Annotated in this window: 52 protein-coding genes (2 of these 52 only partly in view); 16 read left to right on the top strand and 36 right to left on the bottom strand. The window is 76.6% G+C overall.

Translation table 11 applies throughout. The annotated features are described in order from the left end of the window. On the bottom strand, positions 1 to 178 hold the 5' portion of the coding sequence (locus MUU72_RS05560) for a MarR family transcriptional regulator (protein ID WP_308403782.1). It extends 140 nt beyond the left edge of the window; the window shows 178 of its 318 coding nt (coding positions 1–178); the start codon lies at positions 176 to 178; its stop codon lies off the left edge, out of view. 29 nt (positions 179 to 207) lie between these two features. Here MUU72_RS05560 and MUU72_RS05565 point away from each other — a divergent pair, with 29 nt between their 5' ends. Continuing rightward, the gene (locus MUU72_RS05565) at positions 208 to 507 is read left to right on the top strand and encodes a hypothetical protein (RefSeq protein ID WP_248011980.1); all 300 of its coding nucleotides are present in this window, start codon (positions 208 to 210) and stop codon (positions 505 to 507) included. An 82-nt stretch (positions 508 to 589) separates the two neighbouring features. On the opposite strand, the gene MUU72_RS05570 is transcribed toward MUU72_RS05565, so the two are convergent. From MUU72_RS05570 to MUU72_RS05590, 5 genes are all read right to left on the bottom strand, one after another. Beyond that, positions 590 to 1,108, bottom strand: a complete 519-nt coding sequence (locus tag MUU72_RS05570) for a DUF3291 domain-containing protein (protein WP_248011981.1) — start codon at positions 1,106 to 1,108, stop codon at positions 590 to 592. Positions 1,109 to 1,140: 32 nt separating this feature from the next. After that, positions 1,141 to 1,779 (bottom strand): helix-turn-helix transcriptional regulator, encoded by a 639-nt coding sequence (locus MUU72_RS05575; protein ID WP_248011982.1) that lies wholly within the window; start codon positions 1,777 to 1,779, stop codon positions 1,141 to 1,143. A gap of 192 nt (positions 1,780 to 1,971) precedes the next feature. Next, positions 1,972 to 2,616: a glyoxalase gene (locus MUU72_RS05580; RefSeq protein WP_248011983.1), complete on the bottom strand. Its 645-nt coding sequence runs from the start codon at positions 2,614 to 2,616 to the stop codon at positions 1,972 to 1,974. Between the two features lie 103 nt (positions 2,617 to 2,719). Beyond that, complete coding sequence (locus tag MUU72_RS05585) at positions 2,720 to 3,262, bottom strand: helix-turn-helix transcriptional regulator (RefSeq protein WP_248011984.1); 543 nt, start codon at positions 3,260 to 3,262, stop codon at positions 2,720 to 2,722. A gap of 111 nt (positions 3,263 to 3,373) precedes the next feature. Beyond that, positions 3,374 to 3,784 carry a VOC family protein gene (locus tag MUU72_RS05590; RefSeq protein WP_248011985.1) on the bottom strand — a complete coding sequence of 137 codons (411 nt, stop codon included), beginning with the start codon at positions 3,782 to 3,784 and terminating at the stop codon, positions 3,374 to 3,376. Between the two features lie 296 nt (positions 3,785 to 4,080). On the opposite strand from MUU72_RS05590, the gene MUU72_RS05595 reads away from it, so the two are divergent. The 3 genes from MUU72_RS05595 to MUU72_RS05605 all read left to right on the top strand — a co-directional run bounded on the left by MUU72_RS05595 (position 4,081) and on the right by MUU72_RS05605 (position 6,977). Next, positions 4,081 to 4,341 (top strand): hypothetical protein, encoded by a 261-nt coding sequence (locus tag MUU72_RS05595; protein WP_248011986.1) that lies wholly within the window; start codon positions 4,081 to 4,083, stop codon positions 4,339 to 4,341. 210 nt (positions 4,342 to 4,551) lie between these two features. Then, on the top strand, positions 4,552 to 6,138 hold the full coding sequence (locus MUU72_RS05600; RefSeq protein WP_372503002.1) for an amidase family protein: 1,587 nt from the start codon (positions 4,552 to 4,554) through the stop codon (positions 6,136 to 6,138). After that, a complete protein-coding gene (locus tag MUU72_RS05605) occupies positions 6,135 to 6,977 on the top strand; it encodes a sugar nucleotide-binding protein (RefSeq protein WP_248011988.1) in 843 nt (280 codons plus the stop codon). Before MUU72_RS05600 ends, MUU72_RS05605 begins: the two co-directional genes overlap by 4 nt. Positions 6,978 to 7,001: 24 nt before the next feature. Here MUU72_RS05605 and MUU72_RS05610 read toward each other — a convergent pair whose 3' ends face one another. Beyond that, the gene (locus tag MUU72_RS05610) at positions 7,002 to 8,267 is read right to left on the bottom strand and encodes an MFS transporter (protein WP_248011989.1); all 1,266 of its coding nucleotides are present in this window, start codon (positions 8,265 to 8,267) and stop codon (positions 7,002 to 7,004) included. 106 nt (positions 8,268 to 8,373) lie between these two features. Between MUU72_RS05610 and MUU72_RS05615 the strand changes: the two genes are divergently transcribed. From MUU72_RS05615 to MUU72_RS05625, 3 genes are all read left to right on the top strand, one after another. Next, positions 8,374 to 8,751, top strand: a complete 378-nt coding sequence (locus MUU72_RS05615; RefSeq protein ID WP_248011990.1) for an ArsR/SmtB family transcription factor — start codon at positions 8,374 to 8,376, stop codon at positions 8,749 to 8,751. Between the two features lie 123 nt (positions 8,752 to 8,874). Beyond that, the gene (locus tag MUU72_RS05620) at positions 8,875 to 10,854 is read left to right on the top strand and encodes a serine/threonine-protein kinase (RefSeq protein WP_248011991.1); all 1,980 of its coding nucleotides are present in this window, start codon (positions 8,875 to 8,877) and stop codon (positions 10,852 to 10,854) included. Between the two features lie 148 nt (positions 10,855 to 11,002). Next, positions 11,003 to 12,064, top strand: a complete 1,062-nt coding sequence (locus MUU72_RS05625) for a PucR family transcriptional regulator (protein WP_248011992.1) — start codon at positions 11,003 to 11,005, stop codon at positions 12,062 to 12,064. 37 nt (positions 12,065 to 12,101) lie between these two features. Here MUU72_RS05625 and MUU72_RS05630 read toward each other — a convergent pair whose 3' ends face one another. The 5 genes from MUU72_RS05630 to MUU72_RS05650 form a co-directional block, all read right to left on the bottom strand. Beyond that, entirely contained in the window at positions 12,102 to 12,275 is a 174-nt protein-coding gene (locus tag MUU72_RS05630; RefSeq protein ID WP_248011993.1) for a hypothetical protein, read from the bottom strand. 45 nt (positions 12,276 to 12,320) lie between these two features. After that, positions 12,321 to 13,259, bottom strand: a complete 939-nt coding sequence (locus tag MUU72_RS05635; RefSeq protein ID WP_248011994.1) for a CPBP family glutamic-type intramembrane protease — start codon at positions 13,257 to 13,259, stop codon at positions 12,321 to 12,323. A gap of 196 nt (positions 13,260 to 13,455) precedes the next feature. Next, complete coding sequence (locus MUU72_RS05640; RefSeq protein ID WP_248011995.1) at positions 13,456 to 15,300, bottom strand: phospholipase C; 1,845 nt, start codon at positions 15,298 to 15,300, stop codon at positions 13,456 to 13,458. 218 nt (positions 15,301 to 15,518) lie between these two features. Next, entirely contained in the window at positions 15,519 to 16,736 is a 1,218-nt protein-coding gene (gene efeB / locus MUU72_RS05645; protein ID WP_248012074.1) for an iron uptake transporter deferrochelatase/peroxidase subunit, read from the bottom strand. A gap of 92 nt (positions 16,737 to 16,828) precedes the next feature. Next, entirely contained in the window at positions 16,829 to 18,034 is a 1,206-nt protein-coding gene (locus MUU72_RS05650) for an EfeM/EfeO family lipoprotein (protein WP_248011996.1), read from the bottom strand. 318 nt (positions 18,035 to 18,352) lie between these two features. On the opposite strand from MUU72_RS05650, the gene MUU72_RS05655 reads away from it, so the two are divergent. Next, the gene (locus MUU72_RS05655) at positions 18,353 to 19,210 is read left to right on the top strand and encodes a COG4705 family protein (RefSeq protein ID WP_248011997.1); all 858 of its coding nucleotides are present in this window, start codon (positions 18,353 to 18,355) and stop codon (positions 19,208 to 19,210) included. A gap of 22 nt (positions 19,211 to 19,232) precedes the next feature. Here the strand turns inward: MUU72_RS05655 and MUU72_RS05660 are convergent, their stop codons facing one another. From MUU72_RS05660 to MUU72_RS05685, 6 genes are all read right to left on the bottom strand, one after another. Further along, positions 19,233 to 20,000 (bottom strand): class I SAM-dependent methyltransferase, encoded by a 768-nt coding sequence (locus MUU72_RS05660; RefSeq protein WP_248011998.1) that lies wholly within the window; start codon positions 19,998 to 20,000, stop codon positions 19,233 to 19,235. A gap of 131 nt (positions 20,001 to 20,131) precedes the next feature. Further along, entirely contained in the window at positions 20,132 to 21,349 is a 1,218-nt protein-coding gene (locus tag MUU72_RS05665) for an aminotransferase class V-fold PLP-dependent enzyme (protein WP_248011999.1), read from the bottom strand. Positions 21,350 to 21,354: 5 nt separating this feature from the next. After that, positions 21,355 to 22,701, bottom strand: a complete 1,347-nt coding sequence (locus MUU72_RS05670) for a pyridoxal-phosphate dependent enzyme (protein ID WP_248012000.1) — start codon at positions 22,699 to 22,701, stop codon at positions 21,355 to 21,357. Further along, entirely contained in the window at positions 22,698 to 24,176 is a 1,479-nt protein-coding gene (locus MUU72_RS05675) for a Y4yA family PLP-dependent enzyme (RefSeq protein WP_248012001.1), read from the bottom strand. Before MUU72_RS05675 ends, MUU72_RS05670 begins: the two co-directional genes overlap by 4 nt. A 125-nt stretch (positions 24,177 to 24,301) precedes the next feature. Continuing rightward, the gene (locus tag MUU72_RS05680) at positions 24,302 to 25,465 is read right to left on the bottom strand and encodes an alpha-hydroxy-acid oxidizing protein (protein ID WP_248012075.1); all 1,164 of its coding nucleotides are present in this window, start codon (positions 25,463 to 25,465) and stop codon (positions 24,302 to 24,304) included. 147 nt (positions 25,466 to 25,612) lie between these two features. Further along, positions 25,613 to 26,710, bottom strand: coding sequence for a hypothetical protein (locus tag MUU72_RS05685; protein WP_248012002.1), 1,098 nt, complete (start codon positions 26,708 to 26,710; stop codon positions 25,613 to 25,615). A gap of 287 nt (positions 26,711 to 26,997) precedes the next feature. Here MUU72_RS05685 and MUU72_RS05690 point away from each other — a divergent pair, with 287 nt between their 5' ends. The 3 genes from MUU72_RS05690 (at position 26,998) to MUU72_RS05700 (ending at position 30,336) form a co-directional block, all read left to right on the top strand. Continuing rightward, a complete protein-coding gene (locus MUU72_RS05690; RefSeq protein WP_248012003.1) occupies positions 26,998 to 28,293 on the top strand; it encodes a VWA domain-containing protein in 1,296 nt (431 codons plus the stop codon). After that, the gene (locus MUU72_RS05695; protein ID WP_248012004.1) at positions 28,293 to 29,153 is read left to right on the top strand and encodes a hypothetical protein; all 861 of its coding nucleotides are present in this window, start codon (positions 28,293 to 28,295) and stop codon (positions 29,151 to 29,153) included. Before MUU72_RS05690 ends, MUU72_RS05695 begins: the two co-directional genes overlap by 1 nt. A 70-nt stretch (positions 29,154 to 29,223) precedes the next feature. Beyond that, positions 29,224 to 30,336: a PP2C family protein-serine/threonine phosphatase gene (locus MUU72_RS05700; protein WP_248012005.1), complete on the top strand. Its 1,113-nt coding sequence runs from the start codon at positions 29,224 to 29,226 to the stop codon at positions 30,334 to 30,336. Here MUU72_RS05700 and MUU72_RS05705 read toward each other — a convergent pair. Beyond that, entirely contained in the window at positions 30,305 to 31,870 is a 1,566-nt protein-coding gene (locus MUU72_RS05705; protein WP_248012006.1) for a glycosyltransferase family protein, read from the bottom strand. The two genes, MUU72_RS05700 and MUU72_RS05705, sit on opposite strands and share 32 nt — an antisense overlap. Before the next feature lie 191 nt (positions 31,871 to 32,061). Between MUU72_RS05705 and MUU72_RS05710 the strand changes: the two genes are divergently transcribed. Continuing rightward, positions 32,062 to 32,427, top strand: a complete 366-nt coding sequence (locus tag MUU72_RS05710; protein WP_248012007.1) for an ArsR/SmtB family transcription factor — start codon at positions 32,062 to 32,064, stop codon at positions 32,425 to 32,427. After that, positions 32,420 to 35,134, top strand: a complete 2,715-nt coding sequence (gene mgtA / locus MUU72_RS05715) for a magnesium-translocating P-type ATPase (protein WP_372503000.1) — start codon at positions 32,420 to 32,422, stop codon at positions 35,132 to 35,134. The genes MUU72_RS05710 and mgtA overlap by 8 nt, the downstream gene beginning before the upstream one ends. 51 nt (positions 35,135 to 35,185) lie before the next feature. On the opposite strand, the gene MUU72_RS05720 is transcribed toward mgtA, so the two are convergent. Together MUU72_RS05720 and MUU72_RS05725 are read right to left on the bottom strand one after the other, a co-directional pair. Continuing rightward, a complete protein-coding gene (locus tag MUU72_RS05720) occupies positions 35,186 to 36,568 on the bottom strand; it encodes a hypothetical protein (protein ID WP_248012008.1) in 1,383 nt (460 codons plus the stop codon). Between the two features lie 115 nt (positions 36,569 to 36,683). Continuing rightward, positions 36,684 to 38,201, bottom strand: coding sequence for an LCP family protein (locus tag MUU72_RS05725; RefSeq protein WP_372503001.1), 1,518 nt, complete (start codon positions 38,199 to 38,201; stop codon positions 36,684 to 36,686). Positions 38,202 to 38,356: 155 nt separating this feature from the next. Here MUU72_RS05725 and tatA point away from each other — a divergent pair, with 155 nt between their 5' ends. Then, positions 38,357 to 38,716, top strand: a complete 360-nt coding sequence (gene tatA / locus MUU72_RS05730; protein ID WP_248012009.1) for a Sec-independent protein translocase subunit TatA — start codon at positions 38,357 to 38,359, stop codon at positions 38,714 to 38,716. Between the two features lie 33 nt (positions 38,717 to 38,749). On the opposite strand, the gene MUU72_RS05735 is transcribed toward tatA, so the two are convergent. Continuing rightward, positions 38,750 to 39,040 (bottom strand): hypothetical protein, encoded by a 291-nt coding sequence (locus MUU72_RS05735; RefSeq protein WP_248012010.1) that lies wholly within the window; start codon positions 39,038 to 39,040, stop codon positions 38,750 to 38,752. Between the two features lie 157 nt (positions 39,041 to 39,197). On the opposite strand from MUU72_RS05735, the gene MUU72_RS35205 reads away from it, so the two are divergent. Beyond that, entirely contained in the window at positions 39,198 to 40,367 is a 1,170-nt protein-coding gene (locus MUU72_RS35205; protein ID WP_282503687.1) for a hypothetical protein, read from the top strand. A 103-nt stretch (positions 40,368 to 40,470) separates the two neighbouring features. On the opposite strand, the gene MUU72_RS05745 is transcribed toward MUU72_RS35205, so the two are convergent. Then, positions 40,471 to 41,046 carry a TerD family protein gene (locus tag MUU72_RS05745; protein ID WP_248012011.1) on the bottom strand — a complete coding sequence of 192 codons (576 nt, stop codon included), beginning with the start codon at positions 41,044 to 41,046 and terminating at the stop codon, positions 40,471 to 40,473. A 156-nt stretch (positions 41,047 to 41,202) separates the two neighbouring features. After that, complete coding sequence (locus tag MUU72_RS05750) at positions 41,203 to 41,469, bottom strand: GlsB/YeaQ/YmgE family stress response membrane protein (RefSeq protein WP_248012012.1); 267 nt, start codon at positions 41,467 to 41,469, stop codon at positions 41,203 to 41,205. Positions 41,470 to 41,602: 133 nt separating this feature from the next. Here MUU72_RS05750 and MUU72_RS05755 point away from each other — a divergent pair, with 133 nt between their 5' ends. Next, a complete protein-coding gene (locus tag MUU72_RS05755; protein ID WP_248012013.1) occupies positions 41,603 to 42,661 on the top strand; it encodes a zinc-dependent alcohol dehydrogenase family protein in 1,059 nt (352 codons plus the stop codon). On the opposite strand, the gene MUU72_RS05760 is transcribed toward MUU72_RS05755, so the two are convergent. The 12 genes from MUU72_RS05760 to MUU72_RS05815 form a co-directional block, all read right to left on the bottom strand. Next, positions 42,648 to 43,022 (bottom strand): MmcQ/YjbR family DNA-binding protein, encoded by a 375-nt coding sequence (locus MUU72_RS05760; RefSeq protein WP_248012014.1) that lies wholly within the window; start codon positions 43,020 to 43,022, stop codon positions 42,648 to 42,650. The genes MUU72_RS05755 and MUU72_RS05760 overlap by 14 nt on opposite strands. Before the next feature lie 73 nt (positions 43,023 to 43,095). Further along, positions 43,096 to 44,556, bottom strand: coding sequence for an SDR family NAD(P)-dependent oxidoreductase (locus tag MUU72_RS05765; RefSeq protein ID WP_248012015.1), 1,461 nt, complete (start codon positions 44,554 to 44,556; stop codon positions 43,096 to 43,098). Positions 44,557 to 44,641: 85 nt separating this feature from the next. Beyond that, positions 44,642 to 46,210: an AMP-binding protein gene (locus MUU72_RS05770; RefSeq protein WP_248012016.1), complete on the bottom strand. Its 1,569-nt coding sequence runs from the start codon at positions 46,208 to 46,210 to the stop codon at positions 44,642 to 44,644. Positions 46,211 to 46,250: 40 nt separating this feature from the next. After that, positions 46,251 to 46,880 carry a 4'-phosphopantetheinyl transferase family protein gene (locus tag MUU72_RS35575; RefSeq protein WP_248012017.1) on the bottom strand — a complete coding sequence of 210 codons (630 nt, stop codon included), beginning with the start codon at positions 46,878 to 46,880 and terminating at the stop codon, positions 46,251 to 46,253. Further along, complete coding sequence (locus tag MUU72_RS05780) at positions 46,877 to 48,010, bottom strand: acyl-CoA dehydrogenase family protein (RefSeq protein WP_248012018.1); 1,134 nt, start codon at positions 48,008 to 48,010, stop codon at positions 46,877 to 46,879. The genes MUU72_RS35575 and MUU72_RS05780 overlap by 4 nt, the downstream gene beginning before the upstream one ends. After that, positions 48,003 to 49,163 (bottom strand): acyl-CoA dehydrogenase family protein, encoded by a 1,161-nt coding sequence (locus tag MUU72_RS05785; RefSeq protein WP_248012019.1) that lies wholly within the window; start codon positions 49,161 to 49,163, stop codon positions 48,003 to 48,005. The genes MUU72_RS05780 and MUU72_RS05785 overlap by 8 nt, the downstream gene beginning before the upstream one ends. Further along, the gene (locus tag MUU72_RS05790) at positions 49,160 to 49,414 is read right to left on the bottom strand and encodes an acyl carrier protein (protein WP_248012020.1); all 255 of its coding nucleotides are present in this window, start codon (positions 49,412 to 49,414) and stop codon (positions 49,160 to 49,162) included. Before MUU72_RS05790 ends, MUU72_RS05785 begins: the two co-directional genes overlap by 4 nt. A gap of 33 nt (positions 49,415 to 49,447) precedes the next feature. After that, complete coding sequence (locus tag MUU72_RS05795; protein WP_248012021.1) at positions 49,448 to 50,581, bottom strand: acyl carrier protein; 1,134 nt, start codon at positions 50,579 to 50,581, stop codon at positions 49,448 to 49,450. 18 nt (positions 50,582 to 50,599) lie between these two features. Next, entirely contained in the window at positions 50,600 to 51,316 is a 717-nt protein-coding gene (locus MUU72_RS05800) for a maleylpyruvate isomerase family mycothiol-dependent enzyme (RefSeq protein ID WP_248012022.1), read from the bottom strand. A 47-nt stretch (positions 51,317 to 51,363) separates the two neighbouring features. Next, positions 51,364 to 52,626: a pyridoxal phosphate-dependent aminotransferase gene (locus tag MUU72_RS05805; RefSeq protein WP_248012023.1), complete on the bottom strand. Its 1,263-nt coding sequence runs from the start codon at positions 52,624 to 52,626 to the stop codon at positions 51,364 to 51,366. Beyond that, positions 52,623 to 53,957: a KamA family radical SAM protein gene (locus tag MUU72_RS05810; protein WP_248012024.1), complete on the bottom strand. Its 1,335-nt coding sequence runs from the start codon at positions 53,955 to 53,957 to the stop codon at positions 52,623 to 52,625. The genes MUU72_RS05805 and MUU72_RS05810 overlap by 4 nt, the downstream gene beginning before the upstream one ends. Further along, on the bottom strand, positions 53,954 to 54,863 hold the 3' portion of the coding sequence (locus MUU72_RS05815) for a carbamoyltransferase C-terminal domain-containing protein (RefSeq protein ID WP_248012025.1). The gene runs 770 nt beyond the window's last position; the window shows 910 of its 1,680 coding nt (coding positions 771–1,680); the start codon falls outside the window, past its right edge — the gene reads right to left on this strand; it ends in the stop codon at positions 53,954 to 53,956. Before MUU72_RS05815 ends, MUU72_RS05810 begins: the two co-directional genes overlap by 4 nt.

The raw sequence follows: 54,863 nt of genomic DNA on the forward strand, positions 1-54,863 counted from the left end.
CGGTGCGCGCGGTCAGCTCACCGGAGGTCATGGCTTCGGTGAGGTGGAGGATGGTGAGCGCGTACAGGTCGGTGGCGCCGAGTTCGCACGCCTCATGGCCACGACCGGGATGCCGCCATCTCCGCGATCCGCGCCCCGAGCGGGTGGCGACCGCGTTCCCCGTCTTCGACTGCGAGATCGGCGATCAGGACCCGGAGGTACGGGTCGATGCCCGGATCCACGGGCGCGTCGCCGATCCACGGGCGCGTCGCCCTGTCCTCCAGCGACTGGGACCGGGCGCCGCAGCCCGTGACCGACCTCCGCTTCGACATCCAGCCGTCGCCCTACCGGCGCACGCAGACGTTCACGGTCTACCGGCCGGCCGACCTCCGGAAGCTCATGGACGCCCTGGCCCAGGCGTCCCCGCAGAGCTGGCTGGAGGTGCGGTCCCACCGGGGCGCCCTGCTGCGCCTGGAGCCCGGCTCCCGCGTGCCTTTCGCCGAGGTGCTGTCGTTCCTGGGCGGCTGACCCGCCCGACCGGCCGGGCCGACGCCCGTACCCCTGCCCCTGCCCCTGCCCGGCTTGGCGCCCGGCGGCGCCGCGAGCGTGCTCAGAGCTGCGCGGCCGGGGCTGCCGACGAGGCCGGGGCCGCGGTCGGGGCGGGAATGACGGACGGGGCCGGGGCCGGGTAGGGGTCGCGGAAGGTGAAGGCGAGCGGGCTCGGCCCGTTGTGCCGCACCATCGCGACGCGCTCCATCGCCTCCGCGAGGCTCGGGCGGTGCCCGGCCGGCACCCACCACATGGCCTGGTGCGCTTCGGCCATGCGGTGGAACCACTCGCGGCGGCGAGTCAGGACGCGCAGGTGATCGGTGTGGTAGGTGAAGTTCCGCAGGGCCTCGACCGACTCCCAGACCGAACAGTTGACGAGGAGCAGGTCGTCCTGCTCGTCAGGGCGGACCCCGGTCGCGTCCTCCCCCTCCTCGTCGACCATGCGCCACACGAATCCGGGGCTGCGCTCGGCGAGTGCGTTGATCTCCGGGAGTTGGGCGACGAACGCGGCCAACTCGGGGCCGTCCAGCGGGCCGACCATGCGGCCGACGTTGACCTGCGCGAGATGAAAGCCAGTCATGCGCCCAGCATGGCCTGGCACTCCTTCTATCGTCAATGGTTTTTGTTTTTAGAGAGGGCCACGCAGCACCCGTCGGGGCACGGGTCCATGCGCGGTGACCACGCGTCGGGGGCCAGGCCCTCCAGCAGTGCGAGGTTCATCCCGCAGACCAGGGCCGGGAAGTCCGCGACCAGGGCATGGAAGGGGCAGTTGCGGAGCCGCAGTGTGTCGCCGTCCCGGAAGGGCTGGTAGCCGCGGGCCCGCAGCGCCTCGATCAGGTCGCCGGCGGCCGCCTCCCGGTCCGCCGCGCCCGCGGCCTTCGCCGCGGCCTGCAACTCCCGGTCCAGACCGGCGTTCTCCACCACCTCGGCGAGCAGCCGGCCGGCCGCGTCGTAGGACCGCGGTGGGACGGACACGGCGTGCTCGCCCTCGGCACGCCGGTACACCTTCGACGGCCGCCCCGCGCCGGGGCCGGTACGCCCCGACAGCCGCCGGAAGGACACGTCCAGCAGCCCGGCCTCCACCAGTTTGTCCAGGTGGAAGGCGGCCAGCGAGCGGGAGATCCCCACCGCTTCGGCGGCCGCGTCGCGCCCCACGTCCTCCGGGGCCGCGGCGACGTGCCGGTAGAGCGAACGGCGCACGGGATCGCCCAGCACACCCAGCACCGCGAATGCGGAGTCTTCGGTATCCATGCGGGGATTCTATGACCAATGGGCGTGCGTGATACAGGGCCGGCCGCGCGGCATGCGACCGCGGTGAGCTGGGCGGCCGGATGCGCCCGGGCGGCCGGATACGCCCGGGCGATCGGATGTGCCCGGACGGCCGGATGTGCCCGGACGGCCGGATGTGCCCGGGCGGGCGGAGTGGCTGGCGTTCGGGGCCGGTCAGGCGGCGGCCGCGGGGGGCGGCGCGGGGCTGCGCGCCTCGGTGGTCTCCCAGGCGAATCCGTCCGGGTCGGTGAAGGGGGCGGCCGGGGTCCCCAGGACGATGCGGTGCGAGCCGGTGCCGTCGGCGGGGACGCCGAGGTCCTTGGCCAGGCCGCGGCGCCGGTACAGCGCCAGCTTGACGGGGCTCGACCCGTCGGCGGCGAACTCGGCGTACTTGCCGCCGAAGCTCTTCGCCACGGTCAGCCCCCGGTCCGCGGAGAACCGCTTGGCGGCCTTCACGTCCGCCACGCCGAGCAGCAGGACGAGGTCGTCGAGCCGCCGGGTGGCCGGGCCGGTGTCCTTCTTCGCCGAGGTCGCGATCTTCCAGAGCGTCCCGTCCGGTGCCTGGACGACGCCGCCGTAGCCCCAGAGGGACTTGGCGGCGGGCCGCAGCACCGCGGCCCCGGCGGCCACGGCCGCGCCGACGAAGCTGTCGACGGTGGCCGGCCCGGACACCGTGAGCGCCAGGGTGAAGCCCCGGAAGCCGGTGGTCGGGGCATCGGAGGCCCGCAGGCGGACGTGCCCGTCCACGCCGAAGGCGGTGGTGAAGCGGCGGGCGGCCTGCGGGTCGTCCACCTCAAGGGTGACGGATATCAGGGACACGGGGGGGGCACCTCGGATGCGTTGGGGGTGGGTGTGGGTGTGCGGGGGCGGGCGGGGGTGTCGGCGTCGATGTGGCGTGCCGTGGGCGGCACGCCAGGGGGCGTCACGCCAGGGGGCGTTCACCGGCCGGGGCTTCCCGGTTCCGGACCGGTCGTGTCACCTGCTTCGCCACGCACGCCGGCATCCCCGCCACCCGGAGCGCGGCGCCCGCGTCGGCGGCCGGACCCGCGGCGCCACCGGCCGGATCGCGGGCCGTCTCCGCGTCCTCCGCCGCCTCCGCCGCCAGGCGGCGGAACGCCCCGGGCGGCATGCCGACCAATTCGGTGAAGCGGGTGGTGAACGTGCCCAGCGAGGCGCAACCGACCGCGAAGCAGACCTCGGTGACGCTCAGGTCGCCGCGCCGCAGCAACGCCGCCGCGCGCTCGATCCGCCGCGTCATCAGATACGCGTACGGCGACTCCCCGTAGGCCGCCCGGAACTGCCGGCTGAGGTGCCCGGCGGACATGTTCACGCCGCGGGCCAGCGCCTCCACGTTCAGCGGCTGGTCGTATTCCCGGTCGATCCGGTCGCGGACGCGGCGCAGCCTCGCCAGGTCGCTCAGGCGCTGCGCCTGGACGCGGGCGCTCCGCCACTCGGGCCGGCACATGAGAGCAGTCCCCCCTTCTTTCCTTGTCGTGCGTCGTCGTCCTCGGCCGCCGGGCCGGGACCGGCGGGCAGCCGCGGTCGGTCCGCGACCGGGCCGGGGTCCCTCAGCGGGTCAGCGGAGCTCCTGGATGCGGACGAGGTTGCCCGCGGGGTCGCGGAAGGCGCAATCCCGGATGCCGTACGGCTGCTCGGTCGGCTCCTGGACGACCTCGGTGTCGCCGGTCTGCACCTTCTCGAACGTGGCGTCGAGGTCCCGGGTGGCCAGCAGGATCCAGCCGTAGGTGCCCTTGGCCATCATCTCTGTGATGGTGCGGCGCTCGTCCTCGGTGACTCCCGGGTCGGCGGCCGGCGGCGCGAGGAGGAGGGAGGTGTCGGGCTGGCCGGGCGGGCCGACGGTGATCCAGCGCATCGTGCCCTGCCCGACGTCGCTGCGTACCTCGAAGCCGAGGACATCGCGGTAGAAGGCGAGGGACGCGTCCGGGTCGTCGTGCGGGAGAACGGTCGTGTGAATGGTGAGGTCCATGACGAGCAGGCTAGAGCGGCCCGGTGGCTCGTGCTTCTCGATTCCTGATCGATGTGCCGGTGCCGGGACGCGGCCTCGCGCCGTCGTCGTCCGGCGCATGCGCCGGGCGTGGTCCGGTGCGGTGGCGCCGGCGTCCCTGCTGGTGTACGGGGGAGCGCGCGGGCGGGCGCCGCGGGCCCGCCCGGTGGCCGTGCGGTGGGCCTCCCGCCGGCCCGGCCTCGCGCAGATGTGCGAAGGCCGTGGGGCCGGTGGATACTCGGCGGGAGTGCGCCGTGCCGCGGCCGTGGACGGCGGGCATGCGTGCGGAGCGGGCAGCCGCCACGGCCCCGGTGGGCGTGCCGTCAGGGCCCCTGCGCCTGGAGGTCGGGCATGGACTCCCCCTGCGCGCGGCGGCCGTCGCCGCCGTCGGCATTCTCCTCTCCCCCGCCGCCCCGGCCCCGGCCGCCGGTCCGGGCGCGGCCGGGCCACCGGCGCGCTGCCGGTCCTCCGCGCTGGTGCTCTCCTGGGCGCCCGGCGGGACGGCCCGGCCCGGCGGGGCACCGGGTGCCGCGATCTGACGGCGCGTGACCGGACGGCCCACCGGGCCGGTCACGCGCCGTCGGCCGGCGCCCTGGCCCGCGGGGCGGGCGGCGACCGCCCGGCCCGCGGCGGCTGCCCGGCCGACCAGCCGCCCCGCAGCCCGGGGAGCGCGGCGGGAAAGCGTCTTGTGCGGGGGCGGCGGGTGTAGTCCGCTGGCCCGTATGAGGAGCGCGACGGTCACGCGGGTCATCCGGAAGCGGGGAGCGGCCGCGCTGGTGGCCGCCCTGGTGGCGGGTTCCCTGTGCGCCGGCGGGCCCCGGCCGCGCGCGCAGGCGGCCGAGCGCGGCGAGGGGGGTGCGGTCCCGGCCATCGGGCTGCCCGCGCGCCTGGGCCTCGCTCTCGACACCGTGACGATCCCGGAGCTCCAGGCGCGGATGGCGGACGGTTCGCTGACCTCGTCGGCCCTGACCTCCGTCTACCTGCGGCGGATCGCGGCCGTCGACCCCCTCGTCCACGCGGTGCTGCGCACCGACCCGACGGCCCTGCGTCAGGCGGCCGCCAGCGACGCCCGGCACCGCCGCGGCGCCGCCCGCGGCCCGCTCGACGGCATCCCGGTGCTGCTCAAGGACAACGTGGACACCCGCGGGCTGTCCTCGACGGCCGGCTCGCTGGCGCTGGCCGGCAGCCCGCCGGAGACCGACGCGGCCCTCGTGACCCGGCTGCGCGCGGCCGGGGCGGTGGTCCTGGGCAAGACCAACCTCTCCGAGTGGGCCAACTTCCGTGCGGACAAGCCGACTTCGGGGTGGTCGGCGGTGGGCGGGCAGACCCGCAATCCGTACGTGCTGGACCGCAACCCGTGCGGTTCCTCGTCCGGTTCGGCCGCCGCGCTCGCCGCATCCCTGGCGCAGGTGGCGATCGGCACCGAGACCGACGGTTCCGTGGTGTGCCCGGCCGGGATGAACGGGGTGGTCGGCCTCAAGCCCAGCCTGGGCCTGGTCAGCGGGGCCGGGGTGGTGCCGATCTCCGCCGAGCAGGACACCGCCGGGCCCATGGCCCGCACCGTGGTCGACACCGCGCTCACCCTGGCCGTGCTCAGCGGCACCGCCCCCTCCCCCGCCGGCCCGGGCGGCCTGCGCGGCAAGCGGATCGGCCTGTGGCGGCTGCCCTCGCTCGGGCCGCGGGTGGACGCCCTGATGAGCCGTACGGCGGCGGCGCTGCGCACCGCGGGCGCCGAGGTCGTCGAAGTGGTCCCGCCGTATCAGGACCGCATCGCGGAGCTGGAATACCCGGCGCTGCTCAGCGAGTTCCACCGGGACCTCGACCGCTACCTCGCGACCCGCTCCGGGCCGCGGGACCTCGCCGGGCTGATCGCCTTCAACCGCGCCCACCCGGCGGAGCGGACCTGTTTCGCCGGGCAGGAGCTCTTCGAGAAGGCGCTCGCGGCGCCGCCCACCACCGATCCGCGCTACCGGGCCGGGCGCGCCGAGCTGACGGAGCTGGCCCGCCGCTCGATCGACGAGACCCTGGCCGCGCACCGGCTGGACGCGCTCGCCGCGCCCACCAACCCGCCCGCCTGGCCGACCGACTGCGCGCGCGGCGACAACGACATCATCCCGTCCTCCACCCCCGCGGCGGTGGCCGGCTACCCGTCGCTGTCGGTGCCCGCCGGGGCGCTGGACGAGCTGCCGGTGGGCCTGCTGCTGACGGCCGGCGACCGGCAGGACGCCCGCCTGCTGGCGCTGGGGGCCGCGGTGGAGCGCACGCTGCACGCCTGGCGGGCGCCGCGCTACCTCCCGACGCTCCCGGTGCCGCCCGCCGAGGGCGCCGGGTCATGACGGTCCTGGTCATCGGCGGCAGCGGCTATCTGGGGGCCGAGCTGGTGCGCCGGGCCGCCGCGGCGGGGCACGGGACGGTCGCGACCTTCGCCACCCGGCCCGGCACCGCCCCGGCCGCGGCCTGGCACCACCTCGACGTCCGGGACCCGGCGCGGATCACCGGGCTGCTCTGCGAGGTGGCACCCTCGGTCGTCCTCAACGCGGCTGCCGCCGGGGCGGATCGGGCGGTCATCGCGGAGGGCGCGGTGCGGGTCGCGCAGGCCGCCGCCCGGCAGGGCTGCCGCCTGGTGCACGTCTCCAGCGACGCGGTGTTCGCCGGCGGCCGGCCGCACTACGACGAGAGCTGCCTGCCCGACCCGGTCACGCCGTACGGGGCGGCGAAGGCCGCGGCCGAGGCCGGCGTGCGGCTGGTCGCTCCGGACGCGGTGGTGGCCCGCACCTCGCTGATCATCGGGGACGGCCGGTCGGTGCACGAGCGCCTGGTGCACGAGCTGGCGGCGGGCCGGCGCGAAGGCGCCCTCTTCACCGACGAGGTGCGCTGCCCGGTGCACGTCGCGGACCTGGCCGGCGCACTGCTCGAACTGGCGCTGTCGCAGGAGCGCGGCACCTGGCACCTGGCGGGCGCGGACGCCCTCAGCCGCTATGACCTGGGGGTGCTGGTGGCCCGCCGCGACGGGTTCGACCCCGCCCTGCTGCCGTCCGGCAGGCGGGCCGACTCCCGGCTCCCGGGCGCGCTCGACGTCCGCCTGGACAGCGGCGCGGCCCGGGCCCGGCTGCGCGCCCCGCTGCGCGGCGCCCGGGAGTTCCTGGCCGCCGGGCCGCCGCGGCCGCTCACCTGACCCGCGGGGCCGGGCGGGCCGGGGTCACCCGGCGTCCGGGGTGCGGCGGCGGGCGGCGACCACCAGGCCGCCGGCCACGGCGAGGACCATGAGGACGGTGCCGAAGACGGTCGCGCCGGTGGGCAGCCCCACCGCGTCGCTGAGGTAGCCGGCCGACACCGGCAGCAGGCCGGCCGGCACGTAACCGCCCACGTTGAGCGCGGCGTTGGCCTCGGCCAGCCGCCGCGGCGGCACGGCGGAGTTGAGCAGCGAGAGCCCGCCGAGCTGCCCCATGCCCTGCCCGGCGCCGGCCAGCAGTGCCGCGGCGAGGAGGAGGCCGACCGACGCGGTGCGGACGGCGCCGATGAGCGCGGCCATGGCGAGGGTGACGCAGGCGGCCCCGGCGAGCAGGACGGTGCGCCGGGGCAGCCGCTGCACCGCGAACTGGACACCGGTGGCGGCCAGGAACATCACGAAGGCCATGGCGCCGGCGACGGTCCGGCTGGTGGTGCCGAGCAGTCCGGCCAGCAGCGAGGGGCCGAGCGAGAGCACGAAGGACGTGGCGGTGATGCCGGGCGCGAACACCGCGATGCCCTGGGCGAGTTGCGTCCCGCTGCCGCGCGGGACGCCGGGTACCCGCATCCAGGGGCCGCGGACCGGGGCGGCCGGGCGCCGCAGCGGCATCCGCAGGACCGCGAGCACGGCGGTGACCAGCAGGACCATCTCGACGGCGAAGACGGCGACGGTCGGCGCGGGCAGCGTCTCGGAGAGCACGCCGGCCAGCAGCGGGCCCAGCCCGGCGCCGAAGACCATGGCGCAGGAGGCGAGCAGCGAGCCGAGCCGCTTGCGCTCGGGTCCGGCGACGTCGGCCACGGCGGCCATACCGGCGGAGACGACGGCCCCCACGGCGATGCCGGTGAAGAGCCGGGCCACGATCAGCGCGGCCACGGTGCCGGCGCCGGCGAAGACCAGGCAGGCCGCCAGGGCCAGGCCGAGGGCGGGCAGCAGGACCGGTTTGCGGCCGACCCGGTCGGAGACCACACCGGAGACGAGCAGGGACCCGAGCAGTCCGGCGATGTAGCAGGCGAAGACCACGGTCAGCGTGCCCTTGGAGAAGCCGATGTCGCGCTGCCACAGCACGTACAGCGGGGTCGCCGCGTTGGACAGGATGAACACCGCGGTCACCGGCCAGGCGGCCAGCCACACCCACCGGGTCGGCGCCGCCGGAGGGCGCGCGCCGGCCCGCTCCCCCGCCGCACTCCCGGCCCGGCCCCCCGCCGTCCGCACCGGCACCGTTGCACTCCCCGACATGACTGCTCCCTCCAGCTGCTCCAGTACGACTCGATTCGAACTTAGCATGCAGTACGATTGGAGTCGTACAAACAATGCGGGGACATCAGCTGAGGGAGAGTCGCTCATGCCATCGGCGAAGCGTGCGGTGCCGGCCGTCCGAGTGCTTCCGGAACCGCCCGATCTGCCCGCACCGCTGCCCGAGCCGGCGGCGGCGGACCTGCGGCTGGAAACGGTGTTCGGCGCGCTGAGCGACCCGCTGCGGCTGTTCATCGTGCGCCGGCTGCTGCTGGAGTCCGAGGAGTTCGACCACCCCTGCGGCTGGTTCGGTCTGGACCGCCCCAAGTCCTCCCTCACGCACCACTTCAAGGCCCTGCGCGAGGCCGGCCTGATCCGCCAGCGCCAGTACGGCCTGGAGCGCCGCAGCCACGTCCGCGTCGCCGACCTCGACGCCCGCTTCCCCGGTCTGCTCGACCTCGTCACGGCGTGGACGCCGCCGGCCTGAGGCCGGTGCGGGCGGGGCCGGGGCGGCCCGGCGGGCGCGGCGGGTCGCGCGGGGCACCGGCCCCGGCCCGATCCGCGTACGCCATACTGCGGTTGACGACCGCGGGGACGGGTGGGGGTAGGAGTGCGACCGCTGGGCAAGGGCGATCCGCAGCAGATCGGGCCGTTCCGGATCATCGGGCTGCTCGGCGGCGGCGGTATGGGGCGGGTCTACCTCGGCCGCGCCGCGGACGGGCAGTCGGTGGCGGTGAAGACCGCCCGCGCCGAACTCGCCGACGACCCCGGCTTCCGCAAGCGGTTCGCCCGCGAGGTGGCCGCCGCGCAGCGGGTGGGCGGGCCGTTCGTCGCGCCGGTGGTCGCCGCCGCGCCGCACGACGACGTGCCCTGGATGGCCACCGCCTACGTACCGGGCCTCCCGCTGTCCACCGCCGTGGCGGACGCCGGACCGCTGCCCGGGCCCACCGTGCGGCTGCTGGCGGCCGGCCTGCTCCAGGCGCTGGCGGCGGTGCACGCGCACGGCCTGGTGCACCGCGACCTCAAGCCGTCGAACATCCTGCTCACCGCCGACGGCCCGCGCGTCATCGACTTCGGCATCGCGCACTCCGCCGCGGACACCGCGCTGACGGTGACCGGCACGACCATGGGCACACCGGGCTTCATGGCCCCCGAGCAGCTCACCGTGAGCGGCCCGGGGATCACCGGCGCGGCGGACGTCTTCGCGCTCGGCGGGGTGCTCGTCTTCGCGGCGACCGGCAGCGGCCCGTACGGGAGCGCCGAACCGCAGGTCCTGATGTACCGCACGGTCCACGAGCAGCCCCGGCTGGACGGACTCCCGGCCGGGCTGCGGGAGGTGGCGGCGGACTGCCTGGCCAAGGAGCCGGCCGGGCGCCCGGACCTGCCCTCGCTCATGGCCCGGGTCGGGCCGCCCGGCCCGTACGGCGGCGACTGGCTGCCGGACCGGCTCACCGTGGAGCTGGAACGGCTCTCCGCGCGCCTCGGCGACCCCCGGGCCCCGGGCGCCGCCTTCCCCCCGACGCCCCACCAGCCCCAGGGGCCGCCCCCGCCGCACGGCATCCCGACGCCCTCGGGCTCGTACGGCACCCCGCAGTTCCCGGCGCCGTATCCGCCGGCCGCGCCGACGCCCCCGCCCGCGGCGCCCGCCGCCGGGCCCAGCCGGCGCCGGCTGCTCGCCGCGCTGTCCGTCGCGGGGGTGGCCGCCGGCGGCGGGGCGCTGGCCTGGACGCTGCGGTCGACCGGCGGGGCGGCGGGCCCGGACCCGGCCGCGGGGCGGCGGCCCGGCGGCGCGGCCACCGGCGCACCGGCCGCCCAACTGCCGCAGGCGCTGCGGGACGCCGGGGTGCTCACCATCGGTTCCGACCTGACGTACGCGCCGATGGAGTCCCTCAGCGGCGACCGGCCCACGGGGTTCGACATCGACCTCGGCGAGGCCCTCGGGCGGGTGCTGGGCCTGCGCGTCACCTTCCGCAACGCCGCGTTCGACACCCTGCTCACCGGCCTGAACGCGGGCCGCTTCCAGCTGGTGATGTCGGCGCTGACCGACACCAAGGAGCGCCAGGAAGGGCGCGGTGACGGGGCGGTGACCGGTGCCGGGGTCGATCTGGTCGACTACTTCCGGTCCGGGCTCTCGCTCGTCGTCCGCAAGGGCAACCCGTCGGGCATCCAGGGGCCGGGGGACCTGCCGGGCATGACCGTCGCCGTGCAGCGCGGCACGGCGGCCCACGACTACCTCCAGCAGCTGAACCGCCAGCCCACCGCGAAGGTGAGGCCGCTGGCGTTCGCCTCGTCGGCGGAGGTCTACGCCGCGGTCGCCGCGGACCGGGCCGCGGTCTGCCTGGACGAGTACCCGGTCGCCGCGCACGCCGCGGCGACCCGTCCGGGCGGGGACGGCCTGGTGCTGACCGGCAAGCAGATCGATCCGGTGCCGTTCGGCATCGCGGTCGCCAGGAAGCAGCCCGCCCTGCGCGACGCCGTACGCGACGCCCTCGACCAGCTGATCGCGAGCGGCGACTACCGCACGCTCCTCCGGCGGTGGAACGTCGAGGACGGCGCGGTGGAACGCGCGGTGGTCAACGGCGGCGGGTGACCCGCCGGCACCGCCGCCGCCCTCCGGTAGCACGCCCGTCGGGGCCCGTCCTGATGTGCCGTACGCCCGGTGTGTTAGGAAAGCGTCAAGAAGACGTCAAAAGGGCACGTCGGACGGCGGGTCGGAACACACCGGGGGTGAGGGACGGGTGACGGGGCGGGAGCTGCCCGAGGAGTTCGTGGCGGGGTACGCCGGTGCGCTGGCGGAGGTCGCGCGGACCGGGCGGCGGCTGGACCGCGGTGAGCTGGAGGCGCGGCGCACCGCCGGGGAACGGGCCGCCGAGGCCGGGTACAGCCTGCGGGCGCTGGTCAACGCGCACCTCGCGGTGACCAGGGCGGCCTGGCCGCGCAGCGCCTCGGCACCGGCGGACAGTGTGCTGGCGGTGCTCGCCCAGGCCGTGGATGCGCTGGCCGGCGGGTACGAGCGGGCGCAGCACCTCGCGGTGCGCAAGGAGGAGGCGGCCCGCCGGGAGTTCATCGACGACCTGCTCTACGGGGGCAGCGATCTGGGGCGGCTGGCGGAGCGGGCGGAGCGGTTCGGGCTGCGGCTCTCGCACGCCCACGCGGTCGCGGTGGCCGAGGGCCCCGAGGCGTACGCGGAGGCCGATCCGGTGGCCCGGCGGGTGCAGGAGGCGCTGGTGGCCCGGTTCGGGGACCGGCAGTCGCTGCTCACCACGAAGGAGGGCCGGCTGATCTGCATCGCCCCGGGGGGCCCGGCGGAGGTGCTGGACCACTTCGCGCGCCAGGCGCACCGGGCGACCGGCGGGGGCCGGGTCGCGGTGGGCCGGACGCACAGCGGTGCCGGCGGCATCGTCCAGTCGTACGAGGAGGCGCTCAACGCACTGGAGCTGGCCGGGCGGATGGGGCTGGGCGACCCCGTGCTGCACGCCGCGGACCTGCTGGTCTACCCGGTGCTGACCCGGGACCGGCAGGCGATGGCCGACCTGGTGCGCAGCACGCTGGGGCCGCTCCGGGAGGCGCGGGGCGGCGCCGGGCCGCTGCTGGAGACCCTGTCGGTGTACTTCGACGCGGGCTGCACCGCCGCCGAGGCGGCCCGGCGGCTGTCGCTGAGCGTGCGGGCGCTGACGTACCGGCTGGCGCGGGTGCGGCAGCTGACCGGGGTCGACCCGGCCGATCCGCTGCACCGGTACACCCTGCACACGGCCGTGATCGGGGCCCGGCTGCTGGACTGGCCGGCCCGGGAGCTGTGACGGGCGCCGGGCCCGGCGCAACGGGCGGCGGGCGGGGTCAGCGCCGGGCGGCGCGTCCGGCGGCCGCGGCGGCGGCCTCGTGCCCCGCCCGGATGTCGCCGGCCGGCAGGGTCTCGGTGCCCGCCATCGCCCGGGCCCGGGTGTGCGCCGGCCGCGCCGGGCATCCGCAGCACACCGCGACCACCAGCGCCGCGAGCCCCGGCCGGCTCACCCTGCCACCACTCCTCGCGTCCGTCCCGGCCCCGGCCGCGCGGCCCTACCCGGCGCCCCCGGTGGGCGGGCACGCGCGGTGCGCGGCCGCCCGGCGGAGAGCGGTGAAGACCGCGGCGGTCGCCGCCAGCCAGACCAGTTCGAGCACCGCGGCGTGGGCCGGGGCGAGCACCGCCGACCAGCCGGCGTCGCGGGCCACGCCTTCGAAGACCACGCGGTTGACGCTCAGGAAGCCGAGGTGGGTGCCGATCGCGGTCCACAGCGGGGCGGTGCCGGGGACGGTGCGGGCGGCGACCAGGGTCAGGCCGAAGGCGGTGAGCAGGACGAGGTAGCCGACCGGGTCCTGGCCCGCCGGGGTGAGGCCGGCCGGCGGCGGCCCGCCCAGCAGCGGGGCCAGGGCGGCCTGGACGACCGCGGCGGCGGGCGGTACGAGCAGGAAGACCAGCGTCGTGCCGAGGGCCGCGGGCACCCCGCCGCACCGGGCGCGCAGGGTGGTCCAGGTGTGGCCGCGCAGGGTGGTCTCCTCCGGCAGGGCCTCCAGCAGCAGGGCGACCGGGGCGTTGCGGAGCAGGAAGCCGAGCAGGGCCGGCGGGTCGGGCGCGGCCCAGTGGACCCAGCCGGCCGCGGTGCCCGCCCCGAGGACCAGCGCGGCGCAGCCCGCCGTGGTGCCCAGTCCGCGCAGCAGGCCGGGCAGCGCCCCCTCCCAGGGGAGGAGGCCCAGGGCGGGCGCGGGGCGCGTGGTCCGGCGCAGGGCCAGCACGGCGGGGACCGCGAGCAGGGTCACCAGGGCGGCGGGCAGCAGGTCGGCGAGGTAGCCGCCGGCGCCGAGGAGGCGGGCGAGGGCGGGGCCCGCGGCGTTGCCGGTGCCCAGGGCCGCGGCCATGAGCACGCCGCCGGACAGGGCACGGGCGCCGGTCCGCCACACGGGGCCGGGGGCCCGGGAGGTGCGGTTCGGGTGGTCGGGGCGGTACGTCGTGGTGGTCACGGCCGTACGTGTTGCCGGTGGCGGCCCGGGCGATGCGGCGGTACCCCGGACGCCGGGCGAAACCGTCCCCGGGGAGGAGGCGCCCTCGGCGGAACGGCGGACGGCGCGGGGTACGGGCGTACGCGCCGCGGTGTAGGCGGGGTGGCGTAACCGGGCCGGGGCCCGGGGCGGTTACGTGCCGCCCCGGGCCGCCGGATCAGCTGGTGCGCTGCGCCTTGCGGCGCCGCAGGGCGAAGGCGGTGCCGGTGGCACCGGCCGCGACCGCCGCCGCGGCGATGCCCGCCGGCAGGACCGGGAAGCCGGACGATCCGCCGACGGCCGCGGTGGTCTGCATCGCGGGGCCCTGGAGGATGCTGGTGCGGACCGGCGCGACCGGGCGGATCGGGCCGACCGACTTCACCGAGCCGTCGGGGTTGAGCAGTACCTGCTTGTTGTTGGGGTGCCGGAAGTCGAACATCGCGGTCAGCGAGCCGGCCCGGGCGTCGAAGGAGGAGTCGCCGATCCGCCCGGTGTGCCAGTTGTCCTCGATGAACTTGGTGACCGAGGTCTGCTCGGTGGCGGTGTGGTCGATGTGGTTGGTCCGGCTGTACGGGGAGATGACCAGCAGCGGCTGGCGGGTGCCGGGGCCGCAGCGGTCCTGGTAGCCGCCGGCGGCCGGCGGTCCCGACTGGCAGGCCGGGCTGTCGGTGGACTTGCCGTTGGAGCCGGTGGAGCTGTCCTTGGAGCCGTTGCGCGGCGGGGCGTAGACGTGGTCGTACCAGCCGTCGGAGTCGTCGTAGGCGACGATCACGGCGGTGTCCTTCCACTGCGGTGCCTGCTGGATGCGGTTGATCCGGTCGACGAGGAAGTGCTGCTCGTCGATCGGGTCGGAGTAGCCGGCGTGGCCGTCCTGGTAGGCGGGGGCCTTGAGGAAGCTGACGGCCGGCAGCTTGCCGGCGCGCAGGGCGGCGTCGAAGTCGGTCAGGTCGTAGTTGTGGTTGGCCGGGCCGGCGTGGCCGATCTCGTCGACGCTCCGGGGCGGCAGGTGGTGCGGGTTGGCGGTGGACTTGTAGTACTGGAACGGGGCGTGGTGCGGGCTGTAGTCGACGACGGCCGCGCCGCCGACGTTGGTGTGGGTGGTGCCGCTGCACTTGGCGTAGTGGCCCGGCTTGCCGTCCCAGGGGGTGCTGGGACGGAAGCCGCCCTGGAACCATCCCCAGCTGACGCCGCGGGCGTTGAGCAGGTCGCCGATGGTGCGGCCGCGCATCGCGGCGAGCGGGCTCTTGCCCGTGTGGTCCTTGCCGGAGCAGTCGTCGTAGGCCGGGTCCGGGTCGTTGATCATCGTGCCGACGCCCCGGGCGTCCGGGGACTGGACGGCGTAGCTGTCCGGTGTGGCGGTCTGCCGCGGGTTCTCGGTGCCGGAGGCCGGGTCGGTGGAGATCACGCCGTGGGTGTTGCCGGAGACGAGGTTGAGGGCGCCGGGGGTGGAGGGGCCGTAGGCCGAGCCGAAGGAGCGGTCGTTGAGGGCGTAGTGCTGGGCGTAGTTCCACAGGCCGGTGACGGTGTTGCCGTCGTAGTAGTCCATCACCAGGCCGGGCTCGCCGAAGAGGCCGCCGGAGCACTTGCCGGAGTCGGTGTTCTGGACGAACTTGTCGGCCTTGCCGCCGTCGTAGGCGTACTGCTCGGGACCGTACTCGTGGTTCTGGTCGCAGGTCATGGCCTGCTGGGGGGTGAGCCGCTTGGGGAGGTACTGGTTGGGGTTGCGCGTCAGCAGTCCGGCGGTGCGGAGGTTGTCGATGTCGCGCGGGGTCCGCGGGGACGGGGTGAAGCGCGTCCCGTCGGTGTTCGCGGCCTTGGGGTAGGTGGCGAAGTAGTGGTCGAACGAGATGTTCTCGTCGAAGATGACGACCACGTGCTTGATCGGGGTGGCGGTTGCGGCGGGCCCGGGGTGCGGGCCGCCGGCGGCCAGGGCGGGCGCGGCGCCGCCCAGTGCGGTGAGCGCCAGGGCGCCGGTGGCGGCGCCCAGGGCCCTGAGCGCTCGGGTGGTTCCCCTTGTGGCCATCTTGGTCCTCATCCTCCGGGCGGTTCGCGGGTGTTCCGTACGGCCGGATGCTCTGCCGGACGGGCGGCGGCGGGGCAGAGCCATGATGGCGCCTGGGTGAACACCGGGTCAGGTGTCCCAGGGCAAAGCTTGACTCTCTGTTGACCGTTGGGCCGCGGTGGCGGACGCCTCCGTTCTACGCGAGCGGGGGGCGGCCCGCCACGCGGTGGCCGGCCCGGCTACTGCGCCAGGAGCGCCCGGCCGTACCAGTCGGTCTCGTCCCGTACTCCGGGCAGGGCGAAGAAGTAGCCGCCGCCGAAGGGGGTGACGTAGTCGGTCAGCGGCTCGCCGGCCAGCCGGCGCTGCACGGTCTCGAACTGGCGGGCCAGGTCCTGCTGGTAGCAGCAGAACAGCAGGCCCATGTCGAGGTTGCCGTTGCTGTCCGTGCCGCGGTCGTAGTTGTAGGCGCGGCGCAGCAGGCGCTGGCCGGCGGTGCCGGGGGTGCGCGGGTCGGCCTTGCGGATGTGGCTGTCCAGGGGGATGACGTCGCCCTTGGGGTCGCCGGGGTAGTCGGGGGTGTCGAACTCGTCGTCGCCGTCGAGCGGGGCGCCGGACTCCCGGGCGCGGCCGACCATCCGCTCCTGCTCGGTGAGCGAGACCCGGTCCCAGAACTCCACCAGCATCCGGATCAGCCGGACGGCCTGGTAGCTGCCGCCGACCGCCCAGTCCGGCTCGCCCGTGCCCGTGCCGACCCACACCAGGTCCCGCATCGCGCGGGCCGATCCGGGGTCGGGGTTGCCGGTGCCGTCCTTGAAGCCGAAGAGGTTGCGGGGGGTGCCGGTGGGGCGGGGCGGGCTGGCGAAGCCGTCCAGCCGCCAGCGGACCTGGAGGCCGCCGCGGGTGTGCCGGGTGAGGTCGCGCAGCGCGTGCAGCACGGTGTCGGTGTCGTCGGCGCACAGCTGGAGACTGAGGTCGCCGTGGCACCAAGCGGGCTGGAGGTCGTCGTCGGGGAAGGCGGGCATCGCGGTCAGCCGGCGCGGTGCGCGGGCGCACAGGCCGAACCGGTCGTCGAACAGCGAGGCGCCGACGCCGACGGTGACGGCCAGGGCGCCGCCCGGCAGCCGCGCCCCGAGGATCCCGGAGTCGGCGGGCGGGCCGGTGATGCCGAGCGGCTCCGGCACCCCGCCGCCGGTCAGGAAGCGGGCCCGTGCGGTGAGCGTGCGCAGCAGTTCGGCCAGGTCCCGGCGGCTCTCGGCGGTGACGTCGAAGGCGGTGAACGCGGTGACCCGGCGGGGCGGGGTGAGGATCGCGGCCTGGTGCGGTCCGTGGAACGGGACGGGGGCCGCCGCGGTGCCGGGCAGCGCCGGCTGCGGCCCCGGGCCGGCGTACGGGGGCCGGGCGGGCGCGGCGGCGCCGCCGGCCGCGAGCCCGGCGCCGGCCAGCGCCGCCCCGCGCAGGAACCCCCGCCGGGCGACCCCGGAACGCCGGTCGCCGGCCGTCCCGCCGCCGCTCCCCCCGCTCCCGCCGGTCCGCTCGCGCCTGCCGTCGTTCACACCGTCCTCCGCGGATCGCACAGGGTGGCCACCGAGGCCAGCCGCTCCACCAGATCGCCCACCGCCGCGTTGGCCCGCTCCCGGTCGGCGCGGCGCAGGGTACCGAGCGGGGGCCACCGGCCGTCGTGCCGGAAGCCGTCGAGCAGGTGCGCGGTCCGGTCCAGCGCCCCGTCCAGGTCCGAAAGTCCGGGGTAGCGGGTGGTCAGCAGGGGGCGCAGGCGGGCGAGGACGGCGCGGGTGCCGTCGAGGTTGGCGCGGGCGGTGGCGAGGTTGCTGCCGCTGCCGTAGTCGGTGCGGCCGGTCAGCTCGGCCTGCGCGGTGTTCTCCAGGATCTCGTGCGCCCGCAGGCCGAGCGCCGCCGGGTCCATCCGGGCCTGCGCCCACCCGTCCCGCAGGGCGCGCACCGCGTCGGCGAGCGCGGTGGCCGGGCCGCGCAGGCCGGCGGCCGGCTCACCGTGCCACAGGCCGTACTCGACGCGGTGGAAGCCGGTGAACGCCGGATCGTGCACACCGCCGGCCAGACCGGCCGTGGTCCCGTTGATCGTGCGGTCGGCGTCCCCGAACGCCCCGTAGGCGGCGCCCAGTCGCTCGTAGCCGAGGTGGGCGGAGAGCCAGGCGGTGCGGGCGGCGGGCAGGTCGCCGGCGGCGACCGCGGCGCGCAGCACGGCGGTGCGGCGGACGAGGTCGGCCAGGCCGCCGGCCACCCACGTCTGGTAGTCCAGCGCCGGGCCGATCAGGTCGTGCTGGGTGACCGGTGCGGCGGCCGGGCCGCCGGGGCCGCCGCCGGCGACCCGGACCACCGGCCCGGTGACCGCGTTGGCGTCGTCCGGCAGGCAGGTGAAGGCGTACGCGCCCGGGCCGAGGCGGACCCGCAGCGACCGGGTGGTGCCGGGGCCGATGCCCTCGACCTCGCCGTGGACCGGTCCGCCGTGGGCGCCCCGGAGGTAGACCTCGGCGCCGCGGCTGGAGCTGTTGCGCAGGTCGAAGACCTGGAGGCCGGGGCGGGGGTGGTCCCAGCCGCGGCCGCAGTCGCCCGGGGAGACCTCGACGGTGGTGTGCGGGAGGCCGTCCGCGGGGGCCGGGGCGGCCGGCCGGGCGCCGGCGGTCAGCGTCACCGCGGTGACCGCGCCGGCGACCAGCACCGCGCCGGCGGGCCCCCAGACGCGCGGCGACCGCAGGCGCCGCAGGCCGGGTCGTGGCACGGGGCCTCCTGGAGCGGGCGGGAACGGGCGGTGTCGCGGAGCGGACGGACCGGCCGGCGGTCCGTCCCGCCGCACATGCTAGGCAGAGCGGGCGCCGCCGAACATCCTTCCGGCGCCCCGGACACCAAGAGTTTCCCGTGCTGTCACCGGCCGGACGGCCGGCGCGGTCTCCGGCGGTGCGGTTTCCCGTAGCGCGGTTTCCGGTAGCCCGGATTCCGGGGCGCGGCGAGTGAACCTCCGACCCTCCGCTACCGTCTACAGCCCTGTAGACATTCGCTGGTCGCGAGCGGGCGCCACGGTGCGCCGAAAGGGCGGAACATGACGATCGGACAGCCGGACAGCACGGTGGCGGCGGCGCCGCGGCCGCGCGGAGCATACTCCGGCGGCGCACCGGGCCGGAGCAAGGTCCCCGAGGTCACGGCGCTGTTCTGGGTGGTGAAGATCCTCACCACCGGGATGGGCGAGACCGCCTCGGACTACCTGGGCCGCACCCTGGGGCCGATACCCGCCGGCGCCCTGGGCTTCACCGGCTTCGCCGTGCTGCTGCTGGCGCAGTTCCGGTCGGCCCGCTACCGCGCCGGGGTCTACTGGTCCGCGATCGTCATGGTGAGCGTCTTCGGCACGATGGCCGCCGACGTCGTCCACGTCATCGCCGGCATTCCCTACGCGGTCTCCGCGGCGGCCTTCGCGGTGGCGCTCGCCGTCCTCCTGGCCGCGTGGTACGCCTGCGAGGGTACGCTCGCCATCCACAGCGTGCGCACCCGGCGCCGGGAGGCGTTCTACTGGGCCACCGTGCTGACCACCTTCGCCCTGGGCACCGCGGTCGGCGACCTGACCGCGGGCACCCTGCACCTGGGCTACCTGCCCTCCGGGCTGCTCTTCGGCGCACTGATTCTGGTGCCCGCCCTGGCCGGCCGGTTCGCCGGGCTGAACGCGGTCGCCGCGTTCTGGGCCGCCTACGTCCTGACCCGTCCGCTCGGGGCGTCGTTCGCCGACTGGATGGGGGTGTCCGCCGCCCGCGGCGGCCTGGACTGCGGCACGGGCCCGGTCACCCTCGCCCTCACCGTGCCCCTCGTCCTGCTGATCGGCTACCTGGCGGTGACCGGCCGGGACGCGCCCGCGGACGCCCCGGGCACCGCCCCCGGGGAGCCGGTGCCGGCCGCCGCCGCCCGCTGAACGACCGGTCCGGCGCCGCCGGTTACCGGATCCCCACCAGCACGCAGCTGTCGCCGAACTGCCACACCGGGACGACATGGGTGAAACCGGCCGCGCGCAGCAGGGCGGTGTGGTCGGCCACCGACAGGCCGTTGTCCGCGCCGTCGCGGGCGGCCGGGGCGGACAGCCGGCGGTGGCGCTCGGCGAGCGGCTCGGCCAGCTCCGGCTCCCGGGCCACCGCCGCCCACCAGGACGCCCAGTCCTCGTGGGCGCCGTCCCGCAGCCGCCGCGCGCGGCAGCGCCCGACGTGCGCGGCGAGCGCGGCCGGGACGGTCCCGCACTGCGGGAGGTGGTCGCCGTTGACCAGCGCGCCGCCGGGCCGCAGCAGGGCGGCGAGTTCGGCGTAGGTGCGGCGCAGCACCGGCACCGGGAGGTAGTGCAGGGCGGTGGTGGAGACCGCGGCGTCCAGCGGCCGGTCCAGGGCCAGCGCACCGGTCCAGCCGTCCGCGCCGATCACCGCGTCGACGTAGCGGGCGGCCGACGCGTGGTGGGTGCGGGCGAGTTCGAGCAGCAGCGGGTCCATGTCCACCGCGACGACCTCGGCGTGCGGCAGCCGTCCGGCGAGCCGGGCGGCGAGCGAGCCCGGACCGCAGCCGAGGTCGGTCACCAGCGGCCGCGCCTGACCGCGCGTCACGTACTCGACGACATCGGCGATCACCGTGAAGCGCTCCTCGCGGTCGATGGCGTAGCGCCGCTGCTGGCGTTCCCAGCGCTCCACCCACGTCTCCGCGATCGCCATGCTCAGCCCCATCTGGTCGCGCCACCCCTGCCGTGTCCCGTGTGCCGTTCGGTCGGCCACGAGGCTACAGGTGGAAACGGTTTCCATTAGCCATAGGGTCTCCGGTTCACTCCGGAGGGGCACTCCCCGGCCCGGAACGCCCCTCACGCCAGCGACGTGAGCACCGCCAGCAACCGGTCGATCTCCTCCGGGGTGTTGTAGACGTGCAGGCTGACCCGCACCGAGCTGGTCCGCTCCCCCGCCCCGGCCTGGCAGTGCCCGTCCGTGCGCACCATGAAGCCGTGGCTGAAGAGGATGAACCCCAGATCGCTCGCGCCGATGCCGCGGTGCCGGAAGGTGACGATGCCGCAGCGCTGCTGGACCGGCGCATCGGCGGCCAGACTCCGCTGGCAGCCGAGGACTTCGTAGGCGTCCAGGCGGCGCAGCCCGTCGGAGAGGCGGGCGGCCAGGGCGACCGTCCAGCGCGCTATCCGGTCGGTGCCGGCCGCCTCCAGCCAGTCCAGGGCGGCCGCCAGGCTCGCGATACCGGTGGTGTTGGGGCTGCCCCGCCAGCCGCCCGGCACCAGCTCCGGGCCGCGGGCCTGGCGGGCCCACACGGCCCCCGAGCCGGGCAGCGCCAGCGCCTTGTGGCCGGAGAACGCCAGGAAGTCCACGTCGAGTTCGGCCACCGAGACCGGCAGGTGGCCGACGCTCTGCGCGGCGTCCAGGCAGATCGGCACGTCCGGCCCGACCGCCCGGCGGATCAGGTGGACGTTCATGTTGCCGCCGTAGACGTGGTGGACGTGGGTGGCGGCCACGAAGCGGGTGCGGGGGCCGGCGAGCCGGGCCAGCGCCGCCGGGTCGTAGTCCCCGGACGAGGTCTGGTACGGCAGCTCCCGCACCCCGATCCGCACGCCCTGCCGCGCCAGCAGCCGCTGCGCCTCCAGCCAGGGCGCGAGGTTGGCCTCGTGGTCGGCGAACGGCACGACGATCTCGTCGCCGTCGGCGAGGACCTCCGGCAGCCAGTCCCGGGCGACCAGGCGCAGCCCCTCGGTGGTGCCGCCGGTGAAGTGGACGGCCGACCGCTCCGGGGCCGGGTCGCCGAGGAAGGACTTGATCCGCTCGCGGACACCGGCGACCAGGTCCGTGGAGGCGTTGGCCCACGGGTACGAGCCGCGGCCGGCGTTGGCGTGGGCGGTGGTCAGCTGGTGCTGCACGGCCGCCAGGACGGCCTGCGGCTTCTGCGCGGTGGCCGCGCTGTCCAGGTACACCAGCCGGGGGTTGTCGGTGATGATCGGGAACTGGGCGCGCAGCGCGCGCTGCCAGGGGCCCAGTTCGGCCAGGGCCGCGGCGCCCCGGTCGCGGGCGGTGGTCGGGGCCATCGCGGTCAGTCCCTGACCAGCGGCGCGCCGGCGTCCCGCCAGGCGATGACGCCCCCGCTGAGGCTGCGCACGTCCGGGTGGCCCATCCTGGTCAGCAGCGCGGCGTAGCGGGCGGACTGCTCGCCGACAGGGCAGACCAGCAGCACCGGCTGACGGGTGCTGAACGGCAGCCCGCCCCGCACCAGTTCGTCGAAGAGCTCGTCCACGATGTTGATCGCTCCCTCGATGTGCAGTGCGGCGTAGGCGAACGGGCTGCGCAGGTCGACGACGAGCGGCCGGTCCCGCTCGATCCACTGCCGCGCCTCCGGTGTCCCGACGGCCGGGGCCGCGGCGATCTCCGATTCGGTCAGGTCGGCCAGGGTGTTCTTGCGCGGCGGCTGCCGGAAGAGGTCCGGGCGGCGCCGCTTGGTGTAGCTGAGGTAGCTCTCGATCCGGTCGCAGACGATGAAGACCGCGGACTGCCGGATCACCTCCTCACCGCTTTCCTGACGTGCCGTCAACTCAGCGTCGATGTCCCGGAGATGGCGCACTGTGCCGTGGTACGCGGCGCCGCCGGTGGGGCCGGCGAGGATGCCGCAGCGGCGGGCCAGGGCCAGCATGCCCTCGATGGCCTCGTCGGAGCTGACCGCCTCGACGGTGTCGTAGGTCGCCGGGTCGAAGAGGCCGACCTCGTGGACCTCGTCCCAGGTGCGGATGCCCGGGATGAAGTCGGACTTGGCGGCGACCAGTCCGACGACCCGCACCCGCGGGTCGTGCTCGCGCAGCACCCGGGCCACCCCGGTGGACGAGCCGGCGGTGCCCACGCAGGCGATGAACCAGTCCGGGGCGCACCCGTCCAGGTCCTTGACGATCTCCGGGCCGGTGCCGGCGGTGTGCGCCTCGGTGTTGCGGGGGTTGAAGTACTGGTCGGTGTGGAGGTAGTTGCTGCCGGGGCCGGAGAGTTCCCGGTGGAAGAGGGTGAGCGGGTCCTCGGTGTTGGAGGGGTCCAGGCACTCGCTCTGTCCGGGCAGCTCCTCGATGTCCGCGCCCAGCAGCAGGAGCAGGTCCTTGATCTCCGGGATCCGCATCCGGTTGGTGACGCTCTTGAACGGCAGCCCGTGCATCCCCGCGATCACCGCGAGGGCCTTGGCGGTGTTGCCGCTGGACAGCTCCACGACCTGGCTGCCGTGCGCCACGGCGGCGGGCAGGCCGGGCCGGGCCATGTTCCAGGCGGCCCGGTCCTTCACCGACCCGAAGGGGTTGAGCAGTTCCAGCTTGGCGTACAGGTCGATGTGGCGCAGACCGTGCACGGCCGGATCGATCCGCACCAGCGGGGTGTTCCCGATGGCCTCGGTGATGCTGTCGTACCTCATGGCTCTCCCCCTGGACGTGTGATCGGCCAGTACTGCTCGTCGAGGCACCAGTGCCAGGAGCCCTCCTCCTGCCAGGCGGCGACCGTGCGCGCGACGGGCTGCCGCTGCGCGCGGCTGGTCTGGAAATCCATGCAGTACCCGGCGGTGTTGGCGAAGGCCAGCAGGTCACCGGGGCGGGGCAGCCGGGGCAGGGAGACCATCCGGCGGGTGATCAGATCGGCCTCCAGGCAGAGGCTGCCCGCCAGGTAGACGCCCGCGGCCGGGCCGTCGCCGGGGGCGGCCCGGACGCCGTCCCGGCCGATCAGCACCGGGTCCACCAGCACCCCGTGCTCCTCCAGCCCGGCGTCGTCGGCCTTCATCGCCAGCCGCACCAGCGGCTCCCCGCTGTCCGTGCGGCGCACCTCCAGCACCCGCGCGAGCACCGCCCCGCACTGGTCCACCAGGGCCCGGCCCGGCTCGGTGCAGAGGTCGTAGAGGTTCTCCAGCAGGAGCGTGGCCAGCGGCCGGCCGCCGAACGAGGGGGCGGGCAGCGCCAGCAGCGCGTCGAGGTAGCCGGCGCCGGCGACCGGGCGGTGGGCGGGGTAGAGGGCGAGCGCGCCGCGCAGGGTGCCGCCGTCGTTGCGGAGGCCGTAGCCGTGGCCGCGCCAGGTGAGCGGCGGGCGGCGGCCCAGCACCGCGGCGGTCAGCTCGGAGGTGTAGCGCTCCCACTCCGCGCCGTGCGCGAGGTAGTTGACGCCGAAGCCGCCTCCGATGTCCACCACCCGCGGCCGCAGTCCCCGGCTCCGGCAGGCGTCCAGGGCCCGTATGCAGCCCTCCAGCGCGCGGGCCTTCTCCTCGGTGCTGGTGGTGTCGAGGTGGTAGCCGACGCCGGTCAGCTCCAGTGCGTCGGCGTGCCGTTCGAGGGTCGTGAGCAGGCCGTCCAGCGCGGCCGCCGGGGTGCCGAAGCGGCTCGGCCGGGTCAGCACCCGCGCCCCCGGCCCGTCGAAGGCGGACAGCCGCACCAGGACCGGTATCCGGGCGAGGTGGTGCGCCCGCACCAGCGCGGCCAGTTCGTCCAGCTCGCCCGCGGAGTCGGCGTTGACGGTGACGCCCGTACGGGCGGCGAGCCACAGGAACGCGCGGTCCTTGGGGCCGGTCGCCATGATCCGGTCGGGGGTGAAACCGGCGCCCAGGGCGTGCTGGAGCTCGCCGAGCGAGGCCACGTCCACCGCCGCGTCGGTGGCCGCGAGGCGGCGCAGCAGCGCGCTGGAGCGGTTCGCCTTGTGCGCGAAGTAGACCCGGCCGCCCAGCCGGTGGGTGCGGTACGCGGCGCGGAACCGTGCGGCGTTCTCGGCGATCTGCTCGGGCAGCAGCACGTTCAGCGGCGAACCCAGCGCATCGACGAGCGAGGGGAGGAGGTTGCCCGCGCCCAGCAGCGACGCCAGCGGCGGTTCCAGGCGCGGTTCCAGAGTCAGCGGCTCCGGAGACGAAGGCACAGCAACCGCCAAGAGACCCCCCTCGAAGTGGTGCCGCGAACTCGACCCGCGCGGTTCGCCGTTAACCACTTCCCGCTCCCGGCGGGCTTTACGCACCGCCGGGCGCGCGGGGCCGGAAGCGGCGCTCAGCGGCGCACCAGGGCCTGCGGGCCGAGGGCGGCCGGGCTCGGGTAGCCGTCCACGGCCATCAGCAGGTCGGCCTCGGCCAGCAGCGAGCGCAGCACGTGCACCACGCCGTCGGTGCCGCCGAGCGCCAGCCCGTAGGCGTAGGGGCGGCCGACGGCGACCGCGGTGGCCCCCAGCGCGAGCGCCTTGACGAGGTCGGTGCCGGTGCGCACCCCGGAGTCGAAGAGCACCGGCAGGCCGTCGGCGGCGGCCACCACGCCGGGCAGCGCGTCGAGGGCGGGCAGCCCGCCGTTGGCCTGCCGGCCGCCGTGGTTGGAGCAGTAGATGCCGTCCACCCCGCCGTCCCGGGCCCGGCGGACGTCCTCGGGGTGGCACAGGCCCTTCAGCACCAGCGGCAGATCGGTCAGCGCGCGCAGCCAGGGCAGGTCGTCCCAGGTCAGCGGGTTGGCGAAGACACTGGCGTAGAGGGCGACGGCGGCGGCCGGGTCCTCCTCCGGGGGCTTGCCGAGGCGGGCGCGGAAGACCGGGTCGGAGGTGTAGTTGGCCAGGCAGTGGCCGCGCAGCTGGGGGAAGTTGGCGGTGGCCAGGTCGCGCGGCCGCCAGCCGAGCGTCCAGGTGTCCAGGGTGACCACCAGGGCCTGGAAGCCGGCCGCCTCGGCGCGGCGGACCAGGCTCTCGGCCAGCTCCCGGTCGGAGGGGGTGTAGAGCTGGAAGTAGCCGGGGGTGTCGCCGTACTCGGCGGCGACCTGCTCCATCGGGGCGGCGGACAGGGTCGAGGCGATCATCGGGACGCCGGTGCGGGCCGCGGCCCGGGCGGTGGCCAGATCGCCGTGCCCGTCCTGCGCGCAGAGGCCGAGCACCCCGATCGGCGCCATCAGCAGCGGCGACGGCAGCGTCCGGCCGAACAGCCCCACGGACAGGTCGCGTCGGGCGGCGCCCGCCATCATGCGCGGCATCAGGCCCCAGCGTTCGAAGGCGGTCACGTTGGCCCGCTGGGTGAACTCGTCGCCCGCGCCGGCCGCCACGTACGACCACACCGACGGCGGGAGCGCCGCCTCGGCGCGCGCCTCCAGCTCGGCGAACGCCAGGGGGAAGCGGGGCAGTTCGCCGCGCAGGCCGGCGGCGTAGATCTCGTTCTGGTAGTCGCCGAAGGGCTGGGGCATGGACGGCATCGGCCGGTTCTCCGTTCCTCGTCGCTCGGTCCGCGGTGGCCCGCGCTTCCCGGGGGCCCGGGAAGTTACCCGCGGGTTCCCCGGGGATCCTCTCGCGTTCCGGCGGCCGGGGACAGTGACGGGTGCGCCGCGATCCGGTCAGCCGCTCCGCCGGGACCCGTCGTCCAGCCGGCACAGGCGCAGCGGGCGGCGCGGATCGGCCGGGTACGCGGGGTCGAGCTGCCAGCCCTGCTCGGCGGCCACCCGCAGCACGCCGTGCGCGCCGGTGCCGCGGAAGTGCCGGCTGCGCACGGTGGTCCGGCGCGCGAAGCGCCCCCACTCGTCCCGCCGGTAGCCGCCCCTGGCCGGGTCCCTGGCCAGTTCCGCCGCGAACGCCGCGGCCAGGTGCCTGCGCAGGTGGGCGAGGTACGCGTCCGGGCTGCGGCGCAGCTCCAGAACGCGCACCCGCGGCAGGAGGACGAGGGTGAGCAGCGGCATCAGCACCCGGCAGCGCAGCGGCCCCCAGGGCGTGCCGGGCGCGGGCGGCGGCCCGTACGGGTCGGGCACGCCCTGGTGCGGCGGGGGCGGCAGCAGGCGGAAGAGCGGTACCTCGTCGGCCGAGGTGAAGCGGTCCCGGTCGACCGCCCAGCCGTACCGGCGCGCGAGCTCGTCCACCCGGGCGGCGCCGAGGCCGCGGGAGTGGCGGCGGGCGAGGGTGGTGGTGGCCCGGCGGACGCCGCTCGGCGGGAGTTCGGCGGCGCCCCAGCCGCTGTTCTTCTCGGCCTTGGCGAAGCGCGCCGCGAGCAGCGGCTCGGTGAACGGCTGCCAGTCCTCCGGCCGGCCGCCCCACTCGGCGCGCAGCCGCCGCCAGGAGATGCCGGTCCGGACGAAGGCGAAGACGGCCCGGGGCGGGCCGACGTCGGCGTTGGAGTTGGCGGCCAGCCAGATCGCCAGCACGGTCAGGCCGGTGGCGAGCAGCGCCCAGAGCGGCAGGTAGACGGCCTGAAGCACGAACTGCGCCACCAGGCCGGTGCGCGAACGGCGCGGCGCGGGGCCGTCATCGGGCGCCGGCCTGCCCTCGGCCGGCGGCGCGGGGCGGGCGGCGGGGCCGGGCCCGGACGTGTGGAACGAGGGCGCCGGGGGCGGGACGGGACCGGTGGGGGCCCCGGCGGGGTACGGGCCGGGGGCCGCGGGGTGGCCCGGGCCGCCGTGGGGGGCGTGGCCGTGGCCGCCGTGGCCGCCAGGGGGCGTGCTCATGGGTCTCCTCGTCAGGTGGCGCGTCCGGGCAGCGGTGCGGCGCCGGGGCGGGGCGCGGCGGGTGCCACCGGGGCGAAGGCGGCGGACGGGCGCCCGCCGGCCGTTCGGCGACACATCATGCACCACCGTCCCGGACCGCCGGCCCGCAGGTCACGCGCCGGACGGCAGCCGGCGGCCGGGACCGAGGGGCCTTCGCCGGGGCCCTCGCCGGGGCCCTCGGCGGGCCCCGCGCGGCCCGCGCCGGGGCCGTTTTGGCCGTCGCGCCGATTTCTCCATACGATCCGGCGATGATCACCAGAAGGATCACCAGACGCATCATCAGCACCCGGCTGGCGGCCGGGGTGTGCGGGGTGCTCGCCGCGATGGCGGTGAGCCTCGCGCCCACTCCGGCCGCCGCCGGCGAACCCCCCGCGCACCCCACCCCCAAGGTGGAGCTGACCCTCGACGTCAGCGGCTCCATGCGGGCCCGGGACATCGACGGGCAGAGCCGGATGGCCGCCGCGAAGCAGGCGTTCAACGAAGTGCTGGACGCGGTACCGAAGGACGTGCAGCTCGGCATACGGACGCTGGGCGCCACCTATCCCGGCAACGACCGGCAGGTCGGCTGCACGGACACCAAGCTGCTCTACCCGGTCGGCCCCCTCGACCGGACCGAGGCGAAGACCGCGGTGGCCACCCTGGCGCCCACCGGCTGGACGCCGATCGGCCCGGCCCTCCAGGCGGCGGCCAAGGACCTCAAGGGCGGTGACGGCCAGCGCCGGATCGTCCTGATCACCGACGGCGAGGACACCTGCCAGCCGCTCGACCCCTGCCAGGTGGCCCGCGACATCGCCGCCCAGGGCATCCACCTGACCGTCGACACCCTCGGCCTGCTGCCGGACGCCAAGACCCGCAGCCAGCTGAGCTGCATCGCCGAGGCGACCGGCGGCACCTACACCTCGGTGCAGCACACCGACCAACTCCGCAAGCGGGTACACCAGTTGGTGGACCGCACGGCGCGGCCGGTGGCCACCCCGGTGGCGGTCGCGGGCACCGCGGCCTGCGCCGGGGCCCCGGAGCTCAAGCCGGGCCTCTACAGCGACCGCGAGAAGTTCGCCGAGCACCGCTGGTACCGGGTGGACGTCAAGCCGGGCCAGGAGCTGCGCGCGTCGGTGAGCGTCGCCGCGGACCGCGCGGTCGACAACGACTACGGGGTGCTGCTGCGGGCCTCCACGCTCAGCGGCCGGGAGATCGTGCGCGGTGCGGAGGCCGGTGACGGCCGCACCGACGTGATCTCGACCGGGCTGCGCTACGCCAAGTCCGACACCGGTGCCTCCGGCGCCGCCGCGGACGCGCCCGAGACGGTCTGCCTCCAGGTCAGCAACTCCTTCTCGGCGGCGCCGTCGGTCAAGACCGAGCCGGGTCTGCCGGTGGAGCTGGCCGTCGATGTCGTCGACGGTCCGCACGACGCCTCGGACGTGGCCTCCTTCGGCCTCGGCCGGGGCTGGTGGCTGCTCGCCGCCCTGGCGCTCACCGGTCTGCTGGGCGGCCTGGTGTGGGGCTGGATCTCCCGTTGGCGCGTCACCGTCTGGAGGACCAACTGATGCGTACCGCACGAGGACCCAAGGCCCGCCGCGGCGCGGCGGCCGCACTGCTGCTGAGCGCCGCCGGACTGGCGTTCGCCGGGACGGTGGCGGGCGCCGGGACGGCCGCCGCCGACAGCCCCGCCCCGAGCGCGAGCACGAGCACGGGCGACGGCGGGGACACCGCCCAGGGCCCCACCGAGGCCGGCACCTCCTTCCGTACCGCCACCCCGATCGCCCTGGACCAGCGGGCCACCGCGGACGCCTCCACCGGTGACTACCTGTACTGGGTGCTGCCGGCCGACGCCGGCCAGCAGGTCACCGTCAAGGCCGCGGTCACCCTCCCGAAGGCGGCCCGGCACGGCTCGGCCACCTGGCAGCTGGACGTCTACGACGGGCTGCGCCGCCGCCAGGCATGCCGCTTCGGCGCGCAGACCAGGACGGCGGCCCCGGACGCCGGGACGGTCGAGCTGACCTGCGCGCTGCGCACCGTGCGCGGCTGGGCCGAGCAGTGGTCCAACGACCCGCTGCCGGGCAGCTACTACGTCCGACTGACCGCCGTGGGCCTGCCGGCCGAGGACCTCGGGCAGCCGGTGCGGGCCGAGGTCGAGGCGACCGCGGCCGACACCGGCGGCGCGCAGGCGGTGGACGGCAAGCTGGCCGCGCCGCTGGTGCCCGGCACCGGGGCGGCCGCCCCGCAGCCGCAGCCCGGCGGCCCGGCGGACGGGTCGGCGCCGGACGGCGGCTGGTCCCACGGCTGGTGGTCGGACCGCTGGGTGTGGACCGCGGTGGGCGGTGTGCTGGCGGCGCTGGCCGGGATCGGCGGTTACCGCCTGACCCGCGGTGCGGGCCGGCCCGCGCACCTGCCGCCGGGCGCCTGACCCGGCCGCGACCTGCGGCGGCCCCGGCGGCCTGCGGGCGCCGGGGCCGCCGCAGGTGTAAAGAGGAGGTATGCGCGTCCGGCACGGTGCACCCCGCAGCGGCCCGCGCTGGCGGCTGCGCCACGGGCTGCTCGCGCTGCCGCTCGCGCTGATCGCACTGATCACCGCGTTGGACATCAGCGCCCCCACCACCATCCACCTGGGGCCGTTCCTGGTGGCGGCGCCCGCGCTCACCGCCTCGTTCGCCGGGCCCCGGGTCACCGGTGCCGTCGGCGCGCTGGCGGTCGCCGCGCAGGTCCTCATCGGCCACCTGCACGGCGGGGTGACGACCGCCAACCACCAGGCGCAGATCGCCGCCCTGGCGGTGCTCTCGGTGCTGGTGACGCTCTTCCGGTACGCCCGCGACCGGCACCAGCGGCAGCTCGGCCTGGTGCGGCAGGTGGCGGTGGCGGCCCAGCAGGTGCTGCTGTGGCCGCTGCCGCGCCGGATGGGGCGGCTGCGGATCGAGTCGGCGTACATCGCGGCGGAGGCCGAGGCGGAGATCGGCGGCGACCTCTACGGGGCGGTGCCGGTGCCCGGCGGCACCCGGCTGGTCATCGGGGACGTCCGCGGCAAGGGGCTGGCCGCGATCGGCGAGGCCGCGACGCTGATCGGCGCGTTCCGCGGTTCGGCCTACCGGAACCTCCCGCTGCCCGCCGCGGTGGCGCACCTGGGCAACTCGGTGCACTGGAACATGGCGCACGCCCCCGAGGAGGACCCGGAGTCCTTCATCACCGCCCTGGTCCTGGACGTCCCCGACGACGGCCCGTGCGTCGAGCTGGTCAACTGCGGGCACCCGCCGCCACTGCTGCTGCGGAAGGGCGAGGTGCGGGCGCTGGAGGTCGCCGAGCCGTCGGTGCCGCTGGGGCTGGGCACCCCGGACGAGAGCGACTACAAGACCGAGCGCTTCGCGTTCGGCCCGGACGAGGTGCTGCTCCTCTACACCGACGGGGTGATCGAGGCCCGGGACCGCTCCGGGGCGTTCTACCCGCTGGCCGAGCGGCTGGCCCGCTGGCAGGAGCTGGACCCGGCCGCGCTGGTGCGGCGGCTCCACGACGACCTGCTGCGGTACGCGGGCGGCAACCTCGGCGACGACGTGGCGATGATCGCGCTCACCCGGTCGGCGCCGGAGTGCGCGCAGTGACCGGGCGCGCCGCGCTCCCCGGGGGCGGCGAGAGGTAGACCCGGTAGCCCCGGAACCGGCCGGTGGCGGCCAGTGCCGCGGGCCGCCAGCCGCCGGCCGGGGCGGGCCGGGCGCCGGGCGGCGGGACGATCAGCGCGACCGGCTGCCGGGCGGCCGCGGCGCGCAGCCCGCCGGGGGTGGTGCCGGTGTCCGGGCCCGCGGTCTGCCGGGAGGCGCAGCCGGTGTAGTAGGCGAGCTGCACGGCGTGGTCGCCGCTCAGCACGCAGGGCGGCCGCACCCCGAGCCGGTGCAGGGTCGCGGCGGCGGCGGTGAAGTCCTGGCGCATGTGGCGGTTGCGGGCGGTGTTGCCGGTCAGGACGGCGCACTGGACGGCCAGGTGGGCGGCGAGGGCCGCGGCGGTCACCGCGGCGGCGCGCACCCGGAGCCGCCCGCCCGGGGCCGCGACGCGCCACAGGCAGTCGGCGGCGGGCAGCGCCAGCAGGGCGTAGGCGGGCAGCAGGAAGCGGGGCGCGGCGTAGTCGATGAGGAAGAGGTAGGGCACCGCGGTGGCCAGGGCCACGGCGGCCGGCAGCAGCGCGGTGGACAGCCGGCGGGCGCGCGCCGCGGCCAGCACGCCGCCGGCCGTCAGCAGCGGCAGCGCGAACCACCACACCGCGGTGACGGGGTGGCTCCACGGCACGTCGCAGGGGCGGCACAGCCCGTGCCCGTCCAGGCTGCGGATCTGGTCGTCGACGGCGAGGTGCCAGCCGATGCCGCCCTGGATCTCGGCGGCGCGGTGCAGCCGGGCGGCCAGGCCGCCGAAGCGGAGGTACGCCTCGGCGATCCAGTCCGCGGCGCCCAGCAGCAGCCCGCCGGCCAGCAGGGGCACCAGGGCGGGCCGCCGCCACCGGGGCACCGCGAGCGCCGCCACCGCGGGCACCAGGACCAGCCAGACCGCGTCCGGCGGGCGCATCAGCGCCGCCACCGCGACCGCGCACGGCAGACCGGCCAGGGCCCGGCGGTCCGTGCGGTCCTCCGCGGCGCGCAGGAAGAAGCCGGTGGCGGCCAGCGCCGCGTAGGCGGACCAGAGGTTGGGCATGGCCTGCGGGCCGTAGTAGAGGGTGATCCACAGGGTGGCGAACAGGGCGCCGCCGAGGACCAGCACCCGGGTGGGCAGCAGTCGCCGCCAGATCCACAGGGCGCCGCACAGTCCGGCGCCGGAGAGGACCGCGAGGGTGATCCGCAGGGCGGTGGTGTCGGAGGTCAGGGCGGCGACCGGGGCGATGAGGTAGGTGATGCCGCGGGCGCGGGGGGCGCTGAAGAAGGGGGTCGGGACGTCCCGGACGACCTGGCCGGCGTAGACCGTCTCGTCCCAGCCGAGGCCGGAGCCGGGGACGACCAGGAGCAGTTGGAGGAGGGTGAACGCGGCGCCGGTGGCGGCCAGCCAGGGCAGCGGGCGGGCGGCGGGCCGGGGGCCGCGGGGCGGCGGTCCGGCGCCCGGGGCCGGTGCCGTCCGCAGCGCCCGGTCGTCCGGCCGGGACCCGGTCTCTTCCATGATCAGTCCTCGTGGGTGGGGTGGGCGCCCGTGGGGCGCGTCGGGCCCCTGGCCATCATGCGGGGCGGCGGTCGCGGCGGCACCCCGCACGGGGCTGTTCGGCACGCGGCCGCGGCCTGCCGGCGGGCCCGGCGCGCCGCCTACACTGGGCGCTCCGGGACGAGGGGTTCCCGGAGGGACGGAGAGCGGCAGTGGTGCGGAGCATCGAGGGCAGGGGCCCGGCGGCCGATCCGTCCGCGGAGGTGCTGGCCGAGGCGGCCGCGGTGTTCGGCCTGCTGGCCTCGCCCCCGCGGCTGCACATCGTCTGGGCCCTGGCCCAGGGCGAGAGCGACGTCAGCGGCCTGGCCGAACGGGTCGGCGGCGCCCTGCCCGCGGTCAGCCAGCACCTGTCCAAACTCAAGCTCGCCGGACTCGTCCGCTCCCGCCGCGAAGGCCGCCGGGTGGTCTACTTCGTCGACGACCCCGACACCGTCACCGTCATGCGCACCCTCCTCGACCAGCTCACCGCCCGCGCCACCGGCCCCGCACCGGCCCGCCGGCGGGGGATCGGTGCCTGAGACCACCGCGGCGCCGGGGGCGGGCCGGGTGCCCCCGGGTGCCGGTGGGGTGTACGCGGACGAGGAGCGGCCGCCGCGCGGTGCCGGGCGGCTGGAGCCGGCCGCGCTGACACCGCTCCAGCTGATGCGGCGGCTGGACAGCGGGCCGCGCGGGCTGACCGACGCGCAGGCCGAGGAGCGGCTGGCGCGGCTGGGCGAGAACACCGTGCCGTCGTGGCGGCCGGTGTCCTGGCCGCGCCGCTTCCTGGGCGCGCTGCGCGATCCGTTCACCACGGTGCTGCTGTGCCTGGGGCTGGTCTCGGCGGCCGTGGCGTCCTGGGGCACCGCCTGCGTGATCATGACGCTGGTGGTGGTGAGCTGCGCGCTGCGGTCCGGCGGGGAGCACCAGGCCGGGCGGGCGATGGCCGCGCTGCGGGAGCTGGTCGCCACCACCGCCGCGGTGCAGCGCCGGGCCGGGCCGGACGAGCCGCCGCGGCTGCGGGAGGTCCCGGTCGACCAGGTGGTGGTCGGGGACGTGGTGCGGCTGGGCCCCGGCGACCTGGTGCCGGCCGACGTCCGGCTGCTGCGGGCGAACGGGCTGACGGTGCACCAGGCGGCGCTGACCGGGGAGTCCGCGCCGGTGCCCAAACGGGCGCAGGACGCCCCGCCCGGCGGCGGCCCGGACGCGGACGAGCCGCCGCACATGTGCTTCCTGGGCAGCAGCGTGGCGACCGGCAGCGGGACCGCGCTGGTGGTGGCGACCGGCGCGGACACCCGGTTCGCCGCCGCGTACCGCGAGCGGGCCCGGCGGCGCGGCGAGACCGCCTTCGACCGCTCGGTGCACGGCATCGCCTGGACGCTGATCCGGTTCATGCTGCTGACGCCGCCGCTGGTGCTGATGGCCAACGCGGCGCTGCGCGGGCGGGGCCTGGAGACGCTGCCGTTCGCGGTGGCGGTCGCGGTGGGGCTGACGCCGGAGATGCTGCCGGTGATCGTCACGACCGCGCTGGCCCGGGGTGCCGCGCTGCTGGCCCGGACCAGCGGTGTGATCGTCAAACGGCTGCCCGCGCTGCACGATCTCGGTGCGATCGATGTGCTGTGCCTGGACAAGACCGGCACCCTCACCCAGGACCGGCCGGTCGTGGTGCGGTCCACGGGACCGGACGGCGGCCCCGACCCGGAGGTGCTGCGCTGGGCGGCGGTGAACAGCTTCTGGACCATCGAGCTGGCCGAGCTGCCGGTGCCGGACGCGCTGGACGAGGCGGTGCTGGCGGCCGCGGACGAGGGGGGCGCGGATCCGCTGGAGTACGACGGGGTCGCGGCGCTGCCGTTCGACCCGGTGGTGCGGATGTCCACCGCGGTGGTCCGCCGCCCGGGCCGGCACGGCACCCACACGCTGGTCGTCAAGGGCGCGGTGGAGGACGTGCTGGCCCGCTGCGCCCGGCTGCGCGGCGCCGACGGGACGGACCGGGTGCTGGACGAGGCGGCGCGGGAGCGGCTGCTGCGGTGCGCCGCCGAGGAGGCGGACGGGGGGCTGCGGCTGCTGGCGGTGGCCCGCGCCGAGCGCCGCCCGCGGCTCGGCGGATACGGCGACGCGGACGTGCGGGGGCTGACGTTCCTGGGCTTCGTGGCGCTCAGCGACGCGCTGGCGCCGTCGGCGGACGAGGCGCTGCGGGCGCTGGCCGGGCGCGGGGTGGCGGTGAAGGTGCTGACCGGCGACCACCCGGGCACCGCGGCCCGGGCCTGCCGGGACCTGGGGCTGGCGCCCGGCGAGGTGCTCACCGCCGGCCGGCTGGCCGGGCTGGCGGGCCCCGCGCTGGCCGAGGCGGTCGGCCGGGCGACGGTCGTGGCGCGCTGCACCGCGCAGGACAAGGCCCGGATCGTGACGGCGCTGCGGGCCGCCGGGCACACCACCGGCTTCCTGGGCGACGGGGTCAACGACCTGCCGGCGCTGCACGCGGCCGATGTGGGGATCTGCCCGCGCGGGGCGGTGCCGGTGGCCCGGGAGGGCGCCGATGTGGTGCTGGCCGAGAAGGACCTGACCGCGATCGAGCGGGCGATCACCGCGGGCCGGCACGCCAGCGGCAACATCGCCGCGTATCTGCGGATCACCCTGTCGTCCAACCTCGGCAACGTGATCGCGATGCTGGCGGCGGGGCTGCTGCTGCCGTTCCTGCCGATGCTGCCGGCGCAGGTGCTGGTGCAGAACCTCTGCTTCGACGCGGCGCAGCTCTCGCTCGCCTTCGACCGGCCCGCGCCCGGCGCGGCGCGCCGCCCGGCGGTGCTGCGGCCGCGGGTCTTCCTCCGCTTCATCTCGGTGTTCGGCCTGATCAACGCCTCGGCGGACCTGGCGACGTTCGGGGTGCTGGCGTTCTCGGCGCACGTCACGTCCGGGACGGACAGCCCGACGGTGTTCCACGCCGGGTGGTTCACCGAGAACCTGCTGACCCAGGGGCTGGTGATGCTGCTGCTGCGGACCGGGCGGCGGGCGGCCGAGGGCCGGGCGCCGGGGCCGGTCCCGCTGGCGGTGACCGCGCTGGCGGTGGTCGGGCTGCTGCTGCCGGTCTCGCCGCTCGCCCCGCTGCTGGCCATGTCGGCGCCGCCGCCGCTGTACTACCCGCTGCTGGCGGCCGTCCTGACGCTCTACGGCGCGGCGCTGGCGTTCGCGCGGACGCGGTACGCGCGCCGGGAACGCGGCGAGGGCGTGCCCCGGGCAGCGCTGGGCTGATCCGCGGGCACGCCCTCGCGGCCGGTCAGTGCGGCGGCCGGGGCGGGCGGCTCACCAGTCGCCGCCGCCGTCGAACCCGCCGCCGTCGAAGCCGCCGCCGTCGCCGAAGCCGCCCGCGAAGTCCGCGGGGTTGAAGTCGGCGCCGGACTCGGTGCCGCCCTCGGGCCCGCCGCCGAACGACGGGGAGTCGGCGAACGCGGACGGGGCGCTGAGCACCGAGCCGAGCACCGTACCGGCGACCATGGCGGTCAGGACGCTGCCGCCGCCGAAGTAGCCGCCGGCCCACGGGGAGTAGGCCGGTCCGGCGTCCCAGTACGGCTGCGGGCCGCCGGGGGTCTGCACGGTGCGGGTCAGCGGTTCCCGGCCGTCGGCGACGCGGGTGGCGTCGGCGGCGCAGGCCGGGACCGGGCGCGGGGCGCCGCCGGGCGGGGCCCACTGGACGTCGGTGGTGGAGGGGCCGTGCCGCGGGTCGAAGAAGCAGGGCAGCCGGCGCTCGGGCAGCGGGGCGCCGGTGCGGCGGGCGGCCAGGGTGGCCAGCGCGAACCGGCCGTCCTCCAGGGCCGCGGTCACCGCCTGCACGTCCCCGGGGCGGCGGGCCTCGGACATCCGGGTCTTGGCCAGGTCGTAGGCGTCCAGGGCGCTGGTGTAGTCGGCGCGCATGGTGTCGGTGGCGCCGGGCTCGGACGGGCTGAAGTCGAGCCGGTCCAGCTCCTCGCCGAAGGCGGTGATGTCCTCGTCGACCACCACCCGCAGCGCGTCCAGTGCGGCGCGCTCCCGCTCCTCGCGCTGCTTCCTGGCCCGGCGGAAGAGGGCGTAGCCGCCCAGGCCGCCGGCCACCACCACGGCGCCGCCGACCAGCAGGCCGGTGGCGGAGCCGCCGGAGCCGGTCCCGCCCCACGAGGCGGGCGCCTCGCCGCGGGCCTGGGCGGCGGCCTGTTCGGCGAACTCGGTCACCATGCCCTTGGCGTCACCGCGGTGCGCGCCCTTCGCGGCGCTCTTGAGGTTGGCGACCGCGTTGCGCGGCAGCACCTGGCGGTCGGCGCCGGCGTTGAACCCGTCGGCGCCGAGGTGGACGGCGTAGACGCCGGTGACGCCGACCTTGGTGCGCAGGTCCCGCAGCAGGGTGGCCTGGGGGAATTCGGCGGTCTCGGGCAGGACGGCGACGAAGACCGGCTTGTCCGCGTCGCGTATCTTCCGGGCGAGGGCGTCCCGGTCGGCGTCCGGGAGCTGGTCGCGCACCCGCGGGTCGACGTAGACCGGGCTCTTCCGCAGGGCTTCGGCGACGGTGTCCAGGCCGCTGCCCGCGGCGGCGGCCGGCCGCGGCAGCACGGCCGCCCCGGCGAGCAGCGCCACGGCCGCCAGCAGCAGAACCGTCAGGGCTCTGGGCAGGACTCCGGGCAGAACGCCGGGCGAGGGCCGGCGGAGGGCTGACATGGGGCTGATCTTCTCCTCAACGTCCTGGGGGGCCCGGGGCGGCCCGGCCGCGGTGCGGCGTACCGGTCCCGGTGTCCGCCCCGCGGTGTGCCGCCCCGGGTGGTGACGACAGTGCCTAACCGTACGAGAGATCCGCGCACGGGTCGTCGTCCGCGGAGCGCGCGGCTCCCCCGAGGCGGCCCGGCGGGGCGGGGGTGGCGGCGCCGGGGACGGGCCCGTCGGCGTAGGTCCGGCCCAGCGTGACGGTGACGCCGGGGACGGCGGTCTGCCGGAGCACCGCGCCGGGGAAGTACCGGGCGACGGTCCGGGCCCGGTCCTGCCCGCCGGGTCCGAAGCCGATGACGGTGGCGGTGTGCTGCTGGTCGGCGGCGGTGCCGGTGCGGGTGACGGTGAAGCTGGCGGCCCGCAGCTCCCCGGCGGCGTGGGCGGCGAGGCCGGGGACGGTGGTGCCGTTGTAGACCGCGACCGCGACACCGGCCGGGGCGGGCCCGGCGGGCGCGGGGCCGGCGCCGGGCGCCGCCGGGTGCTTGCCGTCGCCGGCCGCGCCGGGGCGGGCCGGGCCGCCGGCGTCCTGGCCGTCCACGGTGCGGTCGGCGCGCAGCGCGGCCCACAGCTGGTCGGCGTCCGGGTGGACGACCGCGACCCGGGCGCCCTGGTAGCGCCAGGGCACGGTGAGGAACTTGGTGTTGTGCAGATCGATGTTCTTCATCGACAGGGCGAAGGCCAGCAGCCGGTCGGCGGAGCCCAGGCCGGGGTCGACGGTCAGCGCCGCGGTGGCCGCCCGGGCCAGCGGCAGCAGTTTGCCGGGGCTCATGCCCTGCGCCTTGACCTTCTTGATCAGCGCGCCGACGAACGCCTGCTGGCGCTTGATCCGGCCGATGTCGGAGCCGTCGCCGAGCCCGTGCCGCAGGCGCACGTAGTCCAGCGCCCGCCGGCCCGCGACGGTCTGCGGGCCCCGGGCGAAGACCCGCCGGCCGCGGGTGCCGAGGTGCGGGTCGAGGTCCCCCTCGTAGACGTCCCGGGGCAGGCAGACCGGGACGCCGCCGACCGCGGTGGTCAGGCTGGCGAAGCCCGCGAAGTCCACCACGACGGTGTGGTCCACGCGCAGGCCGGTCAGCTGCTCGACGGTGTTCTGGGTGCAGGCCGGGTTGCCCTTGGGGGTGTTGCCGACGGTGAACGCGGAGTTGAACATGGCGCCGGGCCGGGCCGGGGTCCAGGTGCCGTCGGGCAGCCGGCAGGGCGGGATGTCGACGAGGGTGTCGCGGGGCACCGAGACGGCGAGCGCGTGCCGCTCGTCGCCGTAGACGTGCAGCAGGAAGGCGGTGTCGGAGCGGCCCACGCCGTCCTCGCCGCCGCCGAGCCGGCGGTTGCCGCCGGCCCGGGAGTCGGAGCCGATGACCAGGACGTTGCTGCCGCCGGCGCCGGCCGCGGGCCGGTCGCGGCTGAGGCCGTCCGCGCCGAAGGTGCTGATGTCGCCGTTGAGCTGGAGGTAGAGCCAGCCGGATCCGGCGACCAGCAGCACCAGGGCCGACAGCGTCACCGCGGCCGCGGTCCGGACCCCGCCGCGCCGGCTCCCCCGGCCCGCCCCGTCCCCGCTCCCGGCTGCGGCCCGTGCGGTGTGGCTGCGTGTCACGTGTGCACCCTCGTCCGTGCGATCTCCGGCGGCAGTCGGTTCCCCGCGCCGTGGGTTATACAGTTGCGCAATGTAGCAAGTGAAGCTCCGGCCGGATCCGCACGACCGGGGCCGCGGGAACCGACTGTGGTGACAACGAGAGAAGGGTGGCAGCGATGCTGCGCAACGGACTGGAACCCTGGCATCTGCTGATCGTGGCGCTCGTGGTGATTCTCCTCTTCGGCTCGAAGAAGCTGCCCGACACCGCCCGGGCGCTGGGCAAGTCGCTGCGGATCCTCAAGAGCGAGGCCACGGCGATGAAGCACGACGACGGTACGCCGCCCACCGCCACCCACACCGCGGGCCCGGCCGCACCGGCCGGATCCGCCGGGCCGCAGGCGCCGGCGGAGGCTCCGCGCACGCTCCACCCGGCACCCGGCGCCGCCGCCACCGGGTCCGTACCCGGCGGCACGGACCCCGAAGCACCCGGCACCGGCCGGCCGGAGCGGGAGTCCGGGCCGCACACCGCACCCTGACGCCGCCCGCGGGCGGCCCGCCGCCGGGATCCCTCAGGGGCTCACCCCGTCGAAGCCGTACCGCAGCGGCTCGGTCTTCACCTTCAGGTCGCGGCGGTAGATGTGCAACGCCGCGATCCGCATCCCCTCCGGGGCGTCCTCCACCCGGCAGGGGCGGCTGACCTGGAGCACACCGGGCCGGCCGGCCACCCGCACCCGGACCCCGTCCGCGGGGCCGCCGCAGAGCACGGCCGCCTCCCACCGCTCCCCCGCCGTCCGGTCCCCCACCGTCCGGCCATCCGTCCCGTCCCGCACCGCGATCCCCCTCGCGTCCATGTCGTCCATGCGCCACACTTTAGGGATTGCGCAATCAGGGAACCATCAAGGAGCGCAACCACGTTGTCCGGACGGCGGCCGTACCGGCGCCGCGTCCCCCGGGGCGCGGCCGGCCACCGGCCCGGACGCCGGGCAACCTCCGCTCTCGACCCATCGGGGAAGACACGTGCACCCACACGACCGCTTAGAGGCACCGGACGCGCCCGCGTTCGAGCACGCCCTGGACCAGGCCCTGGACGCCCCGGAGATCAGGGCGGCGCTGCGGCGCGCGGCCGGTTCGCCCGACGCCGGGCAGCTGCGCGGCGCGGCCCTCGCGGCGCGCGACGCGCTGGCCGCCACGGCGTCCGCCGAGTACCGCGAGGTCGTCCGGCTGCGTGCCGCCGCGGCCGGGGGGCCGTCCGCGGTGCCCCCGCCGGACCCGGGCACGGCCTCCCGCAGCGGCGGGGTGCTGCCCGCGCTGGGCGTGCTGGTGCCGTCCCTGGCCGCCACCGCCGCGGTGGTGTTCCTGCTGATCGGCTTCGGGCTGCGGGCGGTGGTCGGCGCCTCCCCGCTCACCGACGAACTGGTCACGGCCGGCTGGACGGCCGCCGTGGTCGCCGGGGTGGCGACGCTGACCGGGCTGGGATGGCTGCTGGTGGCGGCGTCGCGCAACCGCGCGGCGGCCGGGGCCGGGGCGCCCGCCGACACCGATCCGGCCGTCGTCCGGGCCCGGGCGGCCTGGCAACTGGCCCTGCTGGAGCGGGGGATCATGCCGTTCCTGCTCGGCCGGCTGGAGGGCGCGGCGGACGGCGCGACCGGCGGCGGGCGGCCCGCCCTCCCCCGGCCGGCCGCGGCCGGGGTGGGCGGTGAGGCGGCGGGGGCCCGTCCGGCGCCGTCCGGGCGCACCGGTCCCGGCACGCCCGACGAGGCGGTCCCGGGCCCCGTCGGCCGCTCGGAAACGGCGGCCCGGGACACGGCGATCCGGGAAGCGGCGGGCCGGGACGCCGCGATCCGGGACGCGACATCCCTGGGCGCCGCGGCCCGGGACGCCAGGCCCCGGGATGCCGCGGTGCCGGAGGCCACGGTGCCGGAGCGGCCGGGCCGAACGGGCTTCGGCGGACGGGAGTTGAGCCGCCCCGATGCCGGGACGGCCGGTGTCGGCGGTGCCGAGGTCAGCGGCGCCGGCCACGGCGGTGCCGATGCCGGTGCTCCGGACTCCGGGAGTACCGCCTTCGGCAGACCTGGTTTCAGCAGCCCGCACTTCCGCAGCCCCGACTTCGGCAGCCCGGACTTCGGCAGTCCCGACTTCGGGCGGCCCGGTTTCTCCGGGCCGGCCGCGCCCGGGGAACTGCCGTGATCAGGGCCGGTGCGCGCTCCCGGCCGCCCCTGGCCGCTCCTGGCCGCCCCTGGCCACCGGCGCGCCCCCGGCCACCGCGGCCGGGGGCGCGCCGGTGCCGGCGTCACAGATGCGCGGCGATCTCGGGCATCAGGTCCTGGAAGGTACGGCCCTGGGCGGGCTCGCCCAGCGCCGCCATCTGCCAGCCGCCGTCCCCCCGGAAGACCTTGGCCATGATCTGGGCGGTGTGCGGGCCGCCGGCGGAGAGGGTGTAGCGCGCCAGCTCCTGGCCGGTGGTCTCGTCGACCAGGCGGCAGAAGGCGTCCTCCACCTCCTGGAAGGTCTGGCCGGTGAAGGAGTTGACGGTGAAGACGATCTGGTCGATCCGCGCGGGGACCTTCTGGAGGTCGACCAGAATTGACTCGTCGTCACCGCCCTGGCCGCCGACGAGGTTGTCGCCGGTGTGCCGCACCGACCCGTCGTCGCTGACCAGATGCTGGAAGAAGACCACGTCCACCGGCTGGCCGGCGGCGAACAGCACCGCCGAGGCGTCGAGGTCGATCTCGCGGGCGGTGAGCCGGGCGAGGAAGCCCTTGCGGCGGGCGGCCCGCCACCCCAGCCCCATGCGGACGACGGTCAGCGCGCCGCCGTCGGCCTTGCTCAGGCTGACCTTCTGGCCCTTGCTCAAATTCACAGTCATCTGATTCCCCATATGTCGGTCTGCCCTGGAAACGGACGTGCCGGCGCGGCAGTTCCGGTTTCCGCCGGTGAATCCGCGGTCCGCCGCACTAGAGAAGCCGGGATTCCGGTACGGGCACCGGCGGCGGGCCGCACGGCCGGCCGGGCCGGCGTCCGGTCAGTCCCGGGAGTTGCCGAAGAGCAGCCGGTAGAGAATGAGCAGGACCAGGGCGCCGGCGATGGCCGCGATCCAGGTGGCGACGTCGAAGAAGTCGTGGGCCACCGGCCGGTGCAGGAACTTCGCGGACAGCCAGCCGCCGATGAACGACCCGGCGATCCCGATGAGCGTGGTGCCCACCAGCCCGCCCGGGTCGCGTCCGGGAAGCAGGAACTTGGCTATCGCCCCGGCCAGGAGCCCGAGCACGATCCAGCTGATGATGCCCACGGGACATCCTCTCCTCGTCGTCGGTTACGGAAGTCGTCCGGAAATCTACATCACTGTAGAAGTTGGCCGGGTGCGATCAGGCCAGGCCGGCGCCGCGTTTGCCCCGGTGGCGGGCGGGCGTGACGCTGGGGGTATGGCGTCCGCCGCGCACCCGGAGACGCTGTCCGGGTGGGCCGTCGAGCGGCCGGGGCCGATGGCCACCGGGCCGCTGGCGGCGGTGCGCCGGCCCGTCCCGGAGCCGGGGCCCGGCGAGCTGCTGGTGAGGGTGGAGGCTTGCGGTGTGTGTCGTACGGATCTGCATCTCGCTGAGGGTGATCTTCCGCCGCACCGGCCGGCCACCGTACCGGGACACGAGATCGTCGGGCGGGTGGCGGCCACGGGTCCGCAGGTGACGCTCTTCGCCCCCGGCGACCGGGTGGGCGGTGCCTGGCTGCGCGGCACCTGCGGGGAGTGCCGCTACTGCCGGGCCGGCGCGGAGAACCTCTGTCCCGCCTCGCGGTACACCGGCTGGGACGCCGACGGCGGCTTCGCCGACCTGACGCTGCTGCCGGCCGACTACGCCTACCCGCTGCCGGAGTCGGAGCGCGCCGCGGCGCTGGCGCCGCTGCTGTGCGCCGGGATCATCGGCTACCGCGCGCTGCGCCGCAGCGCGCTGCCGCCGGGCGGCCGGCTGGGCCTGTACGGCTTCGGCGGCTCGGCGCACCTGGCGGCCCAGGTCGCGCTGGCCGAGGGCGCACGGGTGCATGTGCTGACCCGCTCCGCGCGCGCCCGCGAACTGGCCCGCGAACTGGGCGCGGTGAGCGTCGGGGACGCCTACGACCGCCCGCCCGAGCCGCTGGACTCGGCGATCCTCTTCGCACCGGTCGGGGACCTGGTGCCGGTGGCGCTGGCCGCGCTGGACCGCTCCGGGACGCTGGCGGTCGCCGGGATCCACCTCACCGACATCCCGCCGCTGGTGTACCGGGACCACCTCTTCCAGGAGCGGAACCTGCGCAGCGTGACGGCCAACACCCGGCAGGACGGGCGGGAGTTCCTGGAGACCGCGGCGCGGATCGGGATCCGGGTCACGGTCAGCCCGTACCCGCTCGGCCGGGCGCCGCAGGCGCTCGCGGACCTGGCGGGCGACCGGGTGCAGGGGGCCGCCGTCCTGCTGCCCGACGCGGATTTCGGGCGGGAGTTCAGTGCGCCGTGAGGTACTCCGCGACGAGGTCGGCGGGGGCCGCCTGCCGCCAGGAGTCGACCAGGATGTCGCGGAGTTCGTCCAGGTCGTCGAGGGCGGCCAGGCGCACCCGCACCCAGTGCGAGCCGGCCTCGTGGGGCGGGACCCAGAACTTCTCCGGCTCGGCGGCGATCAGCTCGCCGCGTTCGAGGATCGGGCAGCGCACCGCGACGGAGGTCTCGTCGTCCGGCACGGTGAGGAACATCTTCCCGGCGACCCGGAAGGTGGGCATGCTCCAGGCTTCCTTCTCCACCGTCCCCGGGAGGGCGAGGGCGATGCGGCGGACGTCGGCGGAGTCGGCGGCCGGCCCGGAGCCGGAGGCGGTGGTGGTCACCTGACCAGGGTACGGTGCGGTGATCGCCGGCGGGAACGGTACGGGCACCCGGGCCGGGCCCGGTGCCCGCGGCTCACCAGGGGGACGGGGCGTAGTCCTTGAGGAAGCAGCCGTGCAGGTCCTCGCCCCGTTCGCCGCGGACGATCGGGTCGTAGACCCGGGCGGCGCCGTCCACGAGGTCGAGCGGGGCGTGGAAGCCCTCCTCCGCCAGGCGCATCTTGGCCGGGTGCGGGCGCTCGTCGGTGATCCAGCCGGTGTCGACCGCGGTCATCAGGATGCCGTCGGTCTCCAGCATCTCCCGGGCGCTGGTGCGGGTGAGCATGTTGAGCGCGGCCTTGGCCATATTGGTGTGCGGGTGGCCGGGACCCTTGTAGCCGCGGCTGAACTGGCCCTCCATCGCGGAGACGTTGACGACGTACTTGCGCCGGGCCGGGGACGCGGCGAGCGCCGGGCGCAACTTGCTGACCAGGAGGAACGGGGCGGTCATATTGCAGAGCTGGACCTCCAGCAGCTCCACCGGATCGACCTCGTCCACCGTGTGGATCCAGCTGTTGGTGGCGTGCAGGTCGGGCACCAGGCCGCCGGCGTCGATCGCGGTGCCCGCCTCGATCCGGGCCGGCGAGGCGGAGCCGCTGGTCAGCGCGAGGGCGGTGAGGTCCTGCGCGGTCAGCCCGTGCGGGCCGGCGGACGGCGCCGCGGGGAGCGCGGGGGCGCCGCTGCCGAAGTGGCCCAGGACCACGGAGGCGGGCAGCTCCCCGGCGGGCAGCGGCGCGGACTCGGCCTCCACCAGCTTGCGGTACGCCTCGGGCGAGCGGCGGACGGTCTGCGCGGCGTTGTTGATCAGGATGTCCAGCGGGCCCTCGGCGCGCACCGTGTCGGCGAGGGCGAGGACCTGCGAGGGGTCGCGCAGGTCGATGCCGACGATCTTCAGGCGGTGCAGCCACTCCGCGCTGTCCGGCATCGCCGTGAAGCGCCGGATCGCGTCGTGCGGGAAGCGGGTGGTGATCGTGGTGTGGGCGCCGTCCCGCAGCAGCCGCAGCGCGATGTACATGCCGATCTTGGCGCGGCCGCCGGTGAGCAGCGCGCGCCGGCCGGTGAGGTCGGTGCGGGCGTCCCGGCGGGCCCGGTTCTCGGCCGCGCAGGAGGGGCACAGCTGGTGGTAGAAGGCGTCGACCTCGACGTAGCGGTCCTTGCAGACGTAGCAGCAACGGGGGCGCTCCAGGATGCCGGCCAGCTCGGTGGTGACCGAGCTGGCCAGGGCGCGGCCCAGGGTCTCGTCGTCGATCCGGTCGGCGGCGCCGGTGGCGGTGGCCTCGGTGACCGCCTTGTCGTGGGCGGTCTTGGCGGCCCGGCGCTCCTGCCGGCGGCGCCGCTTGACCTCGCGGAAGATGCCGGCGGTGGCCCGCCGTATGGCGATCGCGTCGGGGTGGTCCAGCGGCAGCGCGTCCAGTTCTTCGAGGACGCTCAGGCACACCGCCATCCGCTCCGCGTCGATTCCGGCGCCGCCGGCCCGGCTGTCTTCGGTCACCGTCATCGCCGCTGCCGCTTTCCTGGATCGTTCGGTCTCTCCAGGCCGGCCGCGTGGGCTGCTCACGGCCTGTTCGAGCTTCGGCGGAACTTTACGTAGCGGCGGGCGGCTGCGCCAAACCGGTGACGGCGAGGACCTCGCCGAGCGCGGCCCGGTCGAGCTTGCCGTTGCGGTTGAGCGGCAGTGCGGGCAGGGCGGTGAGGGCGGCCGGGACCATGTAGGCGGGGAGGCGGCCGCGCAGGGCGGTGCGCAGCTCGTCGGGGGCCGGGGGCGGGCCGTCGGCGGTGTAGGCGGCGGCGAGTTCGGTGCCGCCGGGGGTGGGGACGGGCAGGACAGCGGCGTCCAGGACGCCGGGCAGGGCGCGCAGCGCGGCCTCGACCTCGCCCAGTTCCACGCGGTAGCCGTGCACCTGGATCTGCTGGTCGTCGCGGCCGAGGTGGACCAGCGGCGGGCGCGCGCCGGGGGCGCCGGGCAGGGGCGCGACGCGGTCGCCGGTGCGGTACCAGTGGGCGTCGGTGAGCGGGGCGGCGGGGTCGTGCGGGGAGCCGTCGGGGGCGAGGAAGCGGCCGGCGTCGTCGGCCGGGTCGAGGTAGCCGGGGAAGCGCTGGGGGCCGCGGACGCAGAGTTCCTCTCCGTGCAGGCGGAGCTGGAGGCCGGGGTGGAGGGGGCCGATGGGGACGGTGCCGTTGGCGGGCGCGGGCCAGGCGGCGGGGTCGGCGGGGAGGCGGTAGGTGGTGCAGGTGACGGTCAGCTCGGTCGGGCCGTAGGCGTTCTCCAGGGCGCTGCCGGGGGCGGCCCGGTGCCAGGCGGCGGCCTGCTGGAGGGTGAGCGGTTCGCCGCAGAACATGCTGTGGCGCAGGGTGGGCATGCTGCCGGGTTTGAGCGCCCGCAGCCGCTGGGCCAGGGAGATCAGGGAGGGGACGGAGTTCCAGTGGGTCAGGGCGCGGCGGGTGGCGAAGCGGACCGGGGCGAGGAGTTCGCCGCGGGTGGGGACGACGAGGGTGGCGCCGCTCCCCCATGCGGTGAACATGTCGTGCACCGAGGGGTCGAAGGTCAGGTCGAAGGTCTGCGAGAAGCGGTCGCCGGGGCCGGCGGCGGTGCGCGGGACGACGTGGCCGAGGTAGGCGCAGATGTTGCGGTGGCGGATCGGGACGCCCTTGGGGACGCCGGTCGAGCCGGAGGTGAACAGGATGTAGGCCAGGTCGTCGGGGCCGGCCGGGGGGACGTCGGGGGCGGGGGCGGCGGGCAGCGCGGCGAGGTCGCCGTCGGTGAGCGCCAGGACGGGGACGCCGGGGGCAAGGGCGTCGGCGCCGGCGTCGGCGAGGACCGCGTCGAGGCCGGCGGCGCGGGCGACGGCGGCGTTGCGGCCGGGCGGGAAGCCGGGGCCGAGCGGGACGACGGCGGCGCCCAGGCGCTGGACGGCGAGGTAGCCGGCGTAGGCGACGGCGCTGCGGGCGGCCAGCAGCCCGATCCGGCGCGGGGGTGTGCCGGTGCCGAGCCGGCGCAGCAGGTGGGCGGCGAGCGCGTCGGCGCGGTCGGCGAGTTCGGCGTAGGTGAGGGCGGTGCCGGCGACCTCCAGGGCGGGGCGGTCGCCGTGCCGGGCGGCGGAGGCGGCGAACCGGTCGGCGAGGGTGCGGGGTGCGGCGGCGGGCGTGGTCATGCGGGCGGTCCGGCTTTCCGTGAGGCGGCGGGCGGCTGCGTCATCCGGTGTGGGCGGTGTAGGCGCAGCTCAGCGGGGTGGTGGAGTGGTCGCGCAGGGCGGTCCAGCGGTAGCCGGCCCAGTGGCCGGTGCGGGCCCCGGGCGCCACGTCGATGGTCCAGGGGCGGCCGGCCAGCCCGGCGCCGCTGGCCTTGACGCAGGCTTCCTGGGCGGTCCACACCCAGGCGACCTCGGCCGCGGCCCGCTCGGGGGGCAGCGCGGCGAGCTGCTCGACGTGGCCGGGCAGCAGCCGTCGGGCCAGGGCCGGGCCGACCCGGTCGGCGGGGTGCTGGAGGTCCACGCCGACGGCCCGGCCGACGGCGACCCCGGCGGCCACCCCGCCCTCGGTGTGCGAGACGCTGACGCCGACGCCGGGGTGGCCGCGCAGGCCGGGTCTGCCGCGCGGGCCGGGGGCGATCTCGGCGTCGGCGAGGTCCGGGCGGACCGCGGCGAGGAGCTCCCGCAGCAGTCCGCGGCCGGCGAGGAACTCCCGGGCCCGCCACTCGGGCAGCGCGGCGGCCCGGCGCAGGTCGTCGCGGTGCCGGCTGGCCGGGGCCGGCCCCGGCCGGCCGCCGCGGCCGGTCGTGGTGGCCACCCACACCCGGTCGGCGACCCGGATCGGCCGGGTCACGGGAGGGTGCCCGGCCGGGCCAGGGCGTCGAGGACCGAGTCGGCGGCGTCCGCGACGGTGCCCAGGACGACCTCCTCGGCGCCGCCGCCGATGGCGAAGAGCGCGGCCTGGGCGCGGAGTTCCTGGATGCCGCCGGTGCGGAAGCCCTCGGCTCCCCAGAGCTGCGCGCAGGTGTCCAGGACGTGGTGGACGGTGGCGCCGGCGGCGGCCTTGAGGGTGGCGGCGGCCGTCGCGTCGTACCGGTGCGCCACCGCCTGTGCGAAGCCGTCGGTCAGGGCGTTCAGTTCCTGCACCCGGACCAGGCAGGCGGCGAACCGCTGCCGGACGGGGGGCAGGTCCCACAGGGTGCCGTCCCCGTGCGGCCGGTCCGCCAGGTGGCGGTGGGTGGCGGCCAGGGCGCGGCGGCAGAGGGCGACGCCCCACTGGGCGCCGGCCAGGCGCTCGGTGGCGATGTGGCGGGCGAAGAGCGGCAGTCCGAAGCCGGTGCGGCCCAGCAGGTGGTCGGTGCCGAGCCGGACCGCGTCGAGGGTGAGGTGGCCGGTGCCGGCGGCGGCGTAGAGCGCGGTGTCGGCGGGGCGGACGGTGGCGCCTGGGGCGTCGGCGGGCACCAGGACCCAGGTGAAGTGGGTGAAGTGGCGGCCGGGGCGGTGCCGGGCGAGGACGAGGTGGTGGGTGGCGGTGGTGGCGTTGGCGATCCACTTCTTGGTGCCGGTGAGGGTCAGTCCGCCGCCGTCGGTGCGGACCTCGGTGCGCAGGGCGGTGAGGTCGGTGCCGGGGGTCTCGTCGGTGGCGGCCAGGGCGACGGTGCTCCGGCCGGCCAGGGCGCTGTCCAGGGCCTGCCGGGCGGCCGGGTGGCGGCCGGCGGCCAGGACCGGCAGGGCGGTGGCGAGCTGGACGCTGACCGACAGGGTGGCGGCCAGGCCGAAGCGGGCGTCGACGGCGGCGAGCAGGTCGGCCAGGCCCGCCGGGTCGGTGCCCGCGCCGGCGCTGCCGTCGCGGTAGGCGCGGCGCAGCAGCCCGGCGCCGCCGAGCGCCGCCCACACCTCGGCGCCGGCCGCGGTGGGCGGCAGGGCGTCGAGGGCGGCGTAGCCGGCGGGCGGCGCGGTGGCGGCCGGTGGTGTGTCAGGCAAAGGTGACCCCCTGGTCGCGGAGCGCCAGCCGGCCGTCGGCCAGGTGCAGCCGGTCGTTGCTGTAGTTCAGGGCCGCCGAGCGCAGGTCCCGCAGGGCGCGTTCCAGGCCGGTGGGCGAGTCCTGGAGGTAGCCGTGGCGCAGGCCGAGCGCGGTGACCAGGTCGTCCACCGCGGCGTGGCACTCCTCGGCGGCGGTGATCTTCAGGGCGTTGAGCTGGAGTTGGCGGGCGGGGACGGAGAGGTCGGCGCCGGACTCCAGGGTGCGCAGGGCCTGCTGGAGCAGGGCGTGCACGGTGTCCAGCCGCTGCCGGGACCGGGAGAGGCGGCAGAGCAGCAGGTCGGAGCCGAGGTCGAAGCGCTCGCGGCCGGCCGGGCTGCGCAGCAGCCGCAGGACGCGGGAGAGCGCGCCGGCCGCGGTGCCGAGCCAGACCGCGGACCAGCCGAGGTGGGCGAGCGGCCCGAAGACCTCGGAGGCGATGCGGTGGAAGCCGCCCTGCTCGCCGACGACCTGGTGGCCGGGGACGCGTCCGGACAGGCGCAGGGCGACGCTGTGGCTGGCCCGCATGCCCATCGGCTGCCAGTCCCCGGAGGGGGTGAGGGCCAGCTGGTCGCGGTGGGCGTAGACGAGGGACACCTCGCCGGCGGTGGCGTCCTCCCCGGGGCTGCGCATGGTGATCAGGAAGCCGTCGGCGTGCGTCCCGCCGGTGACGATGGGGGCGAACCGCTCGATCACCAAGTCACCGCCCTCGTCGGCGAGTTGGGCCTCCGCGGTGAGCAGGTGGCCGCCCTTGCCGGCCTCGGTGGTGACCGAGGCGAGGTACAGCTCGCCGGCCGCGATCCGGGGCAGCAGCTCCTTGCGCAGCCGCTCGCCGGCGTGCCGGACCAGCGCCTCGGCCTGCTGGCAGTGCATCGCGAAGATCATGCCGACGGACATGTCGGTACGGCCCAGGGTCTCCGCGGCGGTCACCAGCTCCCGCACGGTGCCGCCGAGTCCGCCGTCCGCGGTGGGGACGAGCAGGCCGAGCAGGCCGGTGCGGCGCAGCGCGTCCAGTGCCGCCACCGGGAACGCGGCGGCCCGGTCGGTGTGGTCGACGTGCTCCCGCGCGGTCGCGGCGGCCTCGGCCAGCCGCTCCGCCAGGTCCGGGACGGTCATGCGGTCACCTCGCCGGGGAGCTGGGCGGCGATCACCCGCCAGAGGCTGCCGGCGGTGGCGAAGGTGGTGTCGTTCAGCTCCTCGTCCGGGAGGGAGATGCCGAAGGTGTCCTCGATGGTGAAGAGCAGCTCGATGGCCTGCATGGAGTCGACGCCGAGCTTGCGCAGGTCGGTGTCGGGGGTGAGGGCGGGCTCGCCGGGCCCGGCGTGCTTGAGGAACGGGCGGAGCAGTGCGGTGAAGCGGGGGTCCATGGGGTGCCTCTTCTGGGTGGTGGGGCCTTGGGTTCAGCGGGCGATGCGGCAGAGGTCGTCGACCCGGCGGAGGTTCTCCGGGATGAGTTCGTCGGCGTCCAGTTCGCGGTCGAGGGCGCTCTCCAGGCGTTCGATGATCTCGACGAGCCGGAACGAGCTGAACGCCGGGAAGGAGTCGAACGGCGCCCCGCCGAGCAGCGCGCCGGCGGGCACGCCGAGGACGTCGGCGGCCACGTCGGCGACGGTGCGGCGCAGCGCGTCGTCGTCGGCGGCGGTCGGGGCGGCGGGTTCGGGGACGGCGCCGAAGACGGTGCGGTCGGCGGTGAGGACGGCGCGCAGGCGGTCGAGCACGCCGGGCGGTTCGGCGCGGCCGCGGGCGACCCGGCGGTGGGCGAGGTAGGTCTGCTCCACGACCTTGTCCCAGGCCCGCAGGTGGTCGGCCTCGGGGCCGGGTTCGGGTCCGTCGGCGCGGCCGGCGTAGAGCGCGCGGTAGGTGGCGTGCAGTTTGCGGGTGCGGGCCAGCAGCCAGGTCTCGACGGTGAGCCGGCGGATCGCGGTGGCGCGGTCGGGGCAGGCGTCGTACGCGGCCAGGTAGCTGTCGACGGCGGCCGGGTCCACGTCGGCGGCGGGCGGCAGGGCGGCCGGCGGCGGCAGGGTGTCCGGTGCCAGTTCGGTGACCTCGGCGGTGCCGATGCCGGGGAGGTCCTCCTCGGGCAGCACCCAGTGGCCGGGGGTGGCCGGGCCCCATTCGGTCTCGTTGCGGTAGGCGTCGGTGATCTGCCAGCCGCCGGGCCCGGCGGACAGCAGGAAGCTGTGCGGCATGTGCGCCCGGCCGTGGTACGGCAGCCAGGGCAGGCGGTAGGCGTCCGCGACGACGTAGCGGACGCCGCCGCCGGCCGCCTCGGCGCGCAGTTCCGCGGGGGTGAGCCGGGCGTGCCGGACGACCCGCAGTCCGGCCAGCGGCGGGAGGGTGGCCAGCTGCTCGGTCAGCGGCGGGTCGACGGTGGGCGGGCCGCCGTCGGGGCCCGGCCAGAAGCGCAGGCCGAGGGGGGCGCCGAAGCGCAGGTGGGCGCCGGGCCCGTGGTGGTGGTCGGCGAGCACCGCGAGGTTGGCCTGGATGCAGTCCAGCAGGCCGGTGCGGACGGAGGAGAGGTCCAGCTGCGTCATGTCCGTTCCTTCCCGCGGTCAGAGCCAGCGCGGCAGCACGGGCAGCGGTCCGGTGGTGGCGCGCAGCCCGCTGCCGTCGGAGCGGCCGGAGAGCCAGGCCAGGGCGTCGGCGCGGGTGCCGGTGACGACCGGGCCGCCGGTGCCGTAGCGCGCCAGTTCCGCGCCGGCGTCGTCCCGCAGGGTGAAGTCGGGGACGTCGGGGGCCTGGGCGTAGTAGCCGAGGACGTCGTCGAGGACGATGTCGCGGGCGGTGGCGGGGATGTCGGCGACGCGGTGGCCGAGATCGAGGTCCACGCGGTGGAGTTCGAGTTCGCGCAGGCGGATCACCAGGATCCGCCGGGGCGTGCACAGTTCGCCGGTGAACGGGCGGACGGTGGCCTGCCAGGCGGCTTCCGGCAGGGTCTCGACGGCCTCCTGGAAGCGGGCCGCGGTCTCCCGGACGCCGGCGACCAGCTCGGCGGCGGGGCGGTGGGCGCCGGACTCGATCTCCGCGTCGCGGGTGGCGCGGTCGGGGTACTGCGGGGTCTCCACACCGGTGCGCGCCCAGGTCAGCAGGCGTTCCAGGGCGGGCGCCTGGCGGGCCAGGTGGGACAGGACGTGGCCGCGGGTCCAGCCGGGCAGCCGCGAGGGGGCGGGGACGTCCGCGTCGGTGAGGGCGGCCAGGCCGGACAGCAGCCGGTCGGTGGCGGCGGCGATCTCCCGGAACGACTCCGGGGTGGGGGGTATTTCCTTCATGGTGCGCGGTTCCTTTCGGTGGTGCACGGGCCGGCCGGGCGGCCGGGTCAGGCGGCGAGCCGGGCGAACGCCGCGGCGATCCGGTCGAGTTGGCCGGCCAGGTGGGGCAGCCGGGTGGGGTCGTCGGCGGCCAGCGCCGCTGCCTGCTGCTCCTGGTCGCCGTAGAGCAGGCTGGTGGCGGCCTTGAAGCGGAGGGCGTGCGGGTCGTCGCCGAGCAGGTGCCCGGCCAGGACGACGAGTCCGGAGTCGTCGAGCAGGGCGGCGGCCAGCGACGCCGAGCCGGTGATGCCGCGGGCCGCCAGCCGTGCGCGCAGCGGCTCGAAGTCCGGGTAGACGTAGAAGCCGGCGGTGGGCGGGCGGCAGGTGGCGCCGGCGTCCACCGCGATCCGGTGGACGGACCGGGCCACCGCGCCGTGCAGCCGCGCCGCGGCCCGGATCCGGGCAGTGACCTCGGGCGGTTCGGCGTACGCGTACGCGGCGACGTGCTGCATCGGCCCGGCCAGGGTGGACCACAGTTCGCTGGCGGCGGCCAGCACGCCGTCCCGCAGCCGGTCCCCGGTGTCGCCCTCGGGGAACCGCGCCACACCGATCCGCCAGCCGCCCAGGCCCAGGGTCTTGGACAGGCCGCTGGTGACGACGGTCCGTTCGGGGGCCGCCTCGGCGGGGCTGAGGAAGGGGGTGCGGTCGGGGTCGTGGACGATGTCGCGGTAGATCTCGTCGGCGACGATCAGCAGGTCCTCCTCCCGTGCCAGCGCGGCCAGTTCGCGGACCAGGGCGGGCGGGGCGAGGGTGCCGGTGGGGTTGTCGGGGAGGGTGAGGACCAGCAGCCGGGGGTCGGCGCCGGCGGCCCGGGCGGTGCGCAGGGCGGTGCGCAGCGCGGCGGGGTCGGGGACGCCGCCGCACTCGGCGGGGACCGGTACGCCGATGACGCGCTTGCCGGCGTAGCGGGCCTGCGGGGCGTAGGTGTTCCAGGCGGGGCTGGGCAGTACGACGTCGCCGGGGACGGCGAGCTGGAGGGCCATCAGCAGGGGCTTGCTGCCGGGGGCGACCACGACCCGGTCGGCGGTGGTGGGGAGCCGGCGGCGGGTGAAGTAGCCGGCCACCGCCTCGCGGACGGCGGGGCCGCCGGCGACCGGCCCGTAGGCGGTGTGGGCCGCGCCGGCCGCCAGCCGCTCGCCGAGCTGCGGCAGCAGCGGCAGCCGGGCCTCGCCGAAGGCCAGGTGGACCAGGGACTCGCCGCGCGCCCGGCGCTCGTCGACGAGCTGGTTGAGCGCCAGGTTCGGGGAGGGTGCGGGGGTGGCAGGGGTCATCGCGCGGTTCCTTCGGGGGCGGTGCCGGCGCGGACCGCCGCCGCGAGGTCGGCGGGGGTGGCGGGGTCCAGTTCCAGGTCGTCGAGCCAGGCGGCGGTGGCGGAGTAGCGGGCCCGGAACGGCCGGCCGACCAGCAGCGGGTCGCGGGCCTGGAGCATCCGCAGCCGGAAGTACGACCCGTCGGGGGTGTCCTCGACGCCGTCCACCACGACCTTGCCGGGGGTCGCGGACATCACCGGGCCGCGGACGGTGCGGGCGAGTCCGGGCAGGGTGCGGTAGGCGTCGGCGAAGATCTCCGCGGCCCGGGCGAGCGGCACCTTGAAGTAGTCGTAGGGGCCGGTGTCCCGTTCGACGAAGAGGTAGTACGGGACGGCGCCGGCGGCGAGTTCGGCCCGCCACAGCGCGTTCCAGGTCCGGGCGTCGTCGTTGACGTGGGCGATCAGCGGGGCCTGGCAGTAGACCACGGCGCCGGTGGCGCGGATCCGGGCCAGCGCCCGCCGGGCGAGGTCGGTCTCCACCTCCCGCGGGTGGCTGAAGTGGGCCATCACCGCGAGCTGCCGCCCGGAGGCCACCACCCGTTCGAAGAGCCGCAGCGCGTCGTCGGCGTCGGGGTCGGTGACGTAGCGCTGGGGCCAGTAGGCGACGGACTTGGTGCCGATCCGGATCGTGCGGACCGTCTCGACGTCCAGCAGCGGCTCCAGGTGGCCGCGCAGCCGGTCGGTGGACATCACCATCGGGTCGCCGCCGGTGACCAGGACGTCGTGGATCTCGGGGTGCGCGCCCAGGTAGCCCAGGAGGCCGCCGGGGTCGGGGGCGGCGAACCGCAGGTCGGCGTCGCCGATGAACTGCGCCCAGCGGAAGCAGTAGGTGCAGTAGGCGTGGCAGGTCTGGCCCTGGCCGGGGAAGTACAGCACGGTCTCCCGGTACTTGTGCTGGAGCCCGGGGACCCGCGCGCCGTCCTGGGTGGGCACGTTGAGCTCCTGCTGCCCGGAGGGGTGCGGGTTGAGGCGGGCGCGGATCTCCTGGACGGCCTCGCGCAGCAGCAGCCGGTCGGCGGGGTCGGCGGAGAGCTTGGCGAGCCGTTCCTCGTCGTCGGCGGAGAGCATGCCGCGCTGCGGGAAGGTGAGCTGGAACATCGGGTCGCCGGGCACGTCGGCCCAGTCGATCAGCTCGTCCAGCACATAGGAGTTGACGCGGAACGGCAGGACCAGGGAGATCCGGCGGACGGTCTCGCGGATGTCGTCGGGCAGGCCGTGGCGGGCGGCGATCTCGTCGATGTGGCGGGGGCCGTACGCGCGGAAGCGGGTCGGTGCCGGCTGGCCGGCCGTCATCGGCGGGCACCTCCGGTCCGGCCGGGCTTGCGGTAGAGGTCGTCGCCCAGGACCAGGAAGTCCAGGTCCATGGCGCGGAACGCGGCCACCGCGTCGGCGGCGGTGTTCACGATCGGTTCGCCCTTGTCGTTGAAGGAGGTGTTGAGCAGCACCGGTGGGGCGCCGCGCCGGGCGAGGGTGTCGAGGACCGCGCCGACCGCGGGGGCCTCGTCGCCGTGCAGGACCTGCGGGCGGGTGGTGCCGTCGATGTGGACGACGCCGGGGGCGACCTGCCGGCCCAGGTCGGTGGCGCGGGCGGCGCCGAGCATGTAGCGGCTCAGGTGCTCCTGCTGCTCCCACAGCCGGGCGCCGTAGTCGGGGCGGGTGACGCCGGCGAAGGGGCGCCACTGCTCGCGGTTCTTGATGTGGTTGACGCGGGTGTTGACCTCGGCGGTGTCCGGGACGGCGATGATCGAGCGGCGGCACAGGGCGCGCGGGCCGACCTCGGCGCGGCCCTGGGCGACCGCGCCGACCTGCCCGTCCATCAGGAGGGTGGTCAGGGTGTCAGTGTCCAGGTCGGTGCGGAGCAGGCCGGCGGTGTCCGGTGCGGCCGGGCGGCCGGTGTGGTCGGGGCCGTGCACGTCGGTGCCCAGGTACGGGCTGAGCGGGGCGGTGTGGTGGCGGGGCGGGCGGACGGTCCAGGCGGCGCCGAGCGCGACCCCGGCGTCGTGCGGGACCGGCGGGACGTAGAGCGGGCCGGGCAGGGTGCCGTTGGTGCTGCAGTTGAGGGCGACACCGCCGCTGAGGCACAGCTCCTCGACACCGGCGGCCTTGCGGGTGAGGGCGGCGAGGTGGGTGACGGTCTCCTCGATGACGCGCTGGGCGGTGTAGGCGACGAGGACGGCCTTGGGGTCGTCGGCGAGGGCC

Source organism: Streptomyces rhizoryzae (genome assembly GCF_023155275.1).
Lineage (GTDB): Bacteria > Actinomycetota > Actinomycetes > Streptomycetales > Streptomycetaceae > Streptomyces > Streptomyces rhizoryzae.

What these genes read in the sequence shown, in the direction of transcription:
- MUU72_RS05680 (WP_248012075.1), bottom strand. Translation starts at nt 25,465, where the DNA reads ATGCCCCAGCCCTTCGGCGACTACCAGAACGAGATCTACGCCGCCGGC.
- MUU72_RS05770 (WP_248012016.1), bottom strand. Translation starts at nt 46,210, where the DNA reads ATGACCACGCCCGCCGCCGCACCCCGCACCCTCGCCGACCGGTTCGCC.
- MUU72_RS05590 (WP_248011985.1), bottom strand. Translation starts at nt 3,784, where the DNA reads ATGGACCTCACCATTCACACGACCGTTCTCCCGCACGACGACCCGGAC.
- MUU72_RS05685 (WP_248012002.1), bottom strand. Translation starts at nt 26,710, where the DNA reads ATGAGCACGCCCCCTGGCGGCCACGGCGGCCACGGCCACGCCCCCCAC.
- MUU72_RS05570 (WP_248011981.1), bottom strand. Translation starts at nt 1,108, where the DNA reads ATGACTGGCTTTCATCTCGCGCAGGTCAACGTCGGCCGCATGGTCGGC.
- MUU72_RS05735 (WP_248012010.1), bottom strand. Translation starts at nt 39,040, where the DNA reads ATGGACGACATGGACGCGAGGGGGATCGCGGTGCGGGACGGGACGGAT.
- MUU72_RS05665 (WP_248011999.1), bottom strand. Translation starts at nt 21,349, where the DNA reads ATGGCCCCGACCACCGCCCGCGACCGGGGCGCCGCGGCCCTGGCCGAA.
- MUU72_RS05755 (WP_248012013.1), top strand. Translation starts at nt 41,603, where the DNA reads ATGGCGTCCGCCGCGCACCCGGAGACGCTGTCCGGGTGGGCCGTCGAG.
- MUU72_RS05795 (WP_248012021.1), bottom strand. Translation starts at nt 50,581, where the DNA reads ATGACGCAGCTGGACCTCTCCTCCGTCCGCACCGGCCTGCTGGACTGC.
- MUU72_RS05640 (WP_248011995.1), bottom strand. Translation starts at nt 15,300, where the DNA reads ATGGCCACAAGGGGAACCACCCGAGCGCTCAGGGCCCTGGGCGCCGCC.
- tatA (WP_248012009.1), top strand. Translation starts at nt 38,357, where the DNA reads ATGCTGCGCAACGGACTGGAACCCTGGCATCTGCTGATCGTGGCGCTC.
- MUU72_RS05805 (WP_248012023.1), bottom strand. Translation starts at nt 52,626, where the DNA reads ATGACCCCTGCCACCCCCGCACCCTCCCCGAACCTGGCGCTCAACCAG.
- MUU72_RS05660 (WP_248011998.1), bottom strand. Translation starts at nt 20,000, where the DNA reads ATGGGGCTGAGCATGGCGATCGCGGAGACGTGGGTGGAGCGCTGGGAA.
- MUU72_RS05610 (WP_248011989.1), bottom strand. Translation starts at nt 8,267, where the DNA reads ATGTCGGGGAGTGCAACGGTGCCGGTGCGGACGGCGGGGGGCCGGGCC.
- MUU72_RS05595 (WP_248011986.1), top strand. Translation starts at nt 4,081, where the DNA reads ATGCGTGCGGAGCGGGCAGCCGCCACGGCCCCGGTGGGCGTGCCGTCA.
- MUU72_RS05810 (WP_248012024.1), bottom strand. Translation starts at nt 53,957, where the DNA reads ATGACGGCCGGCCAGCCGGCACCGACCCGCTTCCGCGCGTACGGCCCC.
- MUU72_RS05785 (WP_248012019.1), bottom strand. Translation starts at nt 49,163, where the DNA reads ATGACCGTCCCGGACCTGGCGGAGCGGCTGGCCGAGGCCGCCGCGACC.
- MUU72_RS05700 (WP_248012005.1), top strand. Translation starts at nt 29,224, where the DNA reads ATGCGCGTCCGGCACGGTGCACCCCGCAGCGGCCCGCGCTGGCGGCTG.
- MUU72_RS05615 (WP_248011990.1), top strand. Translation starts at nt 8,374, where the DNA reads ATGCCATCGGCGAAGCGTGCGGTGCCGGCCGTCCGAGTGCTTCCGGAA.
- MUU72_RS05575 (WP_248011982.1), bottom strand. Translation starts at nt 1,779, where the DNA reads ATGGATACCGAAGACTCCGCATTCGCGGTGCTGGGTGTGCTGGGCGAT.
- MUU72_RS05690 (WP_248012003.1), top strand. Translation starts at nt 26,998, where the DNA reads ATGATCACCAGAAGGATCACCAGACGCATCATCAGCACCCGGCTGGCG.
- MUU72_RS05565 (WP_248011980.1), top strand. Translation starts at nt 208, where the DNA reads ATGCCCGGATCCACGGGCGCGTCGCCGATCCACGGGCGCGTCGCCCTG.
- MUU72_RS05655 (WP_248011997.1), top strand. Translation starts at nt 18,353, where the DNA reads ATGACGATCGGACAGCCGGACAGCACGGTGGCGGCGGCGCCGCGGCCG.
- MUU72_RS05790 (WP_248012020.1), bottom strand. Translation starts at nt 49,414, where the DNA reads ATGGACCCCCGCTTCACCGCACTGCTCCGCCCGTTCCTCAAGCACGCC.
- MUU72_RS05705 (WP_248012006.1), bottom strand. Translation starts at nt 31,870, where the DNA reads ATGGAAGAGACCGGGTCCCGGCCGGACGACCGGGCGCTGCGGACGGCA.
- MUU72_RS05745 (WP_248012011.1), bottom strand. Translation starts at nt 41,046, where the DNA reads ATGACTGTGAATTTGAGCAAGGGCCAGAAGGTCAGCCTGAGCAAGGCC.
- MUU72_RS05720 (WP_248012008.1), bottom strand. Translation starts at nt 36,568, where the DNA reads ATGTCAGCCCTCCGCCGGCCCTCGCCCGGCGTTCTGCCCGGAGTCCTG.
- MUU72_RS05670 (WP_248012000.1), bottom strand. Translation starts at nt 22,701, where the DNA reads ATGAGGTACGACAGCATCACCGAGGCCATCGGGAACACCCCGCTGGTG.
- MUU72_RS05800 (WP_248012022.1), bottom strand. Translation starts at nt 51,316, where the DNA reads ATGAAGGAAATACCCCCCACCCCGGAGTCGTTCCGGGAGATCGCCGCC.
- MUU72_RS05765 (WP_248012015.1), bottom strand. Translation starts at nt 44,556, where the DNA reads ATGACGGTGACCGAAGACAGCCGGGCCGGCGGCGCCGGAATCGACGCG.
- MUU72_RS05585 (WP_248011984.1), bottom strand. Translation starts at nt 3,262, where the DNA reads ATGTGCCGGCCCGAGTGGCGGAGCGCCCGCGTCCAGGCGCAGCGCCTG.
- MUU72_RS05605 (WP_248011988.1), top strand. Translation starts at nt 6,135, where the DNA reads ATGACGGTCCTGGTCATCGGCGGCAGCGGCTATCTGGGGGCCGAGCTG.
- MUU72_RS05695 (WP_248012004.1), top strand. Translation starts at nt 28,293, where the DNA reads ATGCGTACCGCACGAGGACCCAAGGCCCGCCGCGGCGCGGCGGCCGCA.